The sequence below is a fragment of the Massilia sp. NBRC 108631 genome, assembly GCF_059704565.1.
Genome location: NZ_BAAKJE010000107.1, coordinates 1 through 46240 on the forward strand (window position 1 = coordinate 1; position 46240 = coordinate 46240).

The following is a 46240-nucleotide window of genomic DNA, read 5'->3' on the forward strand; positions in this document are numbered from 1 at the left end:
CGCCCGCCGGCGCGGCCCGCCGGCGTCCACCCCGCTTAGAATGGCGGCTGGAACCAGGTGCGCATCAGCCAGACCAAGAGCTGCAAGCCGTCCGCTGGGAACCACATCTAACAAGGAGAGAGCAGTTGAAACGTACTATGCTGAGCACCCTGGTCATCGGCCTGATGGCAACCCAAGCAATCGCGCATGAGGGTGACCACCCCGCGCCGGCGGCCGCGCCGATTTCCGGCATCGACACCCAGTACATCGATGCCAGCGTGCGCGCCCAGGACGACTTTTTCACCCACCTGAACGGCGGCTGGCTGAAAGCCACCAAGATCCCGGACGACAAGGCCAGCTGGGGATCGTTCGCCAAGCTGCGCGACGACACGCTGCCGCAACTGCGCGGCCTGATCGAAGACACCCAGAAGACCAAGCACAAACAGGGCACCGAGGCGCAGAAGATCGCCGACCTGTACACCAGCTACATGAACGAGGCGGCGCTGGAAAAGCTCGGCACCAAGCCGCTGGCCGGTGAGCTGAGCGCCATTCGCGGCCTGAAGGACAAGAAAGCCCTGCCGGGCATGATCGCCCACCTGACCCGCCTCGGCGTATCGGTGCCGTACGGCGTCTACATCAGCCAGGACGCGCGCAACTCTACCCAGCACGCCGCCAGCATCGCGCAAAGCGGCCTGGGCCTGCCGGACCGCGACTACTACCTGAAGAAGGACGACGCCAAGCTGGCCGCCGTGCGCGACAAATATGTGGCCCACATCGAGCACACGCTGACCATGGCCGGCCACAAGAACGCCGCCGCCGACGCGAAAGCCATCATGGCGCTGGAAACCGCGCTGGCCGAAGTGCAGTGGACCAAGGTGGACAACCGCGACCCTGTCAAGCGCTACAACAAGACCGAGATCGCCAAGCTGGCCGAGCTGGCCCCGGGCTATGACTGGCAGGACGCCATGGGCAAGGCCGGCATCGCCACCAAGACCGACACCATCATCGTCAACCAGCCGAGCTACCTGGCCGGCTTCGCAAAGATCGCCGAAGCAACCGCGCTCGACACCTGGAAAGCCTACTTCGAGTGGCAGCTGCTGCGCGACGCTTCGCCTTACCTGAACAAGGCCTTCGCCGACGCCGACTTCGCCTTCTACAGCGGCGTCATCAACGGCGTGACGGTGCAGGAGCCGCGCTGGAAGAGCGGCGTGCGGGTGGTGGAAGGCGCCATCGGCGAAGGCTTGGGCAAGCTGTACGTGGCGCAGTACTTCCCGGCCGAGCGCAAGGCGCGCATGGAAGCGCTGGTGAAGAACCTGATGGTGGCCTATAAGGACAGCATCGACACCCTGGACTGGATGAGCCCGGAAACCAAGCGCGAAGCGCAAGCCAAGCTGGCCAAGTTCACCACCAAGATCGGCTACCCGAACAAGTGGCGCGACTACAGCGCGCTGACCATCGTGGCCGGCGACCTGGCCGGCAATATGCGCCGCGCCGCCGAGTTCGGCTACAAGCGCAACCTGGCCAAGCTGGGCGCGCCGGTGGACCGCGAGGAATGGGGCATGACGCCGCAGACCGTGAACGCCTACTACCGTTCCACCACCAACGAGATCGTGTTCCCGGCCGCCATCCTGCAGCCGCCGTTCTTCGACGCGCGCGCCGACGACGCGGTGAACTACGGCGGCATCGGCGCCGTCATCGGCCACGAGATCAGCCACGGCTTCGACGACAAGGGCAGCCAGTCCGACGGCGACGGCAACCTGCGCGACTGGTGGAGCGCCGCCGACCGCGCCAACTTCAAGGCCAAGGCCGACGCGCTGACCAAGCAGTACGACGGCTACAGCCCGCTGCCGGGCTACTACGTCAACGGCGCGCTGACCCTGGGCGAGAACATTGCCGACAATTCCGGCGTGGCGGTGGCCTACAAGGCCTACAAGCTGTCGCTGGGCGGCAAGCCGGCGCCGGTGATCGACCAGCTGACCGGCGAGCAGCGCTTCTACATGGGCTTCGGCCAGGTATGGCGCAGCAAGATGCGCGAAGAGGCGCAGATCAAGCAGGTCAAGACCGACCCGCACTCGCCGGGCCAGTTCCGCGCCAACGGCACCATGAAGAACCAGCCCGGCTTCTACGACGCCTTCGGCGTGAAGGCAGGCGATCCGATGTATCTGGCGCCTGAACAGCGCGTGATTATCTGGTAATGTGAAACGACAAAAAGGCCACTGCATGTGGCCTTTTTGTTATCAGCGCCGCGGCGCTGTGCTAGAGTGAAAAACCGGCCACGAGCCGGAACATAACCAGACAAACAATGAGAGGGAAGTAGCCCGTGAAACGACATCTGTTGAGTACCTTGACCCTGGCCCTGTTGGCCACCGCTGCGGCCGGCCACGCCGGCGCTGCCGGCGCCGCCAAGAGCCCCACCGGGGGCAAGCTGACGTCCGGCATCGCCGTTGAATATATCGACCCGTCCGTGCGCGCGCAGGACGACTTCTTCACCCACCTGAGCGGCAAGTGGCTGGCCACGACCGAGATCCCGGCCGACAAGTCCAACTGGGGCAGCTTCGCCAAGCTGCACGACGACATCCAGCCGCAGTTGCGCGCCATCATCGAGAACGCGGCCGCCAAGCAGAACGCCGGCGCGGACGAGCAGCGCATCGGCGCCTTCTACGCCAGCTACATGGACGAAGCCAAACTGGAACAGCTGGGCGCCGCGCCGCTGAGCGCTGAACTGGCCCGCATCGCCGCGCTGAGCGACAAGAAGCAGTTGCCCGCGCTGATCGCCCGCAACAACCAGACCGGCGCAGCCGCGCCGATCGACCTGGGCATCCACCAGGACAACAAGGACTCCACCAAGTACGTGGTCGACTTCGTGCAAAGCGGCCTGGGCCTGCCGGACCGCGACTACTACCTGAAAAAGGACGACGCCAAGCTGGCCGACACGCTGGCCAAGTATGAGCTGCACATCGCCAGGATGCTGACCCTGGCGGGCGACCAGGACGGCGCCGCCAAGGCCAGGGCCATCGTCGCGCTGGAAACCGAACTGGCCAAGATCCAGTGGAGCAAAGTCGAACTGCGCGACCCGGTCAAAGCCTACAACAAGGTCGAGATCGCCAAGCTGGGCGAACTGACCCCGGGCTACGACTGGAACGCCTATCTGGACGCGCTGAAAATCACCGGCAAGGTGAACTATGTCATCGTCAGCCAGCCGAGCTACCTGAAGGGCTTCAACGACCTGCTGGCGGCCACCCCGCTGGACACCTGGAAAGCCTACTTCCAGTGGCACGCGGTGCGCGCCAACGCGGCCTACCTGTCGAAGGCCTTTGTCGATGAAAACTTCGCCTTCTACGGCACCGTGCTGAGCGGCGCCAAGGAACAGCGTCCGCGCTGGAAGCGCGGCGTGGTGGCGGTCGAAGGCGCGCTGGGCGAGGCGGTGGGCAAAGTCTACGTCGAGCAACACTTCCCGGCCGAGCGCAAGGCGCGCATGGAAGCGCTGGTGAAGAACCTGCTGGTGTCGTACAAGCAAAGCATCGACAAGCTGGACTGGATGAGCCCGGCCACCAAGAAGCAGGCGCAAGCCAAGCTGGCCAAGTTCACCACCAAGATCGGCTACCCGAACAAATGGCGCGACTACTCCGCGCTGGTGGTCACGCGCGACGACCTGGTGGGCAACGTGCAGCGTTCGCGCCAGGCCGACTACAACAAGGAAATCAACAAGCTGGGCAAGCCGATCGACCGCGACGAATGGGGCATGACGCCGCAGACCGTAAACGCCTACTACAACCCGGAAATGAACGAGATCGTGTTCCCGGCCGCCATCCTGCAGCCGCCGTTCTTTGACGCCAGCGCGGACGACGCCGTCAACTACGGCGGCATCGGCGCGGTCATCGGCCACGAGATCAGCCATGGATTCGACGACCAGGGCGCCCAGTACGACGGCGACGGCAACCTGCGCGACTGGTGGAGCGCGGCCGACCACAAGAACTTCGAAGCCAAGACCAAGGCCCTGGTGGCGCAATACAGCGCCTTCAGCCCGCTGCCCGGCTACCACGTGAACGGCGAGCTGACCCTGGGCGAGAACATCGCCGACAATTCGGGTGTGGCGATCGCCTACAAGGCCTACAAGCTGTCGCTGAAGGGCAAGCCGGCGCCGGTGATCGACGGCCTGACGGGCGACCAGCGCTTCTTCATGGGTTTTGCGCAGGTGTGGCGCAGCAAGATGCGCGATCCTGAAATGATCAGCCGCATCAAGACCGACCCGCATTCGCCGGGCCAGTTCCGCGCCAACGGCACCATGCGCAACCAGCCGGGCTTCTACGACGCCTTCAAGGTCAAGCAGGGCGACAAGATGTACCTGGCTCCGAAAGAGCGCGTCATCATCTGGTAAGGACGTAAAAAAACCGCTCAGTTCAAACTGAGCGGTTTTTTTTATTGCGTAGGGCGGGCTAGCTACGCATCACCCGCCGGACCTCAGCCTCAGCCCTTGGGCGCCTCCGCCGGCGCCGCTGCCGGGGCAGCAGCAGGCGCCGCCGCCGGTACTGCCGGTTCCTTCAGCGAGCCGCCCGATTTGTTGGCCATGAACACCACCGCGCGTGCCACTTCGACGTCGTCCAGATCCGGGTTGCCGCCCTTGGCGGGCATGGCGCGCAGGCCTTCGATAGCGTGTTTCATGATCGTGTCGTAGCCCTGGGCCAGGCGGGCGCCCCAGGCGCCGTTGTCGCCCACTTTCGGGGCGCCTGCCACGCCGGCGCCATGGCAAGCCGCGCAGGTCGAGGTGTAGATGGCTTCGCCCGATTGCAGTACCTTGGGCGCGTTGGCGTCCTTCAGCGTGAAGCCCACATCGGCCACCGGCTGCAAGCGCGAGCTGATGGCCTCGGCGGACTGGCTTTCGGTGCCGGCGCCGGTCAGCTTGGTGGCGGTAACGAATTGCACCAGCAGGGCGATGCCCAGCACGGTGATGAGGAAGAAGCCGATCACTGCTGCTGCGAGCTGCTTGGGCGTTCTGATGGCGGATTCGTGGTTGTGTGCGTCGCTCATGATTTCCTTAATAACAAATTTCGAAACTTGCGTCGGCGTTACGTTATCGGTTTTGCATGCAGGTGAAGAAGCGCATTTGCTCGCCAAACGGGCGATTATAGTCTCAAAAGATTGCCTGTGGATGCAGAACGGTGCAAAAGCGACACTTTTCATGGACGCACAAGACGAAACCCGGTATCCTTCTGTCACCTCCGAAGTTCCCTCTACGCGGCTGTAGCTCAATGGATAGAGTATTGGCCTCCGAAGCCAAGGGTTGTGGGTTCGATCCCCGCCAGCCGCACCATAAAAATCAATGACTTAGGTGATTTTCCCGCCGCCATCTTTTTTGCCGGGACTACACCAGGGTTACACTCTGCGTTAAAAACCGTTAATGTTGTGATGACTTGGCCATATCTTGGGTCAATCGAAATTCCTGCTGTGCCTGTCCAGCGCCCTCGGCCGGCGAAACAAGTCCACCAGCCGCTTGGCGGCCAAAGCCGCAAGCTGTTTGCAGTGTGCCACTGGGCGGTGTCGCTATCGGTGCGCTCCGCCTTGGCGCCCGCGTGAGCTTAGCCAGGTACCCGGTGCGCCACTGCTGCGGCTGTGGTGAGCGTGGCGCGGACCTGCAGGCCGACGGAAGTCCGCAAAGGCACCGGCACCAATCCTGAGGTAAATGACCTGTCGGCAAGCGCCGACTCCAGGATGCCTGAGGCGGAGGCCATGGCGGCCGGCGCGCTCACCATGGAGGCCAGCCGGGCCATCATCGCGACCGGCCTTAAGGTAAACAGCCGCATTGCCCGCCGCTGCGCCATCGCTTCCGTGTGCGACATGGCGAGTGGCGGCGGTGCGGCGAGGAAGCCTAGTTGGCGCTGCGCCATGGTGCGCGCTTCGCGCAGCGCCTCCAGATAGCGTCCCGCTTCGCTGTTCGGACCTGTCCGCGGTTCGACCATCGGCAGGTAACGCTCCAGCAGCGCCAGTGTCGTTCGGAACCAACCGGTTGCCGGCTCAAGCGCCTCTGCCAGATCGGAGCGCCTGTCTGCGTTTGCCGGGACCGGCGCTTCGCGCCAATGCGGCACCTCCACAGTGAGGCAGAACGTGCCGCCCGGCGCGGTGTATCCGAAGCTCGACTGGCCGCCTGTCCATATGGCGGCGCGGCGCTCGGCCGGCACGCTCCGCAGCATCGCCGCGACGTCGAAGGTCTGGAAGACGCCGGGAGACAGCGCGGTCAGGCCGGCACCAAGCTCGCCCAGCGTGTCGAGCGGAATATCGAAGTCGGCCGCTTCGCGCGTGAGCTGCGCTGCCAGTTCATGGTGGGGATGGGACAGGATATGAAACGCGCCGCCATGCTCGGCGTTGTGCAGCGAGACCATCAAATCAGGCCGTGTCAGCGCAATGGCCTCCTGCCAGGCGTGGTTTTCCGGCGTCGAGCGTTCGAAATGCACATCGTCGACGGCCAGGGGAAAACTGTACTCGGCCTGCTCCTGCAAGGCCGGCCGGAAAAAGCCGCGCAGATAGGCGCCGACATCGTGCGGTGTGTCCAGCCATGCCTCGTTGCGCCGCAAGCCGTCCGGTTCGATCGAACGGATGAAGTGCCATGTGTAGCCGAGGTCCTTGCGCAGCCGCTCGTCGTGGCGCAGGCGGTCAATCAGGTATTCGGTCGTGAGGCAGCCGATGGCTTCGTTCGGGTGCGGCGTGCCCACCACCAGCGCGCTGCGTCGGGCGCTGCCGATCGAGATCAGCTCAATCGGCTGCCCTTCGCGGCTGGTGCCGATTTGGCGCACCTGCACGTTGGGATCCTGCAGCGCCGCCAGCGCGCGGGTCCGGGCCTGCATCTGGCGTACTGTTGGCAGGGCGCGATAGTCGGGGATCGATGAAATGATGTGCGAGACCATAATGACCCGTCAGAAATCGGTACGCAGCGAAACGCCCGCGGAGCGCGGTTTCGTCAGGTAGTAGTTGGTGTAGCCCGAGAGGGGGCCGCCCACGGCGGATACCACGCCCATGGTGTCGCCCGCGTTATGCACGAACAGGGTCAGCTCTGCCAGCGGCCAGGCCAGGCGCAGGCTCAGATCGACCTGCTTGTAGCCGCCGATTTGCACACTGCGCTCAAGGTCGTTATAGGAACGGCCGACGTAGCTGTGGACGACGCCTGCTGTGGCGCGCGCCCCGGCGGGTCCGTCGAAACGGTAGCTGAGTTCCGTCGCCGCCTGTTGGCGTGGCGTGGCCGGCAGCGGCGTGCCATTGCGGATCCATCGTTCGAACGGCGCGGCGCGCCCCGTGTCCAGATCGCCCAGCGTGTGCGCCTTGGTATAGGTGTAGCTGGGACGGACCATCAGGCCGGCGAGCGGCCGCCACGCCAGCAGCGCTTCGACACCGTCGACGCGGGCGCGGCCGATATTGGTCACATAAGGGAAGCGGTCGGTCGGGCGCACCAGCACGACCTGCACATCGCGCCAGTCTGAGCGGAACACGGCCAGGTCGAACTGGGTGGCGGATGGCGAGCCGTAACGCAGGCCTGCCTCCCACGTGCGCAGCTTGTCGCTGCGGAAGCTTGCGGGCGTTGGAAAGACCGGGTCGGCCGCAATGATGTTGTTGCCGCCGAAGCGGTAGCCGTCGGCCATCGACCCATAGAGCATCAGGTTGGCGGCATGCCGGTATTTCAAGCTGAGGCGCGGCGTATATCCGCTGTCGGAAGTGCTGTCGTTGCGCGGGTCGTCCGGCGTGCCGGCCAGCAGGCCGGTGGCGTTGATGGCGGAGCGCATCGAGGTGCGGTAGAAACGGGCGCCGATGCCGGCGCTGAATTTCTCGCCCAGCGTGGTTTCCGCTTCCGCGAAAACTGCAGCTTCGGTGGCGCGCGCTTGGTCCACTTCGCGGTAAATCCGGTCCGGCGCGGCGGTGGAAAACAGCCCGCCGACGCCTGCGCCGTAAACACGCTCGGCCAACTGGCGCGCGCCCGGTGCATGCACGCCGCCGTCCAGCGCGATGCGGAACTGCTGATAGAAGGCGCCGGCGACAACGCTGACCGGACCGGCTTCACGGCTGGCGATCCGCAGTTCCTGCGAGTTGGCGCGCGATCGATAGGACTGCGCAAACTGCATGTAGGGCGCCTGGGAGGCAAGCACGGGGCCGAAGCGCTGCGTGACATCGTTGCGGGCGTCGTACCGCTTTTCCAGCGTGGCAGTGGACGAGGTGACAAGGTAGTTTCCCAAGCCGTATTCCAGTACCAGATTGAGCATGGCGTTTTTGCTGGTGCGCGGCGATGCCGTCGGGGTGTTCGTTTTCAGCCTCGCGTTGTGCAGAGTGCTATAGCCGGCATCCGCGACATCGGTGCGCTGCTGCATGCCCAGCAGGGTTGCCTTGAATGTATCGCCCAGTTTGGCGGACCATCCGACGCGCAGCGCCTGCTGTTTCAGATCGTTGCTGCTGCTTGCGATGGGGTTGTCGATCGTGCCGCCATCCTTGCGCACGAAGCCTCCGATCCTGAGCGCAGTGGCGCCGTCGGGAGCCGCCCAGTTCGCGCTGACCCAGCCCTGGCGCGCCAGGGCGCCGTCGCCTGAGCCGACGGTGGCCATGGCCGTGGCGCTGGTGCCGCTGAAATCCGGCTTGGCCGGCACGTAGCGCAAAGCGCCGCCAAGCGAGGATGAACCATAAAGAACGCCTTGCGGACCGCGCATGACTTCGACGCGCTCCATGTCGAAGGGCGCCAGATCGGGCAGGCCGAGGCGGCCAAATGGATCGGTGAACGGCACATCGTCCACATAGACTCCCACCGTTCCCTGGGTGACCCCATTGGTGGGGGCGGTGAAGGTATTGATGCCGCGGATCGACAGTACGGCGGCATCCGGTTCGCCTTTGCTCAACTGGACGCCAGGCGTCAGCTTCAAATAGTCCTCGAATCCCGTGGCGCTCAGCTGTTCGAGCTGGCCACCGCTGACGGCGGTGACGGTGCCGGCGAGATCGCGCAGCCCTTGCGGGCGCTTGCCCGATACTTCGACAACCTGGATCTTGGCCTCCTGTGCGAGTGCCGCCGGCTGGCCGGCGAAACTACAGAGCAGGGCCGCTGCCGTCGAATGCAGGCAAAGGCCGGGGATGGGGCGGGTGAGCATGCTGGTCTCCTGGTTTTTATAAAAAGACCGGTTGGTCTGTTTTAAAAAAGACTAACAGGTCTTTTTTTGGGAGTCAAGAAATGGAGCCGCGTTGACGGCTGCATGCTGGTGTGACAAGATGCGCGCATGCCACGCCGCCCTCCTGAATACATGCTGCAAAAGCGCGCCGAAATCGTCGAGGCGACGATTGCCTGCCTGTCACGCGTGGGGGTGCTGAACACGACATTGAGCGACATCTGCGAAGCGGCGGCGATCAGCCGGGGCGCTTTGTATGTGCATTTCGAAAGCAAGGACGAGATTCTCGGGGCGGTGGTCGATCAGTTCAGCGCGGCAGGGCTGGTGCGGCTGCAGTTCGACAGCGCCGAGGCGCTGGTGGCGGTGCTGGAGCGGCACGTGGGAATGCTGACTTCAACCGAGTTTCGGATGGCGAGTCGTATCGAGCTCGAATTGATACTGGCCAGTTCCACCAGCGCGGGCCTCAAGGCGAAGCTGGAAAATGCGGCAAAGGATCGCTACAACCAGTTCTACGAAGGCTTGAAGAACTTGCGCAAGCAGGGAGCCACCTGTCCGGACATCGATTTGCATGGCGCGGCAACGGCCATCGACGCGTATTTGTCCGGTGTGATCCTCACGCATGCGATGGGCGGCGCGCGCCCGGCCAAAGAGCATCTCAAGGCGCTGGCACTGATTCTGAACGCAGTCGTTTCCAACAAAGGCTGAACTTCCTCCGGGCCGGTAACGGCGCGCGCCCTTGCTCGGCAAGGGTGTCAGCGCGCGGACTCCAGCATCCATCCGATGCTGCACGGGGCGGGCAGGCAATGGTATGCTAACTGGCCCCGGCAAACATAGCTCCCAAGGACAATGGCCACACCGAGTCACCCATCCATCACCCTGCAAGCCGAGTCCCTGTTCGCGCAAGGCCTGCAGTTTCACAGCCAGGGTGAGTTCGCCCAAGCCATGCAGACCTACGAGCAAGTGCTCAAACTGGCGCCCCGGCACTTCGAGGCGCTGCACCACGTGGGTATCGTGGCGTTCCAGACCGGAAATTACGAACTCGCCGCCGGTTTTATCCGCTCTGCGCTGGCCGTCGATCCGGGCCACGCCGGCGCGCACAGCAACCTGGGCAACGCGCTGCGCGAGATGCAGCACCTGGAAGACGCGCTGCGCAGCTACGGCCGCGCGCTCGAACTGACCGGCGGCGACGCCGATACCTGTTACAACCGTGGCGTGGCCTTGCAGGCCCTGCAGCGCAACGAGGAAGCACTGCACAGCTACGACCAGGCGCTGGCGCTCAATCCGGCCGACGACCAGGCCTGGACCAACCGCGCAGGCGTGCTCAGGCAACTGCAGCAGCTGGAGCCCGCGCTGCACAGCGTGGAGCAGGCGTTGGCCGTCAATCCCGGCAATCCCGAGGCTTACAACAGCGGCGCCGCCATTCTGCTGGCGATGGGGCAGGTGGACGAGGCCGAAGCATGCTGCCGGCGCGCGCTGGAGCTGGCGCCGGACTACGTGGACGCGCTGTGCAACTTGGCACGCCTGTGCCTGTCCCGCCTGGATTTCGAGCAGGCGCTGCAGTGCAGCAGCCGGGCGGTCGGCTTGGATCCCGGCCTGGCGCAAGCCTACAGCCTGCGCGCGCAAGCGCTGCGCGGACTGAACCGCAACGAGGAAGCGCAGCACGACAGTGCGGGCGCGGCAGCGCTGCGGCGTGAACGCGTGGCTGCCTATCGCCAGCTGGGCGCGCAGTTACAGCAGCAGGGCCGGCCGGAATCGGCGGCGCGCCTGTTCGCCGCCGCGCTGGAACTGGACCAGTCCGACGCCGGCCTGTGGCAGCTGCATGCGCGCATGCTCAACGCGGCGGCCCGGCGCGAGCAGGCGCTGGAGAGCATCGACCGCGCGCTGGCGCTGGCGCCGGAGAGTGCCGACTACCATGTAACCCGTGGCGCCATCCTGCGTGCCAGCCTGCGCTACGCGGAGGCGCAGCAATGCTACCAGACAGCGGTGCAGCTGGCGCCGCACCATCCGGGCGCCTACACCAACCTGGGCAGCCTGCTGGACCAGGTGGGCCAGGCCGGCCTGGCGATGCAGCACTATGAACGCGCCATCGCGCTCGATCCGCAGTGCGCGCTGGCGCACTGGAACCGCGCGCTGGTCCATTTGCGGCGCGGCGACTATGAACAAGGCTGGCGCGGCTACGAGTGGCGCTGGAAGGCTGAAACGCTGGGCGTGTACAAGGGCAAGCGCGACTTCCCTCAGCCGGCCTGGACCGGCAGCGAAGCGCTGGCGGGCAAGACCATCCTGCTGCATGCCGAACAGGGGCTGGGCGACGCCCTGCAATTCTGCCGCTACGCGGCGCTGGTGGCCGGGCGCGGCGCCACCGTCATCCTGGAAGCGAAGCGGCCGCTGGCCGCCTTGCTGGGCACCCTGGCGGGCGTCAGCCGCGTCGTCGTCAAGGGCGAGGCGCTGCCGCCGTTCGACTATCACATCCCGCTGATGAGCTTGCCGCTGGCGTTCGGCACCCGGCTCGACACGGTTCCGGCGGCAACGCCCTACCTGGCAAGCGATCCGGCCAGGGTGGCGCAATGGCAGGCGCTGCTCGGCCCGAAGGCCCGGCCGCGCGTCGGCGTGGTGTGGAGCGGCCACCCGGCCAACCCGAACGACCTCAACCGCAGCGTGCCGCTGGCGGTGTTCGCCCGGCTGTTCGCGGCGCCGTGCGAATTCATCAGCCTGCAGAAGGACGTCAAGCCTGCCGAGCAGGCGCTGCTGGATGCGGCGCCGGTACGGCAGCTGGCCGGCCTGCTGCAGGACTTCAGCGACACCGCCGCCCTGTGCCAGTTGATGGACGTGGTGGTCACGGTCGATACCAGCGTGGCCCATCTGGCGGGAGCGCTGGGCAAACCGGTCTGGATATTGCTGCAGACGCCGTTCGAATGGCGCTGGCTGGAGCAGGGCGCCGCCAGTCCGTGGTATCCGAGCGCGGTCCTGTACCGCCAGCCGCAGCGCGGCGCATGGGAGCCCGTGATGGATGCGGTGGCCGCTGATCTGGCCAGGCTGGCCGGGGCTGCCGCGCTGCCGGACGGGGAAAACTGAGCGGCTCAGGGCCGCTGTTTCCAGTTGCTTAGGGTCTGATCGAACTTGATGTGGTTGCGTTTGCCCATGATCACGTAGTCGTACTCCAGCCAGACCTGCGCCGGCAGGGCCTTCCCCGACGCATCGGACGTATAGCGGACCTTGAATGGCGCGCGCGGACCGAACGGCGCCGGCACCTCCAGCATGCCGTCCGCCTTCACCGGCGCGCCGCTGTCCGGTTTGACCCAGACCCGCATGCTGACGGGCAGGGTGCGCTTCAGCACATGCTGGGCGCGCACGTCGAACACGGCGAGAGTCTGGCCGTCCACTTGCTGGTCCGCCAGGCGCGTGACGTCGGACGCGTTCTCGAACAGGTGTTCCGGGTTGTTGGCGAAGTGGTTGGCCAGCGCCATGTCCAGTTTCGATGCCTTGTAGTCGCTGCTGTTGTCGGTCGCCTCGTCTTTCGCGGCGCGCACCGGCCGGCCGGTGATGTCGAAGCGCTGCAGCACGGTTTCATATCTACCCTCGCCGATGGCCGGCTCGCCGCCCGTGTCCACCTTGGTCGCGATGTTCTGCGCGATCAGGCCCTTGTTTTTCACCAGCAGCGCCTGGGAGCGTGCCCACAGCGCATCGTCGGCCTGGGCGGCGGCGTGTACCGCCAGCAGGCAGGTTGCGGCGCCGGCTGTGCGCCTGATCAAGTGCCTCATCGCGATCTCCATTGAAGAAAAGCATCATTCTATAATTGCAAAATAGATAATGCGCGCACGGTAGGCGTGATACCGAAATCGGTATAGATTCCTGCAATTTAGTTATTGGTATTGGATCGCGTAAAGCTCTAGCATGGAAGGCTCCAAAATAAGATTTTCAGGGGACGTTCCGTGGCTGCGCCTATTGTTTCTGTCAGTAATTCTTCCAAAGGGCAAGCGCCCGCAACGGCCAGTTACAAGTCGGCCATGTCGCTGCTGGCCAGCCTGTTCTTCACCTGGGGTTTCATCACCGTCATCAACAATACGCTGCTGCCCCATCTGCGCAGCGTGTTCGAATTGAACTACACGCAGACCACGCTGATCGAATCGGTCTGGTTCATCGCCTACTTCGTCGCGTCTATCCCTTCGGCGCGCCTGATCGAGCGCATCGGCTACAAGAAATCGCTGGTGGTGGGCTTGTCCATCATGGCGCTGGGCGCGCTGCTGATGATTCCGGCCGCGCGCCTGCCGTCCTACATCGTCACCCTGGTGGCGCTGTTCGTCATCGCCTGCGGCATCACCTTGCTGCAGGTGGCCGCCAACCCCTACGTGGCCGTGGTCGGCACGCCGCAGACCGCGTCCGCGCGCCTGAACCTGGTGCAGGCCTTCAATTCGCTGGGCACCATGTTCGCGCCGTTGTTCGGCGGCTACCTGATCCTGGGCCGCTCCAATTCCGGCACGGCGGACGCCGGCCATGTGCTGACCCAGGCCGAGCGCCTGGCCGACGCGCAGGCGGTGCAGCTGCCTTACCTGATCGTGGCCGGCGTGCTGATCGTGCTGGCGGTCATCATCGCGCGCTTCCCGCTGCCGGAGATGGGCGCCGCCAACAGCCGCGTGTCGAAAGCCGAGCGTGCTTCGCATTCGCTGTGGCGCCACCGCAACCTGGTGTTCGGCATCCCGGCCATCTTCATCTACCTGATTGCCGAAATCGGCGTGGCCAACCTGTTCATCAATTTCGTGTCGCAGCCGGACATCGGCAACGTCAGCCACGAGCGCGCCTCGCACTACCTGTTCCTGCTGTGGGGCGGCATGATGGTGGGCCGCTTCGTGGGCAGCGTGCTGATGCGCTCGATCGCCGCCGAGCACGTGCTGGCGGCGGCCAGCGTGGGCGCCTGCATCGTCATGCTGGTGGCCACCTTCAGCAGCGGCCCGGCCGCCATGTGGGCGCTGATCTCCGTCGGCCTGTTCCATTCCATCATGTTCCCCACCATTTTCACGCTCGGCATCAAGGGCCTGGGTCCGCTGACCGAGGAAGGCGCCGGCCTGCTGATCATGGCCATTGCCGGCGGCGCGCTGGTGGTGGTGCAGGGCTGGCTGGCCGACATCTACGGCCTGCAGATGTCCTTCCTGCTGACCGCCGCGTGCGAACTGTACGTGCTGTTCTACGCGCTGTGGGGCGCGCGCACGACTAATGCTTTCCCGGACACAGCTACCTAAAATTCCATTGTAAAATAGTTAATCGCGCGGCCGGTTGCCGCGCGATCGACTCAAATGGAATGCCATGAATCTGGATAAACTGTATTGCGCGGCCGGACTGGCCTTGTGTATGGCTGCGGCCCCGGCCCAGGCGCAGGACTGGCCCCGGCTGACGAATGGAAAACAGGTGGCCGAGTGCAAGGCTGCCTTGTGGCTGGCCACGCTGAGCCACAAGTCGGCCAGCGTCGTGCCGTGGACCCACCCGTACGCCATCCCGGACGATTTTCCCAGCGACCTGGTGCTCGGCCCCAAGAGCACCAGCCTCGCCCACGGCGACGTGCTGGAGTTTGACACCGACGTTTTCACGCAAGTGCCCCTCCCCGAATATAAGCCGCGCAGCATCTACTGGCAGACCGACGCCGTCAACGGCAAGCGGCTGGTGGTGGAGGAAGTGCCGCTCGGCTGGCAGGGCGACATGCACAGGGTGCGTGTGGTGGACCAGTACCTGACCGCCAAGGATTACCTGGGCACGGGCCTGGAAGAACGCAATGCCAGGCTGGGCAAGCCGTTCAGCGACGGCTGGCGCGCGCCGTTCGTGTTCAGGAAAAAGGGCGACAGCGCGCTGTGGATGATGTACATCGCCGAACCGGGCGGCTTCTCGGGCAACTGGAAGGTGTTCGTGCCGGCCGGGGGCACGCCGAAACTGGCGTGCGAAATCCAGTTCCGTCCGCAAGTGAAGCACGCGGTGCAGCTGTTGCCGCCGCCGGTGCGGAAACTGGCGGCGCTGCTGGACCGGACCCTGGGCAGCGGCAAGGGCGAAAGCTTCTGGCAGCCTACCGCCCGTGTGCGCGCCGCCGTGCAGCAGGCCTGGGCCAACGCCGCCCTGCGCCCCTGGGTGGCGGACACCCCCTACAACACGCGCGAAGAAGTGGACGAAAACCTGCTGGCCTGGTCGCAGCAGGGCAAGAAGAACAAGAAGCACGCCGCAGCCATCCGGGCCCAGTACGCGCCGGCCGAGCGCGCGCTGGCGCAGCATTATGCGCACCAGCTGCGCATGCCTGCGGACGAAGCGGCCGGCACCGCCAAGACCGTGCTGGACACCGCCTTCCGCATGTACTTCGTCATCAACAAGGAGCAGTACTAGGCAGTAACAGGCGCGCCTTCAATAGCTGACGTGATAATCCTTGGGGAACTTGCGCCCGGAGAAGGCTTTTTTCTGCGTCCAGTCCAGCGCCGGCGCGGTCCAGTAGCTGTCGCTTTCTGGCAGGCCCAGCGGCAGCAAGGTGGCGGAAGCGATGTACATGCTGCCGTTGTTGGAATACCAGTCGCCCAGCTCGGGCTGGTGGCCGACGAAGCCGATGGTCAGGTAGCCGTCCTTGGTGAAGTTGCTTGGCGCGGTCCACACCGCCTTGTGCACCGCGTGCAGCGCGGCGCGCACCTGGCCTTCCGGCAGCGAGGGCGGCAATTGCTTGCGCCAGGCCAGCAGGGCCAGCGGCTGGAAGGCGGCGGTGCGGTAGGTCAGCGAGCGGCCGATGGGCGGGTAGCTGCCGTCGGTGGCGATGAAGCGCTCCAGGTGCTCGCTGTAGCGCTGCATGCGCTTGACGGCCTGCGCCTGCAGTTCCTCCGGCTTGCCGTTCCAGAACGGGCCCTTGAACTTGGCCAGCACGTCCAGGATTTCCACCAGCATCGGGTACATCACGTAGGAATTGTAGTAGTCGAAGTGGAACGCTTCGCCATCCTTGATCCAGCCGTCGCCCACGTACCACTCGTTGATCTTGCGGATGGCCACGTTCATGCGCATCGGGTCGTATTCCTCGCCGATGGACATCAGCCACGCTTCGTTCATGGCGGCGAACAGCATCCAGTTGATGTAGGGCGGCTCGATCCGGCGCAGGCCCTTGATGGCGGCGATGATGCGCTGCTTGGTGGTGCTGTCGAGCGGTTCCCACAAGGTCTTGGGCGCGCGCATCAGGGCGTTGGTGTAGTAGGCCGAATCGACCAGCGTCTGGCCGGGGCCTTTCCACAGCAGGCAGTCCGGGCTGGCCGGGTCCACCGAGTGGACGTAGCTTTGCAGCGCCATTTGCTGCATGCGCTGGCGGTAGCGGCCTTCCTGCGTACCGTCGGCGGGCAGGGCCAGCCACGGCGCCACGCCGGCGATCAGGCGGCCGAAGCACTCCAGGTAGGCCACCTTGGAGTCGCGGCCGTCCCAGGTGGGACTCAGCTCGAGCGCGAATTTTTTGTGCAGCTGGCCCTGCGACATAGCCGACAGCACCGGGTCGGACATTTTTTGCAGCAGGCCGAGCAGGTAGGCGCGGTCGCCGCCCGCGGCCGCTGCCGTGGCGGCGGCCGCGCTGCCTGCGGCCAGCGTGCCGCTGGCGGTGATCAGTCCGCTCATCGCCGAACCAGCCGTGCCGGCCGCCAGCGTGCGCATGAAATTGCGTCGTTGCATGTGTTCTCCTAGTTGCCCGTGACGAGCTGGTCGCCGATATAGATACGGTATTGCTTGATGCGGCCGGTCACCTCGGCCGTGCCCTGGCGCGGCACGTAGCGCAGGCCTGCCACTTCCACCGCCTTGCCCAGGTCGATAATGATACGGTGCGGATGCGGCAGGCTGGCGGCCGCGCCGCTGTAGGCGGTGTGCCAGTAGTCGGTGTTCTGGCCGTTGATGGCGTTCAGCGCCGAACCGTCTTCCTTGCGCGCTTCCTCGCTGCTGGCGTAGGCGATGGTCCAGCTGGACTGGTTGAGCGGCTTGCCGGCCTGGTCCAGCAGGGCGATTTCGGCCACCGCCGCGTAGCGCTTGCCGTCGAAGGCGTTCAGCGACTCCAGGCAGAACTGGCGGCCGCTGGCGGGCGCGGCGAACATCACGTCCTGGGTGGCCGGGCCGGGCGCGAATTCGGCCGCGTGCACCGGCACCACGCCGTCCAGCTGCAGCCTGGCGGTGCTGGGCGGACGCGCCAGGTCGAGTTCGGGGCGCAGCCGGTCCAGCACCGGCATGGCCAGGCCGGCGATGCGCGCGCTGCGCGGGCCGGTCAGGTCCAGCACCACCACTTCGTTGCGGCCGCGCTTGATCCACGGGCCGGGCAGGTACATGGTCTGCGTCGGGCCGATGCTCCAGTAGCGGCCCAGGCAGCGGCCGTTGATCCACACGATGCCCTGGCCCCAGCCGGCCATGTCGAGGAAGGTGTCGCCGCTCTGCGTCGCGTCGAAGCTGCCGCGCCAGAACGCCGGGCCTTGCGCGCGGCCGCGTTTCCATTGCAGCGGCGGCAACGCGCCGTCGGCGTCGAAATCGATGGCGCGGATGGTCCAGTTCTCCACCGCCTGCGGCGGCCCTGCGCCGTCCTTGGGCGTGAAGGTGACCGGGCCGTGCAAGCCCTTGCGGTCGTGGATCTCCACGCCGAAGTTCACGCGCGCGATGGTGTACAGCAGGATGTCGACCGTGACCGGCTTGCTGCGCGCGGCCAGCGCCACCTTGAAGCGGCGGTGGCGCGTGTCCATGGTGCCCACCTGCTTGCCGTCGACGTACATCCAGGCCAGGTCGCGCACCTTGGCCGCCGCCAGCGTGCCGGCCGGGCCGGCCGGCAGCGTCACGCGGTAGGCCACCAGGCCGCGGCTGATGTCGTACTGCTCGATCGGCTTGGGCGACACGTCGCCGATGGTGCGCGGCGGCAGGTTGGCCATCACGGCGGCCGTCTCCTGCAAGGCGAACGGCGGGATGGTGATGACCGGCATGCGCGCGGGCGCGTCCGGCAGCGTTTCGCCGGCCGGCAGCAGTGGCGCGATGCCGTCGCGGTAGGCCTTGAACTTGTCGCCGGTCCAGCCCGCCTCGCCGATGGGCGCGTCGTAGTCGTAGCTGGTGGTGTCGGGGCGGAAGGGGCGGTCGCAGCCGCCCCACAGGCCGAAGGTGGTGCCGCCGTGCGCCATGTACAGGCTGAAGGAGCCGTTGGCCTTCAGCATGGCCTGGATGTCGGCCACCGCCTTGTCGGCCGAGCCGCGCCGGTGCGGCGCGCCCCAGGTGTCGAACCAGCCGGAATAGTACTCGCCGCACATCAGCGGGCCGCGCTGCACCTTGGCCAGTTCCTTGAAGCCGGTGGCCGGATCGCTGCCGAAGTTGGCCACCGAGAACAGCTCGGGGATGTGCGATTTCACCACCGCGTTGGTGGGGTTGCACTGGAACAGCGGCACGTCGAAGCGCGCCTCCAGCAGGGCCTGGCGCATCGCGCGCATATAGTCCAGGTCTTCGCCGAAGAAACCGTATTCATTCTCCACCTGCACCATCAGGATGGGGCCGCCCTGCGTCGCCTGCATCGGCGCCAGCACGCGGCCGACTTCGCGCAGCCAGCGCCGCGCCGGCTGCACGTAGGCCTCGTCGCGGGTGCGCAGGAAGGCGTCACCGGGCTGCTTCAGCAGCCACCACGGCAGGCCGCCCATTTCCCATTCGGCGCAGGCGTACGGACCGGGTCGCAGGATCACCCACAGCCCGGCCTGCTGCGCCAGGCGGCAGAACTCGGCCGCGTCGCGCTGGCCGCGCCAGTCGTATTGTCCTTCGCGCCATTCGTGATAGTTCCAGAACAGGTAGGCGCACACCGTGTTCAAGCCCATGGCCTTGATGGCCTGCAGGCGGTGCTTCCAGTATTCGCGCGGCACGCGGGCGAAATGCATTTCGCCGCAGCGGATCTGGACCGGTTTGCCGTCGAGCAGGAAGTCGTCCTGGCCGATGGCGAAGCGCGCGGCAGGCCCGGAGGCGGGGACCTGTGCGCCGGCAGAAAAAGGCAGCAGCGCGCTGGCTGCTGCAACCGCCGCACCTTGCAGGTGCCGGCGGCGAGAGAACTTGGTCGTCATCGATTAATCCAGGGTGTGCTGGTCGAGGAAACGCGCCAGCTCGGCGGCCGCCAGCAGGAAGGCGCCCACGCCGAACGAGGCGGTGGAGTTCTTGTCCACCACCTGGCCGGGAATGGCGCGCTCGCCGATCGGCTGCACATAGCCCAGCTTGCCGTCCGCCTGCAGCGCGGTCTTGCTCAGGAATTGCCAGCTGCGCCTGACCACCGGCGCATACTCGGCCCGCTCCAGCAGGCCGTGGTTCATGCCCCACAGGTAGGCGTAGGTGAAGAAGGCGGTGCCGCTGGTCTCCGGGCCGGGCGCGTGCGCCGGGTCGAGCAGGCTGCGGGTCCAGTAGCCTTCCGGCCGCTGCGCCGCCTTCAGGGCCTGCGCCATGCGCTGGAAGCGCGCCACGAACAGCGGACGGCAGCGGTGGCCGGCGGGCAGGTCGGCCAGCGCTTTGGCCAGGCCGGCGAACACCCAGCCGTCGCCGCGCGCCCAGAAGTCCTTGCCGCCGTTGCTGCTCTTGTGCCTGGGGTAGATGTACTTGGCGTCGCGGTAGTACAGGCCGGCGTCGGCGTCGTACATCAACTGGTCGGCGAACTGGAAGTAGTCGTACAGCTTGTCGAGGTAGCGCTGGTCGCCGGTCACCTTGTACAGCTTGGTCATCACCGGCATCACCATGTACAGGCCGTCGGCCCACCACCAGTAATCGTCATTGGGCGTACTGAGCTGGTATTCCATCACCTCGCGCGCGCGGGCGATCTTGCGCGGGTCTTTGGCCGGGTCCAGGTTGTACAGGTCGACATAGGTCTGGAAGCACACTTGCCAGTCGCCGAACAGCACATGCTCGTTGGTTTCGCCGTAGGTGTATTTCCACGCCGCTTTCACGTCGGAGCGCGCCGAGCTCCACTGGTTGTGTTCGGCCCATGCGGTGGAATATTGGCGGTAGCGTTCGTCACCGGTGAGGAAGTAGGCTTCCATGTTGCCGGTGTGGTAGGCGGCCACGTCCCAGAACGACCACAGCGCGGGCGAATTGCTGCGCTGCCAGTAGTCGTTGGCCAGGCGCAGGGAAGCCAGCACGTCGGATCGGGTTACGGCGGCGGAGCTTGCCACGCCGCCCAAGGTGCAGCCTGCGGAGATCGCCGCCACGCTGGCCAGCGCCGCCTTCAAACAAAGTCGTCTTCTCATCATGTTCTTGATCCTTGCGTGGATGGGGTCAGAAAGCCGGTGTCCATTGCAGCACCCGCACCGGGGAAGGAGCGGCCTTGGCCACGCCTTCGCCGTCGATCTGCTGCACGGTTTGCAAATACAAGTTCAGTTCGCCGCTGCGCTGCCACAGTTCGGTGTCGAAACTGGGCTCCCAGGCGCCCACGGAGGCGCTGTCGAGGTCGAGTACGCGCCACTGCGCCTTGCCGAAGTCCGCGATGCGCACCGCCGACACCTTGCTGCCGCGTTCGGCATCGCGGAAGATCAGCAGGCCGGACGGTTGCTCGCGCTGGATGTTGACCATGATCTGCGGGCGCGCGATGGGAATGGCCTTGGTGCCCACGCCGCTCAGCGAGAACGGCTGCTTGCGAAAGTCCAGGTCCAGCCGCCGCCAGGCGCCGCCGCCCAGGTAGACCACGCGGTACTGCGGCACCGGCGAGGCCGCGTCGCGCCAGTAGGTGGCGATGTAGGGATTGCCCTGCCGGTCGGCGGACATCGACGTTTGGTTGATCAGCTCGCTGTTTTGCGGGATGCGTGCTGCGTACTCGGCGGTGGCTGCCGTAATCGGCAGCGTGTAGCGCTCGCCGGTCGACTTTTCCCATGTCAGGCCGCCGTCGCGCGAGCGGGCGTAGGCCAGGTCGTGGTTGCTGGCCACGTCCGGCGTTTCGCGCCACACCCAGGACAGGTGCAGCGTGCCAAGGTGGTCGAGAAAGGCCTGCGTGTAGGCGCTGCGCTGGCCTTCGCCGCTGATCAGCTTGCTGTGCAGCCGGCTCCAGCGGGGACCATCGGCTGCGGCCGGATCGTAGCGGTTCATCACCAGGTCGCCGCGCCCGGAGCCGCCGTCGCGGTACAGGAACAGCAGCTTGCCGTCCGGCTGGCGGTAGAACTCGGGGTAGGAGACCGACTTTTCCTGCGTGCCCGTCATCGGCATGGTGTCCGACATGGCCAGCGCGCCGGGACGCACGCTGCGCGCGTAGCGCAGCGGCTGGTTGTGCAGGTCCCAGGCCAGGTGCAGGAAGCCGGCCCCGTCCACCATCAGGCTGATGCTGTTGTGGGCGTCGCGCACATTGCCCTGGTACTGGCTGCGCTGCAGTTCCCACGCGGCGCCGCCCAGCTTGCGCTTGCCCAGCACCACGTAGGCGTCCTTGTCGTAGAAGGCGATGTACTGCGTGTCGCCGTGCGTGACGAGGGCGTTTTTACGGAACACCACCGCATTGACCGAGTTGCCTGCCCAGCCCGGCGCCACATCGACGATGCGGACCTGGTCCGCCGCGCGCTCCGGGGTCTCCGGCGGCGCATGCGACTGGCCTGCGGCGGCCGCGAAGCTGAGTGTGGCGAACGCGGCGAGGCGGGCGATCATGGTCATGGGTGGTTTCCGTTTCTGCTCTTTACAGCTTGCCGCGAATGCCGATCTTGATGGTGCGGCCGTCGTACTTGGCGTAGTCCATGCGGCTCTTCTTGCCGCTGCCGAACTGGCCGGAGGCGTCTTCGAAGTAATCGTAGCTCAGCGTGTTGGACAGGTTCATCGCGTCAATGCGCAGTTCCAGCATGTCATTGATCTTGTAGCTGATGTTGCCGTCCAGGTAGCCGCGCGCGGCGCGCCAGCGGATCAGGTCGTCACCCAGGTTGCGCGGGTTGTCGCCGTGCAGCGAGCGGCCCTTGTAGTTGTACGACAGGCGCACCGCCAGCGGGCCGTTTTCGTAGTAGGCCGTGGTGCTGTAGGCGTACTTCGGCACCGAGTTGACCTGGATCTCCTTGCCCGCATTGGTGATCCACTTGGCGCTGTTGAACGGATCGATGTGGGTGTAGCTGGCCAGCGCGCCGAAGCCCTTGAACGGTTCCGGCAGGAAGGTGAAGGCTTGCTGGTAAGCCAGCTCGTAGCCCTTCAGCGTCTGCTGGCCGGCGTTGGTGAAGCTGCGCAAGGTCATCGGCAGGTTGGGGTCGACCCGGCCTTGCGCGTTCTGGAAGATCGCGCCCAGCGCCGTGTCCGGCAAGCCCAGCGCGCCGAAGGTGGTGTTGCTGGTGTTGGCCACGGTGGCGTCGGTCAGGTCCTTCTTGAAGTAGGCGGCCGACAGCAGGCTGCCCGGCTGGAAGTACCACTCCAGGCTGGTGTCCATGTTCTTCGACTGCTGCGGACGCAGGCCGGGGTTGCCGGCGGTGGCCGTGTTGTCGAACGGATTCGGGATCACGGTCTGCGCGGCGATGATGGACAGCGAAGCGCGGCTGATGGTCTTGCCCCAGGAGGCGCGCCACATCAGGTTGTCCGTCACGTCGAAGGCGGCGCTGAAGGCCGGCAGCAGGTTGTGGTAGGCGCCGGACTCCTGGTTCGGCGCATAGGTCAGGCTGGCGCCCTGCTGCTTGAAGTTGTCGATCTGGGTCTCGGTGCGCGAGTAGCGCACGCCGGCGTTGAAGCGCAGCTCGTGCTCCATCACCTTGCCGACGAAGTCGGACTGCACGAAGCCGGTGGTCACTTTCTCGCCCGCAGTGAAGCTTTGCGCCGGCGTGAAGGTCGATTCCACGTTGTTGGCCAGCGGATCGAAGGTGGAGTAGGCGTAGTCGCGCGTGAACGTGCCCCATGCGCTCGGCCAGCCGGCGCCCATGTCCAGGTTGCCGATCGGCAGCTGCGTGGTCATGCCGCTGCGGATGCCGGCGGTGCCCAGCTGGTTCATCTTGGCCTTGGCCAGCGCGGTGCCGTTGCGCTTGTTGATGCCCTTGGTGGTGTCGACATAGCTGACGCCCGCCTTCAGGTGGCCCTTCCATTCGCCCGGCAGCTGGTAGTCCCAGTCGGCGATCAGGCGGCCCTGCTTGGCCTTGTCGGTTTCGCGGGTCCAGCCGGTGCCGATGTCGAAGCCCTGGTAGTTGTTCAGGTCGGTGTAGCTGGAGCTCGAGGACAGCGATGGATACACATGGTCGTCACCGTAGTCGATGGTGGAGGTCACGCCGAAGATCTGGCCGGACAGCGTGTCCTGGTAGCTCAGCGCCTTGCTGTTGTTGACGCTCAGCTGGCCGCTCAGCACCAGGGTGTCGCTGGCGGCCCAGCGCCCGTTCAGCGAGGTGTAGCCGAACTTGGTCTCGTCTTCGCTGTAGGTCACGCCGCTGCTGTACGAGGTGTTGCCGAAAGTGCCGGTCAGCAGGTTCGAGTCCGGGTCCACCTTCACGCTGATCGGCACGAAGCCGTTGTGGCCGGCCTGGCCGGCGGGCGCGGCGCGGTTGGTGGTCTTGCTGTTGCGCACCAGCAGGCCGAAGTACATTTCGTCGCGCGTATTCTTCAGCTTGGAGTACAAGGTGTCCAGGCTCAGGTTCAGGCCGCCGCTCTTGTACTGCAGGGACGACACCAGGCCGTCGCGGGTGCGGTCGTTGGCCGAACCGTAGAAGCGGTAGATGCGCGGCAGCAGCGCATTGTCGACCTGGGAGCGCGTCAGGCCGCCCAGGTTGGCGCGCGGATCGTCGTAGTCCAGCGTGACGGCGAAGTTGCCCTTGACCGGACTCTGGCTGCCGCGCGCCGAGCTGTTGTAGCCGCCGGTGGCTTCGAAGCCGGAGCGGTTGTTTACGCTGGACGAGTGCGCTGCGCCGATCAGGAAGCCGACGTCGTTCCAGGTGTTGGAATACAGCGCGAAGCCGCTCGGGTCGGCTTTCTTGGACATGGTGTTGTAGGACTCGGACAGCGCGTAGCGCACGGTGCGCTTCGGATTGTCGAAGGGGCGCGGCGTCTGCAGGTCGACGATGCCGCCCAAGCCGCCTTCGGTCAGCTCGGCCAGCGGCGACTTGTAGAAATCCACCCGGCCGAACAGTTCGGAGGCGAACACGTCGTAGTTGAAGCCGCGCGCGGCCGAACCGATGGTGCTGGTGGAGGTGGTGTTGACCGGCGCGCCGTTCAGCGTGGTCACCGAGTACTCGGTGGGCAGGCCGCGGATGGAAATGCGCTGGCCCTCGGCCGAGCTTTCGTCGCGGTTCAGGATTACGCCCGGGACCCGCTGTAGCGATTCGGCCACATTGGCCTCGGGGAATTTGCCGATGTCTTCAGCCACGATGGAATCGCGCACGCCGATGGCTTGCATCTTCAGGTTCAGCGCTTTTTGCAGGCTGGAACGGAAACCGGTGACCACCACCGTGGCGACTTCCGGCGTGGCGGCGGGCGCCTGCGCTTGTGCGGCCGTGGCGTCCTGCGCCATGGCAGTGCCCCCGTAAGCGGCGGCCAGGGCCGCCGGCAGCAGCGCGGCCAAAATCTTCTTATTCATGTGCTCCTCCAAGTGAACGACAGTCAGACCATCTCCCCAGGTACTTTTGATATTGTTGTCAGTACCATGTGGTCACGTTACCACCTTGCTAGTCGTCATACGACCGTTGTTTTGCTCAACTTTTTGATCATTGTCATAAGCGATTGATTTTTATAATGAATTTATTATTGAAACGAATTTGGGTCATGTGGTATCGTGACCACATTGGCGGAACAGACAACTGGGCGGCGGTGAGAAAACATGGGTAAGACGAGCAAACTGAGTGAAGTGGCCAAGGCCGCCGGCGTGTCGCCGATCACGGCATCGCGTGCGATAAGGGGCACCGGCTATGTGTCGGAGGCGGCGCGCGCGCGCGTGATGGCGGCGGCGGCCCAGCTCAACTACACGCCGGACATGCTGGCGCGCCGCATGCGCGGCGACAAGAGCAACCTGATCGGCATCTTCGTCAACAACTACGGGTCCCTGGTGCTGCACGAGATCACCAAGGCCATCAGCCAGGAAGCGCGCCGCATCGGCTACGACATCCTGATCTTCAACGCCGAGCGTTTCGACGGCCCCGGCCGCGCGCCCACCTGCGACATGCTGAGCAAGCTGTGCGACGGCCTGGTGCTGCTGCTGCCCAATGCCGAAGACGGCTACCTGGAGGTGATCGAAAAGCAGCGCATCCCCGCCGTGTTCTTCAGCTTCGAGGCGCGCGACGTGAGCGTGCCGGTGGTGGCGGTGGAAAACCGCCAGGCAGCGCGCACCGCGGTCGAGCATTTGATCGGGCTGGGCCACCGGCGCATCGCCTTCATCGCCGGCTCCAAGGGCACCGGCCAGAGCGCGCAGCGCGAGAAAGGCTATATCGACGCGCTCACCGCCGCCGGCCTGCCGGTGCTGCCGGAGTTGATGGAAGTGGGCCGCTTCGTGCAGGCCGGCGGCTACGCGGCCGCGGAACGGTTGCTGGCGCTGGCGCAGCTGCCCACCGCCATCTTCGCCGCCAACGATGAAATGGCCTTCGGCGCCATCGACGCCATCCACAGCAAGGGCCTGAAGGTGCCGGGCGACATCTCGGTAATGGGCTTCGACGACATTCCCACCGCCGCCGGGAAGTTCCCCACCCTGAGCACCATGCGCCAGCCGCTGCAGGAAATGGCGGCGCGCGCGGTGGGCGAGGTGGTGGAGATGATCCAGGGCGCGCCCGCCGCGTCGAAGAAGCTGGCCTTCCCGATGGAACTGGTGGTGCGCAACTCCACCGGCCCGGGTCCCGCTGCGCCAGCCGGCGTCGCCACGGCGGCCTGATGTCCGCCGACGGCGCAGCGCTGACCGCCGCACCGCCCCCACGCGGCCGCAGCGCTGCGCTGCCGCTGACGGCAGCCGGCCTGTTCGCGGTCGGCTGCTGGCTGATGCTGGGCGACCTGGGCATTGCCATGCGCGAACGCGTGGCCCTGCCCAGCGGACTGGAACTGCTGCGCCGCAACGCCGCCTCCGACACCACCACCTCGCTGCTGCTGGCCACCGTGCCGGCGGTGCTGAGCGTGCTGCTGGTGCCCTTCATCGGCTACCATTCGGACCGCTTCCGCAGCGCCTGGGGCCGGCGCCGTCCTTTCCTGCTGGTGATCGCGCCGATCGGCTGCGCCGCCATGCTGGGACTGGCCGTCTCGCCGGTGCTGGGCGCGTGGACCCATGCCATGCTGGGCGCCGCTTCGCCCGGTGCGCGCATCTGCAACCTGGGCTGGTTCTGCCTGTTCTGGACCGTGTTCGAGTGCGCCGCCATCAGCGCCGCCTCGCTGTTTACCGGCCTGGTCAACGACGTGGTGCCGGCCGGCCTGCTAGGGCGTTTTTTCGCCGGCTTCCGCATCGTCGGGCTCAGCCTGGGCATTGCCTTCCACACCTGGGTGTTCGCGCTCACCGACCACTACCTGGCCGAGATCCTGGCCGCCATCGGCGTGGTGTTCGCGCTGGCCATCCTGGTCATGTGCGCCACGGTCAGGGAAGCCTGCCCGCCGGGCGAGATGCATGCCGCGCCGCGCGGGCGCTGCACGCTGCTGGTGCCGCGCGCCCACATCCTCGAGTGCTTCGGCTACCGGCCCTATTTGTGGATCGTGGCGGCCTTCGTGTTCGCCTGCGTGACCTTCAGCCCCTTCAACACCTTCTGCCAGTACTACGCGCAATCGATGGGCATTTCCAAGGCCGCGCTGGGCAGCATGACGGCCTACGGCTACATGTTCTCCATCGCCTCCGCCTTCGGCGTGGGCTGGCTGGCCGACCGCTACGGCGCGGTGCGCGTGTCGGCCATCTTCATGGTGCTGTACTGCGCTGCGGCTGCCGTGGGCTATCTGACGGTGCGCGATGAAGGCAGCTTCCGCCTGTTCTACATGGCGCACATCATCATTTCCGGCGCTTACTTCACGGCGGCCGCCTCGATGCCGATGGCGCTGTTCCCGCGCGCGCGCTTCGTGCAGTACAACTCGACCAAGGACTTGATGGTGGTGTTTGGCAACATCCTGGTCAGCAGCGCGCAAGGCCCCATTCTCGATTTCTCGGGGCACGACTACCGCCTCACCCTGCTCAGCGGCGCGTCCTTTGCGCTGCTGGCCATTCTCTGTTTGCTGCGCTTGCTGCGCTGCCGTGAATGCGGCGGATGTATTGTGCTAAAGTCAACATCTTGAGCGAAAGCATTCATTGATAGGAGGCAACGTGGCGGTATTGATCGAGTCAACGTACGACATCCAATGGGTAGTCGATCTGGACGTGGCAGCCATTGTCGCCAGCGTGCGCGACGCCATCCGCGCGAGCCGGTTGCCCGGTGCGACCGGCGCGGCGGTGTTCTTCCTCGGCGAGCAGCACAATACGCCGTATGACATCGAGCGCCGCAGGCTTGTGATGGCCCAGTTGCTGGGCGAGGAGGGCTTGATGGTGGTGCTGGAGCGCGGCATGCCCCTGCCGGGACTGGCCGTTCCGGACAATGTGGTGCAGGAGAAGCCGCTGGAAACCACCCGGTTTAGCTCGGGCAGCGATGCGCGCAATACCGACATCGTGGGCGACATCGGCGCCAGGGCGGCGGGCTACAAGGTGTACTTGTTCTGCTACGGCCAGGAGCACCAGGCCCGCTTGAAGGAGTTGATGGTATCGGCGCCGGTGCAGGCCGTGTTCCGCAGCTGGCCCGCCGTGCGCTGGACTTCCGTGCCGCCGGCGCTGGACGTGGTCGCGGCGTTGCCGGCGCATGCGCGGGCAGGCAACGTGCCGGCCATGATGCAGCCCATCGGCTATGTGGCGCGCAATGACCGCGATGACGTGGTGGCCATGCGCCTGCTGGCCAAGGGCATCGTCAAGTATCCGTTCAACCTGCAGGTATACCGGCGCAGCGTCATGAAGAGCATGGGCCAGGTCAATGTCTGGGCGATCTATCTGGTGGCCGATCCGGATGCGATCCGCAACCAGGGTTGGCTGATTGCGGACGGCGAACTGGACTTGCACCTAAGGGTCGATGCGCGCCAGATTTACTGGTGCAAGGCGGTTAACCTCAACGCTTAGTTGTAGCCGGAGCCATAGTCGTAGCCGGCGTTCCCGGTGGTGACGTAGACGCGCTTGCCCATCAGATAGGTCTTTTCCACGGCGCGGTCGTCGCCCAGCGTTTGCAGCACGAACAGCTTGTCCTCGATGCTGGCGGCGCGCTGCATGCGGAAGCGCAGCAGGTCGGTGGCGTTCGGGTTGAGCACGATGAAGTCGGCCTCGTTGCCGGCCTTGAAGCTGCCGATCTTGCTGTCCAGGTCGAGCGCCCGCGCGGCGCCCAGCGTGGCCAGGTAGTAGGCCTTCAGCGCGGTGAGCGGGCGCTGCTGGTCCGGCGTGTCGCTAAAGGCCTTGTGCAGCTGGATTGCCTTGTAAGCCTCGTTCATGGTCTGCAGCGCCGAGAAGCTGGTGCCGCCCCCCACGTCGGTGCCCAGGCCCACATGCACGCCGTAGGCTTCCGCCTTCTGCAGGTCGAACAGGCCGCTGCCCAGGAAGAAGTTGGAGGTGGGGCAGAAGGCCACGGCGGACTGGGTCTGCGCCAGCGAGGCAAATTCATCGTCGCGCAAGTGCACGCCGTGGGCAAACACCGAGCGCTTGCGCGACAGGCCGTGCCGGTTGTACACGTCCAGGTAGCCGGTGGACTCGGGGAACAGCTCCTGCACCCACGCCACTTCGCCCTTGTTCTCGGACAGGTGGGTGTGCATGTAGACGTCCGGGTACTCCTGCAGCAGGCGGCCGGCCTCGGTCAGCTGCGCCGAGGTGGAGGTGGGCGCGAAGCGCGGCGTGACCGCGTACAGCGCGCGGCCCTTGTTGTGCCAGCGCTGGATCAGTGCCTTGCTGTCGGCGTAGGAGGTGGCGGGGGTGTCGAGCAGCCAGCTCGGCGCGTTGCGGTCCATCATCACCTTGCCGGCGATGATGCGCATATTGCGCGTCTGCGCTTCCTCGAACAGCGCGTCCACCGACTGCGGGTGCACGGTGCCGAACACCAGCGCGGTGGTGGTGCCGTAGCGCGCCAGCTCGTTCAGGAACACCTTGGCCACGCCCTTGGCGTAGGTCTTGTCGGCGAACTGCCGCTCGGTGGGGAAGGTATAGGTCTCCAGCCATTGCAGCAGTTGCTGGCCGAAGGAGCCTATCATCTCCGTCTGCGGATAGTGCACGTGGCTGTCGATGAAGCCGGGCATGATCAGCTTGCCGGAGTAGTCGACCACGTTTACCTGCTGGTAGTTGCCCAGCACTTGCGCGGCAGGGCCGACGGCTTTCACCTTGCCGTCCGCGCCCACCAGCAGCACGCCGTCTTCGTAGTATTCGTAGGGATGCTCGCTGGTGGCCGGGTCGGCCACGAAGTGCAGCACCGAGCCGCGATAAGCGGTGCTTTGGTACTGGTTCTGATCCTGGTTCTGGGCGATTGCCGGGAAGGCCGCCGCGAGCGCGGCGGTGCACACTGCTGCTACTAGTTTCATAAAAGTCTCCGTATAGAAATTATTTCGGCAGAGGTATATGCCGATACAGAATCTAAAAGGAGGGCCGCGTAGGTACTATATGAAACGGGCTATGTGTCTATTTGTCCGATGCGCTTGCCAGCTTAGCTGAAAGCGGTGCGCATGATGGCGGCAGTGGCTTCCTGTTGCAGCGCGGCCAGTTCTCCGTGCTTGGGGCGGGTGTCCGACAGGAAAATCATCAGGCCTATCATCTGCGACACGATCAGCGCACCGCGGATTTCGCACTGGCCAGACGCCAGTTCCGGTGCGATGTCGCGCATCAGGTTGCGCAAGGTGCGGCGCGCGCGCGTCAGCATGGTGTCGAACATTTTCGAGGCGTAGGGATGGCGGTTGGCCAGCGCGGCGATCTCGAAAAACAGGCCGCTGGAAATCTGGTCGCGCAAGTCGTCCAGGAAGTAGTCGATGATGGACTGGAACACGGCCTTGCCGCTGTCGCTGTCGCTGCCGGTGCGCTGCGCCAGGCGCTGGTCGATGCCGGCCTGGTAGCCGTCGAAGGCCTGGTTCAGCAGTGCCTCCAGCAGTACCTCCCGGCTGGGATAGTAATGCTGCACGGTGGACAGGCTGACGCCTACCCGCTGCGCCACGCTGCGCATCGACAGCGCGCCGTAGCCCTCGGTGCCAAGTAGCTCGCGCGCCACGCACAGGATGGCGCCGGCCCGCTCGTGGCCCTTGGTGGTGGTGTGCGATTCCTTGCGTGGCATGGTCATGGCGGATTGCGCTTTTCCGGGAAATAGGTCAACATACCTGCAAATAATAGGTCGGATGACCTAAAAATACAAGGAGACCAGTATGATCCCCCGCACTTTGTTTACCGAAGAACACGACATGCTGCGCGAATCGGCGCGCCGCTTCATGGAAACCGAGGTGCTGCCGCACCACGAACGCTGGGAAGAGCAGGGCTATGTGGACCGCGAAGTGTGGCAAAAGGCGGGCGCCGCCGGCTTCCTGTGCGCCAGCATGCCGGAGCAGTACGGCGGCGCGGGCGCGGACCAGCTCTACAGCGTGGTGCTGATCGAGGAACAGGCGCGCATCAACGCCACCGGCCTCGGTTTCGGTCTGCACTCGGAAATCGTGGCGCCCTACATCCTGCACTACGGCAGCGAGCACCTGAAGTCGCATTACCTGCCCAAGCTGGCCAGCGGCGAGATGGTGGGCGCCATCGCCATGACCGAGCCGGGCACCGGTTCGGATCTGCAGGGCGTGCAGACCACCGCCATCCGCGCTGGCGATCATTACCTGCTGAACGGATCCAAGACCTTCATCACCAATGGCTGGCACGCGGACCTGGTGATCGTGGTCGCCAAGACCGACCCGGCGGCGGGCGCCAAGGGCATCAGCCTGTTCGTGGTCGACACCGCGATGGCCGGCTTCTCGAAAGGCAAGCGCCTGAAGAAGGCTGGCATGAAAGCGCAGGACACGTCCGAGCTGTTCTTCGACAACGTGCGCGTGCCGGCCGCCAACTTGCTGGGCGAGGAGGGGCGCGGCTTCGCCTACCTGATGCAGGAACTGCCGTGGGAACGCCTGCAGATCGCCATCATGGCGGTAACCTCGGCCGAAGCGGGCCTGGACTGGACGTTGCAATACACGCGCGAACGCAAGGCTTTCAAGCGCGCGCTGGCCGAGTTCCAGACCGTGGCGCACACGCTGGCCGAGATCAAGACCGAAATCACCTGCATGCGGGTATTCGTGGACCGCTGCATCGGGCTGCTGCTGGAGAAAAAGCTGGACGCGGCCACCGCCTCGATGGCCAAGCTGGCCGCCACTGAGATGCAGTTCAAGGTGCTGGACCGCTGCGTACAGCTGCACGGCGGCTATGGCTACATGTGGGAATACCCGATCACGCGCGCCTGGGCCGACGCCCGCGTGCAGCGTGTGTACGGCGGCACCAGCGAGATCATGAAAGAACTCATTAGCCGCAGCCTTTAATCTGGAGTCAGTCATGGAAGCATACATCTACGACGCTGTGCGCACCCCGCGCGGCAAGGGAAAAAAGGACGGTTCGCTGCACGGCGTTACGCCGATCCGGCTGGCCGAAACGGCGCTGCGCGCCATCGCGTCGCGCAACGCGCTCGACACCGCGCTGGTGGACGATGTGGTGCTGGGCTGCGTGGAGCCGGTGGGCGAGCAGGGCGCCTGCATCGGCCGCATTGCGGTGCTGGCGGCGGACTACGCGGAGTCGGTGGCGGGCGTGCAGATCAACCGCTTCTGCGCCTCCGGCCTGGAAGCGGTCAACATGGCGGCGGCGCAGGTGATGGCCGGCCAGTCCGACATGGCCATCGGCGGCGGCGTGGAAGCCATGTCGCGCGTGCCCATGGGCGCCAGCGGCTGGGCCTGGCCGGTGGACCCGCAAGTGGCGTTCAAGACCCACTTCGTGCCGCAGGGGATATCGGCCGACGCCATCGCCGCCCTGCACGGCTACAGCCGCGCCGACGCGGACGCCTACGCCGCCGAAAGCCAGCGCCGCGCGCACCACGCGCAGCAGCAGGGCTGGTTCGATGGCAGCGTGGTGCCGGTGGTTGACCGCAACGGCCTGACCATCCTGGCGCGCGATGAATTCATCAAGCCGGGAACCACGGCCGCCTCGCTGGCCGCGCTGAAGCCGGCCTTTGCCGACATGGGCGAGCAGTTCGGGTTCGACGCCGTGATCCGCATACGCTACCCGGAAATCGAGCAGATGCAGCACATCCACCACGCCGGCAACAGCTCCGGCATTGTGGATGGCGCGGCCGCCGTATTGATCGGCAACCGCGCGGCGGGCGAACGCGCCGGGCTGAAGCCGCGCGCGCGCATCCGTTCCTTCGCCTCCATAGGCTGCGAGCCGTCCATCATGCTCACCGGCCCGAGCTACGCGGCGGAGAAGGCGCTCAAGCGCGCCGGCATGGCGCCCGCCGACATCGATTTGTGGGAACTGAACGAAGCCTTCGCCTCGGTGGTGCTGCGCTTCATGGAAGTGCTGTCGGTGCCGCACGACAGGATCAACGTGAATGGCGGCGCCATCGCCATGGGCCATCCTCTGGGCGCCACCGGCGCCATGATCCTGGGCACGCTGCTGGATGAAATGGAACGCCGCGGCGTGTCCACCGGCCTGGCCACGCTGTGCGTGGGCGCCGGCATGGGCACGGCCACCATCATCGAACGCATGTGAGGAGCAGCCATGATCAATGTGAATATCGACGCGGACGGCATCGCCACGCTGAGCTGGGACATGGCGGACCGCAGCCAGAATGTGCTGAACGCGGAAAGCTGCCAGATGCTGTGCGACCTGGTCGACGAGGCGGCCGAAGACGGCGCCGTGAAGGCGGTCCTGATGACCTCCGCCAAGCCGGACTTCATCGCCGGCGGCGACCTGGAATGGCTATTGGACACCAGCGACGCGGGCGTGCTGTTCGAGCGCGTGATGCGGCTGCACCGCGCGCTGCGCAAGCTGGAAACCTGCGGCAAGCCGGTGGCCATGGCGTTGCCGGGTTCCGCCCTGGGCGGCGGCCTGGAAGTGGCGCTGGCTGGCCACTACCGCGTGGCGGCGGACAATCCGGAAGCCTGCTTCGGCCTGCCGGAAGTGACGCTTGGCCTGCTGCCCGGCGGCGGCGGCACGCAGCGCTTGCCGCGCCTGATCGGCATCCAGAAAGCGCTGCCGCTGCTGTTGGAGGGCAAGCGCCTGAAGGCGGCCGACGCGCTCAAGGCCGGCATCCTGCACGCCGTGGTGGCGCCGGGCGGCGAGCAGGAAGCCGCGCGCGCCTGGCTGCGGGACGCCATGCTGGCCGCGCCTTCCGAACGCGTGCAGCAGCCGTGGGACGCCAAGGGCTACAAGGTGCCGGGCGGCGCGGTGGCCGCGCCGGCGGTGCAGCAGGCCATCATGGCGGCCAATGCCATGGTGCACGCCAAGACCTGGGGCAATTACCCGGCGCCGATGAACATCCTGTCCTGCGTCTACGAAGGGCTGATCACGGACATCGACACCGGCCTGATGACCGAGGCGCGCTACTTTGCGCAGACCGTGCTGTCGCCGGAGGCGAAAGCCATGATACGCACCCTGTTCTTCAGCATGGGCGAGGCGAAAAAACTGGCCGCGCGCCCGGCCGGCGTGCCGCAGCAGAAGTACGCAAAAGTCGGCGTGCTGGGCGCGGGCATGATGGGCGCCGGTATCGCTTACGTGGCCGCCAAGGCGGGCCTGCAGGTGGTGCTGGTCGACCGCTCGCAAGCCGATGCCGACAAGGGCAAGGCCTATTCGCAGGCGCTGCTCGAGAAGCAGGCGGCGCGCGGCCAGGCCACGCCGCAGCAGGCAGAAGCACTGCTGGCGCGCATCACCGCCACCACCGACTACGCGCTGCTGGCCGGCAGCGACATCGTCATCGAAGCGGTGTTCGAGGACCGCGCGCTGAAAGCAGCCGTGACGGCGCAGGCCGAAGCGGTGCTGGCGCCGGACGCCATCTTCGCCTCCAACACCTCCACCTTGCCGATCGGCGGCCTGGCCGAGGCGAGCGCGCGCCCGTCCAACTTCATCGGCCTGCACTTCTTTTCCCCGGTGGACAGGATGCCGCTGGTGGAAGTCGTCGTCGGCAAGCAGACCAGCGCAGCCACGCTGGCGCGCTCGCTGGACCTGGTCAAGGCGCTGGGCATGACGCCCATCGTCGTCAACGATGCGCGCGGCTTCTACACCAGCCGCGTGTTCTCCACCTATGTGCTGGAAGGCCTGGCCATGCTGGCCGAAGGCATTGCGCCGGCGCTGATCGAGAACGCCGGCCTGCAGGCGGGCATGCCGCTCGGGCCGCTGGCGCTGACGGATGAGGTGTCGAGCGAGCTGATCGACAAGATCGACCGCCAGACGCGGCGCGACCTGGGCGAGGCCTACCGGGGCCGTCCCGGCCACGCGGTGGCGGCGCGCATGGTGCAGCTGGGGCGCATCGGCAAGAAAGCGGGGCAGGGTTATTACGACTATCCAGAGGGCGGCAGGAAGCGCCTGTGGCCGGGGCTGGCCGAACACTTCCCGCGCGCGGCCGCGCAGCCCGGCGTGGCGGAACTGGTGGAGCGCCTGATCGCGGTGCAGGCGGTGGAAACCGTGCGCTGCATGGAGGACGGCGTGCTCACCACCGCGCGCGACGCGGACGTGGGCGCCATCCTCGGCTGGGGTTTCCCGGCTTTCCGTGGCGGCCCGCTGAGCGAGGTGGACAAGGACGGCACGGCGGCCTTCCTGGCGCGCTGCGAACGCCTGGCCGCGCGCCACGGCGAGCGCTTTGCGCCGCCGGCGCTGCTGTGCAGCATGGCGGCGTCGGGCAAGACGTTCTACGGCGGCTGAGGCTGCATCCTCTAGCGCATGTGGCGGATTACGCTACGCTAATCCGCCCCACTCAAGGGCTGGCAGTCTGGTAGCGCCAAGCGTCGCGGCACATCTGGTCGATGGCGCGCTCGGCCTTCCAACCCAGCTCACGTTCGGCGCGGGTCGGGTCGGCGTAGCACTGCGCCACGTCCCCGGCGCGCCGCGGGCCCACCTGGTAGGGTACCGGCCGGCCGCTGGCGGCGGCGAAGGCTTGAACCATCTCCAGCACGCTGTAGCCGCGCCCGGTGCCCAGGTTGTAGGTCAGCAGGCCGGGCGCCTGCGCCAGCCGCGCCAGGGTGCGCACATGGCCCAGCGCCAAGTCGGTCACATGGATGTAGTCGCGCACGCCGGTGCCGTCCGGGGTCGGATAGTCGTTGCCGTGCACCGACAGCACCGGGCGCTGCCCAGCCGCCACCTGCGCCACGTAGGGCAGCAGGTTGTTGGGAATGCCGTTCGGCGTTTCGCCTATCAGCCCGCTTTCATGCGCGCCCACCGGATTGAAATAGCGCAGCAGGGCCACCCGCCATTGCGGATCGGAATGGCACAGGTCGCGCAGCATGTCTTCGATCATCAGCTTGCTGCGGCCGTAGGGATTGGTGGCCGACAGCGGGAAGTCTTCCGTAATGGGCACGCTGGCCGGATCGCCGTAGACGGTGGCGGACGAGCTGAACACCAGGGTGCGCACATTGAATTCAGCCATGATTTCGAACAGCACCAGGCTGCCCGCCACGTTGTTGTCGTAATACGCCAGCGGCTTGCTGACCGACTCGCCCACCGCCTTCAGGCCGGCGAAGTGGATCACCGCGCCGATGGCGTGCTCGCGGAACACCGCGCGCAGCGCGGCGCGGTCGCGCACGTCGGCCAGAACCAGCGGGAAGCTGCGCCCTGCGATGCCTTCCACGCGCTGCTGCACGGCCGGCTGCGCGTTGCTTAGGTTGTCGAGAACGACGATCTCGTGGCCCTCAGCCAACAGTTCCACGCAGGTGTGCGAGCCGATGTAGCCCAAGCCGCCGGTGACGAGTATTTTCATAGTGTGTCCGTAGTAAAAAGGATCCAGCAATGATAATAAATTGTTATGCTTTTTTTGCCTACCGTTTTCGCCGGGCCGGGACGGTGGCGCGCACTTTATCTTGTGCTGGGTGGTGAATTGGGCAACACTATGGCTGAGCATTCATTTCCCCTTCGAGCATGTCTACAAATAGCGCGGTGTCCGCCGACACTGAAGAAATTCTTCCATTGACCGGGCTGCGTTTTATCGCGGCGCTGTACGTCTTCGTTTTCCATATCCAGCTGCGCTGGCCGCTGGCGCCGGAATCTCCTTTCCTGACCAACCTGCTCGGCCAGGGCGCAATCGGCATGAGCTTGTTTTTCATCCTGTCGGGCTTTGTGCTGGCCAAGCGCTATCACAGTGGCAAGGACAGTTTCAAGGACTACATCGTCAACCGCTTCGCCCGGATCTACCCGGTGTATGTCGTGGTCGCCCTGCTGACCGTGCCCTGGATGGGCGTCGACTTCAACGGGGAATCCGCCTACGGAACTGTGCGCCATGTGCTGACCGCCGCGATGCTGGTGCTGGCCGAATTACTGGTGATCCAGGCCTGGTTCCCACAGATGTTCCCGATGTGGAATAACGGCGGCAGCTGGTCAATTTCAGTCGAGGTGTTTTGCTATCTGTTGCTGCCCTTTATCCTGGCCAGGGTGGTGGCGCTGGGGGATGCGGGACTGCGCCGCCTGGCGCTGGCTGCGTACGGCCTGGCATTGTTGCCGGGCATGGTGCTGGTGCTGCTGGGGGGCGACCAGGTGGTGTTCTACAGCCTGCCGATCTACCGCCTGCCGGAATTCGTCATGGGTGTCTGCACGCTGGAAATACTGCGCCGCAGCTTGCTGTCGCCGCGCCTGGCATTGCTCCTGCACATCCCGGCGCTGCTGCTGCTGGTTGTTTATCTTGGCGTGGCGGGACACAGGCTGCCCGGGTGGATCACGCACAACTGGATCGTGCTGCCGGTGATTGCCTTAACGATTTACGCGGTAACGCAGGGCGGCGTGCTGGCGAAACTGCTTGGCAACCGGCTGCTGGTATGGTGCGGCCACATCAGCTACTCCTTCTATTCCTTCCAAATCGTGCTCCTGCTGGTGCTGAAATCGCAGCACGCGGCCATCGTCGGCTACCTGCCGGTGCTGGCGGACAACCGCATGCTGCTGCTGGCGGCGTTCGCCGTGCTGATGGCACTGTCGGCGTTCGGCTACCACTGCATTGAGGAGCCTTGCCGGAAATGGATCAGGCGGCGCGGCAAGTCGCACTGGGGCCTGGCGCCGCCGGCCGCCGCCGTCTGATTCCAGTGTCCATGCGTTAGCAGCGCGAACCGCGGAAGCCGCGCAGCAGTTCGCGGTCCGACAGCGGTTCATCCTGCAGGCGGCCGAAGAAATAGAAGCCGGAAGCAGCGTCGAAGTCGCTTTCGTTGGCATGCACCAGGTAGTCCAGCCAGCGCAGCGGATAGGTGCCGAGCAGGCCGGCTAGCTTGAGCCAGCGCCGCGTGCGCGGGCGGTCCGACAGCGCCGCCAGTGCGTAGCGCATGATTTGTCCCGCGCTGGTGCCGGTGCCGGCCGTGGTGCCGCTGCGCAGCTCCGCGAAATGGCGAAACAGCCTGCGGTGGCCCAAGTGGGTAAAACGGGTGAAATCATACTCGCGCATGTGCACCGGCTGCATGAACGGTGTTTCAGCGTACACGTAGCCGCCCGGCTTGAGCACGCGGCGTATTTCCTCCACGCAGCGATAGGGGTCGAGTACGTGCTCCAGCACGGCGCAGGCCACGCAGGCGTCGAAGCTATGGGCCTCGAAGGGCAGGTCGTGCGCGTCGGCAATGCAGCTGACGTGCTTGCCGAATGCCACGTCGGTGTAGACCACGTTGCCAGCCAGCATGCGTTCGCCCGCGCCGATGACGAGAATGCACGCCTGCGGTTGTTCGGCCAGGATGGCTGCCAGCGCGTCGGCCACGCCGAAATCGCGCCGGGGCGGTTCGGCGTCCATCAGCCGCATCATCGCGCGGTGGTAAAGGCGGCGCAGGCCAGTGCTGCGGTCCAGGTTGCCGGAATAACCGCTGGCGCCGTCGTAGCCGCCGTAGCCATCCTGTGGCAGGTAGTCGGTTTCGCTGAAGACGCTGTTGCTGTGGTGAAGCAGGACAGGAATGCCGTGCACGGTGGGATAGTCGCGGCCGCATTGCCTGCAACGCCAGTTGGCGAGGGCGGTCTTGTGCACCGGGCAGGCGTAGGACACAGGAAACTGCAACGCTTCGCTCATGGCATCCCCTCGCGTGGAATTGATAGTTGACTATATCACAACGCAAGCGGTACTGATCTACCCACCGTCAAGCTGTTGCAATCAGCCCGCGCAATACGCCCAGCAACAGGCGCGCCTGTTCCGCCATCGAATAGCGCTGCTGCACCGAGGCGCGCGCGGCGCGGCCCACGGCGGCGCGCAATGCCGGTTCGCGCAGCGCTTCCAAGCAGCGCATCCAGTCCTCGTGGCTGGAAGCCAGGAAGCCGTTCTCGCCTTGCCGCACCAGCGGCTCGTAGGCCGGGATGGGCGTGGCGATGACGGGCAGGCCCACGCACATCTTCATGCTCAGCCGGTTTTCCGACTTCACCTGCCAGCTGGGCGCGGCCTGGCCGGCGCCGGCGGCGTGCCCGGTGTCCACCGGGATGATGCCGATGTCGGCTTGCCGCATCTGCTGGTACACGCCCTTGGGGTCCCAGGCCACGCAGCGGATGCGGCGGTTGGCCAGGAAGCGCAGATAGGTCCAGCCGCGCCCCTGCTCGGCGGCGCGCGCCAGCTGCCACTTGGCTTCGCGCAGGCGCTGCACGGGCTGGCCGGGCGGGCGGTAGCGTCCGACGATGGTCACCCGCAGCCACGGCGGCGGCTCGGCGATCACCGGCAGCCGGTCCAGCTGGGCCGAGGTGACCAGCACCGCGCGCAGCGGGTGCGCGGCCGTGGCGGGGCGCTGGCCCCAGTCGCCCTTGTGCACTTCGGGCCGCTCGATGCCGTCGTGCACCACGTGGATCTTGTGCTGCAGCGCGGCCGGGTACAGGCTCTTCAGGAATTCGGTGACGGTCACGGTGGCGTCGGTGGCGGCGGCCATCGGCGCGTCGACCAGATCGCACACGCAGTACACGGTGCGGATGCCCGCCTCGCCCAACTGGCGCGCCAGCACTACGGCGCTGGGCCCCTGCACTTTCTGGAACACGACCAGGTCGTAGCCGCCGGCCGCGATGGACGGCAGCAGGCCGTCCAGGTTCGGCGTTTCGGTGGCGGTGGCCGGCTCGAACACGATGTGCGGCTCGCAGCCGGCCGCGCGCAGCAGCGGAAACATGTTGAGCGCCGCCACCCGCGTGCTGGGGATGGGGCGGGCCGAGTTGGACAGCAGGATGAAACCGACCTTCATGCCGCCCTCATTTGCCTGCCATGCCCAGCGCCGCCAGCAGCCGTTTGGCGCCATCGCGTCGGATGCCGAGCGTGCTGGCCAGCGCCAGCAGCGCGGCGCGCGGCTTCCGCGTGTGGCGCGCCGCCGCCCACAGGCAGGCGCGTGCGCGACTGTCGCCATGCACGTACAGCTGGTAGGCTGCCGACCACAGCGCTTCGCTCCAGCGCGCGCGCTGCGCGGCATTGAGCGCGCCGGCGCTCAGCCAGCGGTCGTGGATCAGGAACAGCGTGTAGCAGTGCGCGGCAGAAGGGCGCACGAAGGTGGTGCGCACGATGGAGGTGGAGACGATGCGGTAGTGCGCCACCGGCCCGGGCTGGTAGGCGAATTCGTGGGCGGCGGCCAGGCGCAGCCACATGTCGTAGTCCTCATACGTTAGCCGCTCGTCGTAGTAGCCGGCGTCGGCCAGCGCCTGGCGCCGTATCAGCGTGGCCATGGCGGGAATGAAGTTGCCGTCGGCCAGCGCGGAAAACAACTTGCCGGACGGCGGCTGGAAATTGGGCCGGTGCTGCTCGATGAAGCGCAGCGGCAGCGGATTGCCTTCCTCGTCCATCTGCCAGGCGTCCGAGTACAGCACCGCCACGCCGGCCGGCTGGGCGCGCATGGCGGCCAACTGGCGTTCGATCTTGTCCGGCGCCCACATGTCGTCGGTGGCGATCATGCTGATGAATTCGCCCCGGGCGCCGGCGATGGCTTCGTTCAGCGTGGCGCAGATGCCGGCGTTTTTCGTGTGGCGGATAAAGCGCGCGTCCGGCCGGTGTTCGGCCAGCCAGGCGGCGATCAGGTCAGCCGAGTCATCGCGCGAGCAGTCGTCAGTGACGATCAGCTCGAAGTCCTGGCAGGTCTGGGCGCGGATGCTGTCCAGGCAGGCGTGCAGAAAGCGCGCGTGGTTGTAGCACAGCGCGATAACGGTGACGGCCGGCCTGGCGGATTGCGTGGTCATGCCGCTCTTTCGTCCGCGCCGGCGCACAGCTGGCGGCACGCCGCCGCAACTTCGGCTTGCTGGCTGTCCTGCATCTGCGGCCAGAACGGCAAGCTGAGCACCTCGGCATGGATGGCTTCAGAAACCGGGAAGCGGCCCCGCTCCAGCTTCAGTTCTGCGTAGGCTGGCTGCAGGTGGGGTGGCACCGGATAGTGGATGATGGTCTGGATGCCGCGCGCGGCCAAGCCTTCCTGCAGCCGCTGGCGCTGGGCGCCGCGCACCACGTACAAATGCCATACGGGCTCGGCCCACTCCGGTACGTACTGCGGCGCCAGGCCGCTGCCTTCCAGGGCGGCACTGTACTGCGCTGCCAGCGCGCGGCGGCGCACGTTCCAGTCGTCCAGCAGCGGCAGCTTGGTGCGCAGCAGCGCCGCCTGCAGTTCGTCCAGGCGGGAATTGTGGCCCTGCACTTCGTTGTAGTACTTGACCTTGGAGCCGTAGTTGCGCAGCGTGCGCAGTTGCCCGGCCAGCGCGTCGTCGTTCGTGACGATGGCGCCGCCGTCGCCCAGCGCGCCCAGGTTCTTGCCAGGGTAGAAGCTGAAGCCGGCCGCGTGGCCCAGGGTGCCGGTGCGGTGGCCCTTGTAGCGCGCGCCGTGCGCCTGCGCCGCGTCTTCCAGCACCTTCAGGCCGCGGCGCGTCGCCAGTTCCATGATGGGGTCCATGTCGGCCGGCTGGCCGTACAGGTGCACCGGCATGATGGCGCGCGTGCGCGGCGTGACGGCCGCCTCGATCAGGGCCGGGTCGATGTTCATGGTGCGCGGGTCCGGTTCCACCGGCACCGGCGTGGCGCCGGTGTAGGACACCGCCAGCCAGGTGGCGATGAAGGTGTTGGACGGCACGATCACCTCGTCGCCGGGGCCGACGCCCCAGGCCTTGAGGGTGAGGAACAGCGCGTCCAGACCGTTGCCCACGCCGATGCAGTGGCGCGCGCCACAGTAGTCGGCGAACTCGCGCTCGAAGGCGGCGGTCTCCGGACCGAGGATGAAATTGCTGGAGTCCAGTACGCGGCGGTAGGCGTCATCCAGTTGGGGACGCAGTTCGGCGTGCATCGCGCTCAGGTCGAGGAAAGGAATCATGGCGTATCGTGGGTGGCGGTAAGGGAAAGAGGAGGATCAGGCGGCCGGCGCGGCGCCGCGCGCCAGTGCCAGGAACTGGTCGTAGTCGCGCACGTAGTCGCTGCCCCGGTAGACGTCCGAGCACAGTACCAGCAGGATCGCGTCCGGGCTGTATTTGTAATGCACGCGCCACAGGCGCGGCGGAACGTGCAGGCCGATGGTGGGCGTGTCCAGCACCACTTCGTCGCGCGAGGTGCCGTCGTCCAGCGCCACCGAGCACGAACCGCGCAGGCAGACCAGGAATTCATGCAGCTCCAGGTGGGCGTGCTCGCCCCGCACTTCTCGGCTGGGCACGTCGAACACGACGAAATAGCGCTTGGGCGGGAAGGGCAGGTGCTGATCGATTTCACCGAACACCAGCGCGCCGCGCAAGTCTTCCACCAGCGGCATGGCGTGCAGTTTCGCGCCCGCCACGTTGAGCGCGCGCGGCAGCTGCGCCGGCGTTGTGGCCGGCAGCGGGACGGTGCGCGACTGCGCCGGCTGGGCGTCCGCCTGCGGCGAGGTGCTGGCGTAGCCGGTGATGCGGGCCGGGTTGCCCACCACGATGGCGTTGGGCGGCACGTCGCGCGTGACCACGGCGCCGGCGCCCACCATGGCGTTGCGGCCAATGCTCAGGCCGGGCAGGATGGTTGCGTTGGCGCCGATCGAGGCGCCCTGGTGGATCACGGTGGCCGGCCATTCGTCGGCGTACTGCCTGCTGCGCGGGTAGCGGTCATTGGTGAAGGTGGCATTGGGCCCGATGAACACGTCGTCCTCCACTGTCAGCCCATCCCACAACTGCACCCCGCACTTGATGGTGACGCGGTCGCCGATGCGTACCTTGTTCTCGATGAACACATGGTCGCAGATATTGCAGTCGGCGCCGATGACGGCCCCGGGCAGCACATGGGCGAATGCCCAGATGCGCGTGCCTGCGCCAATCTGATCGGTCTCTACCAGGGCGTGCGAGTGTTGGAAGTGGTCGGACATGGGCGCGTGGCTTGATTGGCGGTTGTGCGGGATGGAATATACGGGCAGGTTAAGCGGACTGGAAACGGCCTGTCACGCTGGCCAACATGGTGGCTTCCGCGCTGCCGGCTGGGCGTCCCGCTGCATGCCAAAGCGTCAATACCATCGTAACATAGCTGATGGCGCCGGCACAGATGCAAACTAGTAACTGCAACAACGCCGGCCACGGCTGGGCGGCACCGGCCAGCTGCCGCTGTAGCAGCAGCACCACAGCGCCCATCACGGCGGCGCCAGCCAGCGGACGCCACAGCGCGCCGAAGTAGCGCGCCGCACTCAGTCCGGTCATCCGCAGGAACACAATGTGCAGCGGCACCAGCACCACGCAGGACATCACCAGGTGCACCCAGGCTGCACCCAGCGCGCCATATTGGAGGCTGGCGTACGCCAGCGAGGGCAGATACAGCACCAGCATGGCGCCTGACAGCATGGTGTTGGCTTTGGGCTTGCCCAGCGCCACGATGACCATGATCAGGTTGGACTGGATGGCGCTGGTCAGGCCGCACACGGTAAACAGTTGCAGCAGCGGCACTGCGGCTGCCCATTGCGGTCCCAGCAGCACGGCCACGGCCGGTCCCGCCACGCAGGCCAGGCCGACCGACATGGGGAAGGCCAGCAGGCCGATAAAGCCGAATACCGACAGGAACTTGGCGCGCAGCGCGTCCAGGTTGGCCGAGTTGGCCGAGTAGGCCGGGAAGGCAGCGCGGTTGATGGGCGCGATCAGTTCGGTCGACGGCAGCACGGCGATCTCGCTGGCGACGTTGTACAGGCCGAGGTCGTGTGCGCCCACGGTGCGGCCCAGGATGAAGCTGTCGGATTTGTTCTGGAGAAACACGATCAGGTTGGATACCAGTAGCCACTTGGAGAAATGGAACAGGTCGTGGCTGGCGGCCAGCGAAAAACGCGGGCGGAACGGGTGCACCCTGTAGCTGAGCAGTACGGCGCACACCTTGCCGACGATGATGCCGCCCACCAGCGCCCAATAGTTGCGCAGAGTGAACGCCAGCACCATGGTCACGGCGAAAGAGATCAGCTTTTTCGACAGCAGGAAACGGAATTCCTGGCCAAAATTCATCTGCTTGCGGAAGGTCACCGTGCCGATGTTCTCGGCGCCCTGCACCAGCGCGCCGATGGCCAGCACCGACAGCACCAGCTGGAGCTTGGGTTCGCGGTAGAAATCGGCCGCAAACGGTGCGCACACGACCAGCAGCAGGGCCACGCTGGCACTGAACAGCACGTTGTAGGTCCAGGCGGTGTCGAAATGGTGGCGCTGCGCGTCCTGGCGCTGGATGAGCGCGACGTCGAAGCCGAACGCGCCCATCAGCTCGATCAGCGTCAACACCGACATGGCCATGGCCACCAAGCCGAAGTCGCCAGGCGTGAGTATGCGCGCCAGGATCAGGGTGCTAGCCAAGCCGATACTGCGTTCGACCAGCCGCAGCGCCATCATCAGGCCCGCGCCGCGGGCGAGCGAACTCATGCCGCGCTCCTGGCAGGCGGCTGCTGTGCCGGTGACTTAGTGTAAAGAGGCAAAATAATGCAATTAGATTAACCGATGTTGTGCATTAGAACACAGATCGGCCACTTTGCGTTTTGTTAAATTGCGGCGTCGAGCAGTGGGACTGGGAAGCTATCTTTTAATATAATGACAAATTACGATACGCGCAGGGAATCTCGATGGAACAAGCAAACCACCCGCTGGTCGTCGATCTGGACGGCACGCTGACGCCGACCGACACGCTGGTCGAATCCGGTATCAAGCTGATCCGGAGTTCGCCCGGGGCGCTGCTGCGCATGCCGTTCTGGCTGCTGTCCGGGCGCGCCGGCTTCAAGCGCGCCGTCGCCGAGCGCTGCGGCATCACGGCCCACAGCCTGCCCTATCACCAGCCGCTGCTCGAGTACCTGCGTGCCGAAAAGGCGCGCGGGCGCCGCATCGTGCTGGCCACCGCCGCCCACAGCAGCATCGCCGACCAGGTCGCCGGCCACCTGGGCCTGTTCGACCAGGTGCTGGCCACCGGCGCCGGCGACAACCTGAAGGGTTCCACCAAGCTCAGCATGATCCAGCGCGAAGTGGGCGCCGACTTCGTCTATGCCGGCGACAGCCGGGCCGACCTGCCGGTGTGGCAGGGCGCGCGCGGCGCCATCCTGGTGGGCGCCAGCGCCCGCACCAGCGGCATCGTGCGCGGCGGCACGGTGCCGGTGGAGCGCGAATTCAACGGCCACAGCCGCTCGCTGAAAGTGTGGCTGCGCGCGCTGCGGGCCCACCAGTGGCTGAAGAACCTGCTGCTGTTCGTGCCGCTGTTCGCCGCCTTCTCCTTCCTCGACCTGGCCAAGCTGGGCCACCTGGCGCTGGCCTTCGTGGCCTTCTCGCTGGCAGCCTCGGCCACCTACGTGGTCAACGACCTGTGGGACCTGGAGTCGGACCGCGCCCACCCGCGCAAGAAGCTGCGGCCCTTTGCCAGCGCCCAGCTGCCCATCCTGCAGGGGCTGGTGGTGGCCGGGGCGGCGCTGGCCGTGGCGCTGGGGCTGGCGGCGCTGGTGTCGAAGGGCTTCCTGCTGGTGCTGCTGCTTTACCTGCTGCTCACCAGCGCCTACAGCTGGGTACTGAAGGAATACATGCTGGTCGACGTGCTGATGCTGTCGCTGCTGTATACCTTGCGCATCCACGCCGGCGCGGTGGCCACCGGCATCACCAACAGCTCCTGGCTGCTGGCCTTCTCCGTGTTCGTCTTCCTCAGCCTGGCGCTGATCAAGCGCTGCTCCGAACTGGTGCTGCTGCAGCAGGAAGGCCGCACCGTCACGCGCGGGCGCGACTACCGGGTCGACGACCTGGTGGTGCTGTGGCCGCTGGGCGTGGGCGCGGCGCTGAGCGCGGTGGTGGTGCTGGGCCTGTTCATCAGCGCGCCGGAAACGCAGGCGCGCTACCACACGCCGGACCTGCTGTGGCTGGCCGCGTTCGGCATGATCTACTGGCTGGGCCGGCTCTGGATCAAGACCTCGCGCGGCGAGATGCACGACGACCCGGTGGTGTACGCGGTGCGTGACGGCGGCAGCCGCGCCGCCATCCTGGCCATCGTGGCGCTGGCGCTGGCGGCGCGCTTCCTGCAACTGTGAATGCGAATTATTTCCTGCCGGAATAGCCTGACGCCAGCGGCGGGATTGAAATACCGCTATGAAAATTGCAACAAGTATTGTATTCTAGTACATGGTTCGTGTAGAGTTTTCAATTGTTAATTCTGCATTGGAACTGTGTGGCGCTGGCCCAACAGTTCAGCCTGGCGTCAGCGGCGGCATGATCCATGACTGCGCAGTAGCGCTAAAATGAATGCCCGCCCCGGCTGACCCGCGCGCCGCAACACGAACTTGTTATTCTCTAGCAAGATATTTTATTTCTGTATGGGTTTGAAATGAACAATGCCAAGGTAGTTGCGGTTGTCGGTCTGGGCTATGTGGGGCTGCCGCTGGCGGTGGAGTTTGGCAAGAAGCGGCCCACCATCGGATTTGACTTGTCCGAACGCAAGATCGACAGCTACCGCCGCCATTGCGACCCGACCGGCGAAGTGTCGCCGGCCGAACTGCAGGCCGCCACGCAGCTCCGGGTGACCACCGATCCGGCCGAGCTGGCACGGGCCGACTACATCGTGGTGGCCGTGCCGACCCCGGTCGACACCGCCCACAATCCCGACTTCGCGCCGCTGGCCGGCGCCAGCGCCACGGTCGGGCGCCACATGAAGAAGGGCAGCATCGTGGTGTTCGAATCGACCGTGTACCCGGGC

Annotated in this window: 32 protein-coding genes, 1 tRNA gene and 1 pseudogene; 16 read left to right on the forward strand and 18 right to left on the reverse strand. The window is 66.0% G+C overall.

Translation table 11 applies throughout. The annotated features are described in order from the left end of the window. The first annotated feature begins 137 nt into the window (after positions 1-137). Positions 138-2174 (forward strand): M13 family metallopeptidase, encoded by a 2037-nt coding sequence (locus AC6H42_RS12500; RefSeq protein ID WP_200954125.1) that lies wholly within the window; start codon positions 138-140, stop codon positions 2172-2174. Between the two features lie 125 nt (positions 2175-2299). Then, positions 2300-4357: a M13 family metallopeptidase gene (locus tag AC6H42_RS12505; RefSeq protein ID WP_497548172.1), complete on the forward strand. Its 2058-nt coding sequence runs from the start codon at positions 2300-2302 to the stop codon at positions 4355-4357. 89 nt (positions 4358-4446) lie between these two features. Here the strand turns inward: AC6H42_RS12505 and AC6H42_RS12510 are convergent, their stop codons facing one another. Continuing rightward, positions 4447-5007 (reverse strand): c-type cytochrome, encoded by a 561-nt coding sequence (locus tag AC6H42_RS12510; RefSeq protein ID WP_057158547.1) that lies wholly within the window; start codon positions 5005-5007, stop codon positions 4447-4449. 207 nt (positions 5008-5214) lie between these two features. Here AC6H42_RS12510 and AC6H42_RS12515 point away from each other — a divergent pair. Then, a tRNA-Arg gene (locus AC6H42_RS12515) sits at positions 5215-5290 on the forward strand. Positions 5291-5555: 265 nt separating this feature from the next. Here the strand turns inward: AC6H42_RS12515 and AC6H42_RS12520 are convergent. Further along, entirely contained in the window at positions 5556-6878 is a 1323-nt protein-coding gene (locus AC6H42_RS12520) for a M14 family zinc carboxypeptidase (RefSeq protein WP_497548173.1), read from the reverse strand. A gap of 9 nt (positions 6879-6887) precedes the next feature. Next, the gene (locus AC6H42_RS12525) at positions 6888-9092 is read right to left on the reverse strand and encodes a TonB-dependent receptor (RefSeq protein ID WP_497548174.1); all 2205 of its coding nucleotides are present in this window, start codon (positions 9090-9092) and stop codon (positions 6888-6890) included. Positions 9093-9218: 126 nt separating this feature from the next. Here AC6H42_RS12525 and AC6H42_RS12530 point away from each other — a divergent pair, with 126 nt between their 5' ends. Together AC6H42_RS12530 and AC6H42_RS12535 are read left to right on the forward strand one after the other, a co-directional pair. Then, entirely contained in the window at positions 9219-9812 is a 594-nt protein-coding gene (locus tag AC6H42_RS12530) for a TetR/AcrR family transcriptional regulator (protein WP_497548175.1), read from the forward strand. 141 nt (positions 9813-9953) lie between these two features. Continuing rightward, on the forward strand, positions 9954-12179 hold the full coding sequence (locus AC6H42_RS12535) for a tetratricopeptide repeat protein (RefSeq protein WP_497548176.1): 2226 nt from the start codon (positions 9954-9956) through the stop codon (positions 12177-12179). 5 nt (positions 12180-12184) lie between these two features. Here AC6H42_RS12535 and AC6H42_RS12540 read toward each other — a convergent pair whose 3' ends face one another. Next, positions 12185-12865, reverse strand: a complete 681-nt coding sequence (locus tag AC6H42_RS12540) for a hypothetical protein (RefSeq protein WP_057158542.1) — start codon at positions 12863-12865, stop codon at positions 12185-12187. 246 nt (positions 12866-13111) lie between these two features. On the opposite strand from AC6H42_RS12540, the gene AC6H42_RS12545 reads away from it, so the two are divergent. Both AC6H42_RS12545 and AC6H42_RS12550 read left to right on the forward strand, forming a co-directional pair. Further along, complete coding sequence (locus AC6H42_RS12545; RefSeq protein WP_497548177.1) at positions 13112-14341, forward strand: sugar MFS transporter; 1230 nt, start codon at positions 13112-13114, stop codon at positions 14339-14341. A gap of 64 nt (positions 14342-14405) precedes the next feature. After that, on the forward strand, positions 14406-15464 hold the full coding sequence (locus AC6H42_RS12550) for a hypothetical protein (protein ID WP_497548178.1): 1059 nt from the start codon (positions 14406-14408) through the stop codon (positions 15462-15464). An 18-nt stretch (positions 15465-15482) separates the two neighbouring features. Here AC6H42_RS12550 and AC6H42_RS12555 read toward each other — a convergent pair whose 3' ends face one another. Genes AC6H42_RS12555 through AC6H42_RS12575 form a run of 5 tightly spaced genes read right to left on the reverse strand, consistent with a single transcriptional unit; the run spans position 15483 to position 24582 of the window. Next, positions 15483-16769: a DUF2264 domain-containing protein gene (locus AC6H42_RS12555; protein WP_057158540.1), complete on the reverse strand. Its 1287-nt coding sequence runs from the start codon at positions 16767-16769 to the stop codon at positions 15483-15485. A gap of 8 nt (positions 16770-16777) precedes the next feature. After that, positions 16778-19159 carry a beta-galactosidase gene (locus AC6H42_RS12560; RefSeq protein ID WP_497548179.1) on the reverse strand — a complete coding sequence of 794 codons (2382 nt, stop codon included), beginning with the start codon at positions 19157-19159 and terminating at the stop codon, positions 16778-16780. Between the two features lie 3 nt (positions 19160-19162). Then, positions 19163-20329 (reverse strand): glycoside hydrolase family 88/105 protein, encoded by a 1167-nt coding sequence (locus tag AC6H42_RS12565; protein ID WP_057158538.1) that lies wholly within the window; start codon positions 20327-20329, stop codon positions 19163-19165. Between the two features lie 25 nt (positions 20330-20354). Beyond that, on the reverse strand, positions 20355-21710 hold the full coding sequence (locus tag AC6H42_RS12570) for a BNR repeat-containing protein (protein WP_497548180.1): 1356 nt from the start codon (positions 21708-21710) through the stop codon (positions 20355-20357). A 22-nt stretch (positions 21711-21732) separates the two neighbouring features. Further along, positions 21733-24582, reverse strand: a complete 2850-nt coding sequence (locus AC6H42_RS12575) for a TonB-dependent receptor (RefSeq protein WP_497548181.1) — start codon at positions 24580-24582, stop codon at positions 21733-21735. Positions 24583-24822: 240 nt separating this feature from the next. On the opposite strand from AC6H42_RS12575, the gene AC6H42_RS12580 reads away from it, so the two are divergent. From AC6H42_RS12580 to AC6H42_RS12590, 3 genes are read left to right on the forward strand one after another with little or no spacing between them, the layout of a single operon-like run. After that, positions 24823-25863, forward strand: coding sequence for a LacI family DNA-binding transcriptional regulator (locus AC6H42_RS12580; RefSeq protein WP_057158536.1), 1041 nt, complete (start codon positions 24823-24825; stop codon positions 25861-25863). After that, positions 25863-27233 (forward strand): MFS transporter, encoded by a 1371-nt coding sequence (locus AC6H42_RS12585; protein ID WP_057158535.1) that lies wholly within the window; start codon positions 25863-25865, stop codon positions 27231-27233. Before AC6H42_RS12580 ends, AC6H42_RS12585 begins: the two co-directional genes overlap by 1 nt. 28 nt (positions 27234-27261) lie before the next feature. Continuing rightward, positions 27262-28098, forward strand: coding sequence for a hypothetical protein (locus AC6H42_RS12590; protein WP_157201189.1), 837 nt, complete (start codon positions 27262-27264; stop codon positions 28096-28098). Here AC6H42_RS12590 and guaD read toward each other — a convergent pair. Further along, positions 28095-29534, reverse strand: a complete 1440-nt coding sequence (guaD, locus tag AC6H42_RS12595) for a guanine deaminase (RefSeq protein WP_497548182.1) — start codon at positions 29532-29534, stop codon at positions 28095-28097. The genes AC6H42_RS12590 and guaD overlap by 4 nt on opposite strands. 122 nt (positions 29535-29656) lie before the next feature. After that, on the reverse strand, positions 29657-30280 hold the full coding sequence (locus AC6H42_RS12600) for a TetR/AcrR family transcriptional regulator (RefSeq protein WP_497548183.1): 624 nt from the start codon (positions 30278-30280) through the stop codon (positions 29657-29659). A gap of 82 nt (positions 30281-30362) precedes the next feature. Here AC6H42_RS12600 and AC6H42_RS12605 point away from each other — a divergent pair, with 82 nt between their 5' ends. The 3 genes from AC6H42_RS12605 to AC6H42_RS12615 are packed head-to-tail and all read left to right on the forward strand — an operon-like array spanning position 30363 to position 34866. After that, positions 30363-31499: an acyl-CoA dehydrogenase family protein gene (locus AC6H42_RS12605; RefSeq protein ID WP_057158532.1), complete on the forward strand. Its 1137-nt coding sequence runs from the start codon at positions 30363-30365 to the stop codon at positions 31497-31499. A 13-nt stretch (positions 31500-31512) separates the two neighbouring features. Then, positions 31513-32718 (forward strand): acetyl-CoA C-acetyltransferase, encoded by a 1206-nt coding sequence (locus tag AC6H42_RS12610; protein WP_497548184.1) that lies wholly within the window; start codon positions 31513-31515, stop codon positions 32716-32718. Between the two features lie 9 nt (positions 32719-32727). After that, complete coding sequence (locus AC6H42_RS12615) at positions 32728-34866, forward strand: 3-hydroxyacyl-CoA dehydrogenase NAD-binding domain-containing protein (RefSeq protein WP_497548185.1); 2139 nt, start codon at positions 32728-32730, stop codon at positions 34864-34866. A 52-nt stretch (positions 34867-34918) separates the two neighbouring features. On the opposite strand, the gene galE is transcribed toward AC6H42_RS12615, so the two are convergent. Further along, on the reverse strand, positions 34919-35917 hold the full coding sequence (gene galE, locus AC6H42_RS12620) for a UDP-glucose 4-epimerase GalE (RefSeq protein ID WP_497548186.1): 999 nt from the start codon (positions 35915-35917) through the stop codon (positions 34919-34921). 158 nt (positions 35918-36075) lie between these two features. On the opposite strand from galE, the gene AC6H42_RS12625 reads away from it, so the two are divergent. Then, complete coding sequence (locus AC6H42_RS12625) at positions 36076-37221, forward strand: acyltransferase family protein (RefSeq protein WP_497548187.1); 1146 nt, start codon at positions 36076-36078, stop codon at positions 37219-37221. A 16-nt stretch (positions 37222-37237) separates the two neighbouring features. Here AC6H42_RS12625 and AC6H42_RS12630 read toward each other — a convergent pair whose 3' ends face one another. The 6 genes from AC6H42_RS12630 to AC6H42_RS12655 all read right to left on the reverse strand — a co-directional run bounded on the left by AC6H42_RS12630 (position 37238) and on the right by AC6H42_RS12655 (position 43944). Beyond that, on the reverse strand, positions 37238-38185 hold the full coding sequence (locus AC6H42_RS12630) for a methyltransferase domain-containing protein (RefSeq protein WP_497548188.1): 948 nt from the start codon (positions 38183-38185) through the stop codon (positions 37238-37240). A gap of 67 nt (positions 38186-38252) precedes the next feature. After that, complete coding sequence (locus tag AC6H42_RS12635; RefSeq protein WP_497548189.1) at positions 38253-39326, reverse strand: glycosyltransferase family protein; 1074 nt, start codon at positions 39324-39326, stop codon at positions 38253-38255. A 7-nt stretch (positions 39327-39333) separates the two neighbouring features. Beyond that, positions 39334-40305: a glycosyltransferase family 2 protein gene (locus tag AC6H42_RS12640; protein ID WP_497548190.1), complete on the reverse strand. Its 972-nt coding sequence runs from the start codon at positions 40303-40305 to the stop codon at positions 39334-39336. After that, on the reverse strand, positions 40302-41420 hold the full coding sequence (locus tag AC6H42_RS12645) for a DegT/DnrJ/EryC1/StrS family aminotransferase (RefSeq protein WP_497548191.1): 1119 nt from the start codon (positions 41418-41420) through the stop codon (positions 40302-40304). The genes AC6H42_RS12640 and AC6H42_RS12645 overlap by 4 nt, the downstream gene beginning before the upstream one ends. A gap of 36 nt (positions 41421-41456) precedes the next feature. After that, a complete protein-coding gene (locus tag AC6H42_RS12650) occupies positions 41457-42428 on the reverse strand; it encodes a WxcM-like domain-containing protein (RefSeq protein ID WP_497548192.1) in 972 nt (323 codons plus the stop codon). 49 nt (positions 42429-42477) lie between these two features. Continuing rightward, on the reverse strand, positions 42478-43944 hold the full coding sequence (locus tag AC6H42_RS12655) for a lipopolysaccharide biosynthesis protein (protein WP_497548193.1): 1467 nt from the start codon (positions 43942-43944) through the stop codon (positions 42478-42480). A gap of 197 nt (positions 43945-44141) precedes the next feature. On the opposite strand from AC6H42_RS12655, the gene AC6H42_RS12660 reads away from it, so the two are divergent. After that, the gene (locus AC6H42_RS12660; RefSeq protein WP_057158522.1) at positions 44142-45578 is read left to right on the forward strand and encodes a UbiA family prenyltransferase; all 1437 of its coding nucleotides are present in this window, start codon (positions 44142-44144) and stop codon (positions 45576-45578) included. Positions 45579-45871: 293 nt separating this feature from the next. Then, positions 45872-46240 (forward strand): annotated as a pseudogene (locus AC6H42_RS12665) (nucleotide sugar dehydrogenase); the annotation flags it as partial.

Coding starts and splice junctions, on each gene's coding strand:
- AC6H42_RS12525 (WP_497548174.1), bottom strand. CDS start 9,092: ATGCTCACCCGCCCCATCCCCGGCCTTTGCCTGCATTCGACGGCAGCG.
- AC6H42_RS12585 (WP_057158535.1), top strand. CDS start 25,863: ATGTCCGCCGACGGCGCAGCGCTGACCGCCGCACCGCCCCCACGCGGC.
- AC6H42_RS12540 (WP_057158542.1), bottom strand. CDS start 12,865: ATGAGGCACTTGATCAGGCGCACAGCCGGCGCCGCAACCTGCCTGCTG.
- AC6H42_RS12610 (WP_497548184.1), top strand. CDS start 31,513: ATGGAAGCATACATCTACGACGCTGTGCGCACCCCGCGCGGCAAGGGA.
- AC6H42_RS12560 (WP_497548179.1), bottom strand. CDS start 19,159: ATGACGACCAAGTTCTCTCGCCGCCGGCACCTGCAAGGTGCGGCGGTT.
- AC6H42_RS12645 (WP_497548191.1), bottom strand. CDS start 41,420: ATGATTCCTTTCCTCGACCTGAGCGCGATGCACGCCGAACTGCGTCCC.
- AC6H42_RS12550 (WP_497548178.1), top strand. CDS start 14,406: ATGAATCTGGATAAACTGTATTGCGCGGCCGGACTGGCCTTGTGTATG.
- AC6H42_RS12625 (WP_497548187.1), top strand. CDS start 36,076: ATGTCTACAAATAGCGCGGTGTCCGCCGACACTGAAGAAATTCTTCCA.
- guaD (WP_497548182.1), bottom strand. CDS start 29,534: ATGAAACTAGTAGCAGCAGTGTGCACCGCCGCGCTCGCGGCGGCCTTC.
- AC6H42_RS12640 (WP_497548190.1), bottom strand. CDS start 40,305: ATGACCACGCAATCCGCCAGGCCGGCCGTCACCGTTATCGCGCTGTGC.
- AC6H42_RS12635 (WP_497548189.1), bottom strand. CDS start 39,326: ATGAAGGTCGGTTTCATCCTGCTGTCCAACTCGGCCCGCCCCATCCCC.
- AC6H42_RS12660 (WP_057158522.1), top strand. CDS start 44,142: ATGGAACAAGCAAACCACCCGCTGGTCGTCGATCTGGACGGCACGCTG.
- AC6H42_RS12555 (WP_057158540.1), bottom strand. CDS start 16,769: ATGCAACGACGCAATTTCATGCGCACGCTGGCGGCCGGCACGGCTGGT.
- AC6H42_RS12575 (WP_497548181.1), bottom strand. CDS start 24,582: ATGAATAAGAAGATTTTGGCCGCGCTGCTGCCGGCGGCCCTGGCCGCC.
- AC6H42_RS12600 (WP_497548183.1), bottom strand. CDS start 30,280: ATGACCATGCCACGCAAGGAATCGCACACCACCACCAAGGGCCACGAG.
- AC6H42_RS12655 (WP_497548193.1), bottom strand. CDS start 43,944: ATGAGTTCGCTCGCCCGCGGCGCGGGCCTGATGATGGCGCTGCGGCTG.
- AC6H42_RS12520 (WP_497548173.1), bottom strand. CDS start 6,878: ATGGTCTCGCACATCATTTCATCGATCCCCGACTATCGCGCCCTGCCA.
- AC6H42_RS12570 (WP_497548180.1), bottom strand. CDS start 21,710: ATGACCATGATCGCCCGCCTCGCCGCGTTCGCCACACTCAGCTTCGCG.
- galE (WP_497548186.1), bottom strand. CDS start 35,917: ATGAAAATACTCGTCACCGGCGGCTTGGGCTACATCGGCTCGCACACC.
- AC6H42_RS12650 (WP_497548192.1), bottom strand. CDS start 42,428: ATGTCCGACCACTTCCAACACTCGCACGCCCTGGTAGAGACCGATCAG.
- AC6H42_RS12500 (WP_200954125.1), top strand. CDS start 138: ATGCTGAGCACCCTGGTCATCGGCCTGATGGCAACCCAAGCAATCGCG.
- AC6H42_RS12580 (WP_057158536.1), top strand. CDS start 24,823: ATGGGTAAGACGAGCAAACTGAGTGAAGTGGCCAAGGCCGCCGGCGTG.
- AC6H42_RS12565 (WP_057158538.1), bottom strand. CDS start 20,329: ATGATGAGAAGACGACTTTGTTTGAAGGCGGCGCTGGCCAGCGTGGCG.
- AC6H42_RS12605 (WP_057158532.1), top strand. CDS start 30,363: ATGATCCCCCGCACTTTGTTTACCGAAGAACACGACATGCTGCGCGAA.
- AC6H42_RS12630 (WP_497548188.1), bottom strand. CDS start 38,185: ATGAGCGAAGCGTTGCAGTTTCCTGTGTCCTACGCCTGCCCGGTGCAC.
- AC6H42_RS12530 (WP_497548175.1), top strand. CDS start 9,219: ATGCCACGCCGCCCTCCTGAATACATGCTGCAAAAGCGCGCCGAAATC.
- AC6H42_RS12545 (WP_497548177.1), top strand. CDS start 13,112: ATGTCGCTGCTGGCCAGCCTGTTCTTCACCTGGGGTTTCATCACCGTC.
- AC6H42_RS12510 (WP_057158547.1), bottom strand. CDS start 5,007: ATGAGCGACGCACACAACCACGAATCCGCCATCAGAACGCCCAAGCAG.
- AC6H42_RS12535 (WP_497548176.1), top strand. CDS start 9,954: ATGGCCACACCGAGTCACCCATCCATCACCCTGCAAGCCGAGTCCCTG.
- AC6H42_RS12615 (WP_497548185.1), top strand. CDS start 32,728: ATGATCAATGTGAATATCGACGCGGACGGCATCGCCACGCTGAGCTGG.